Genomic DNA, 56108 nt, shown 5'->3' on the forward strand with positions numbered 1-56108 from the left:
GATTGCGGGGCACGAGGGCGAGGGAGCGGGGGAGGGCGGCGCGTAGACTGGGGCGGCCATGATCCAGACTCTCGACCTCCGCGGCCGTCGTCCCTCCTCCGCCGAGCTCCTCGCCCTCGTGCCCCGCAATCCGGGCACGTCCGCCTCCGTCGGGCCCGTCGTCGCCGAGCTGATCGCCGACGTCCGAGAACGCGGCGCGGAGGCGCTCCTCGACCAGGCGGAGCGGCTGGACGGCGTGCGCCCCCCGCACCTCCGCGTGCCCGCCGAGCAGATCGCCGAGGCGCTCGACCGCCTCGACCCGGCCATCCGCAGCGCACTCGAGGAGGCGATCGCGCGCGTCCGCCGCGCCAGCGCCGCGCAGATCCCCCCGCCCCGCACCACCGAGCTCGACGACGGCGCCACGGTCACCCAGCGCTGGCAGCCCGTCGCCCGCGCCGGGCTGTACGTCCCCGGCGGCAAGGCGGTCTACCCGTCGAGCGTCGTCATGAACGCCGTGCCCGCGCAGGCCGCCGGAGTCGCCTCCATCGCCCTGGTCTCGCCGCCGCAGAAGGCGTTCGGCGGCTCCGTCCACCCCACGATCCTCGCGGCGGCCGCTCTGCTCGGCATCGACGAGGTCTACGCGGTCGGAGGCGCCGGAGCCGTCGCCGCACTGGCCTACGGCGTCGACTCGATCGGGCTGGACCCCGTCAGCATCATCACCGGGCCGGGCAACGTCTGGGTCACCACCGCGAAGCGCCAGGTGCTCGGGCAGGTCGGCATCGACTCCGAGGCGGGCCCGACCGAGATCCTCGTGATCGCCGACGACTCCGCCGACCCGCGCCTGGTCGCCGCCGACCTGGTCAGCCAGGCCGAGCACGACGAGGCCGCCTCCGCGGTCCTGGTCACCGACAGCGCCGAGCTCGCCGCCGCCGTCGAGCGCGAGGTCGCCGTCCAGGCCGCCGCCACCCACCACGCGGAGCGCGTGGCCATCGCGCTCGACGGCCCGCAGTCCGCGCTCGTGATCGTCGACGACCTCGAGCTCGCCTGCGCGTTCAGCGACGCCTACGGCCCCGAGCACCTCGAGCTGCACACGGCCGACCCCGTCGCGACGGCCGAGCGGATCCACGACGCCGGCGCGATCTTCCTCGGCCCGACCACCCCGGTGAGCCTGGGCGACTACCTCGCCGGCTCCAACCACGTGCTCCCGACGCTGGGGCAGGCGCGCTTCTCCTCCGGGCTCGGCGCCTACACCTTCCTCCGGCCGCAGCAGCTGATCTCGTACGACCGCGGTGCGCTCGAGCGCGTCGCCCCGCACATCCGCGCTCTCAGCGACGCCGAGGCGCTGCCCGCCCACGGCGACGCCGTCGACGCCCGCTTCGCCTGAGACCGAGAGGCCCTCGATGTTCTGCCCCTTCTGCCGGCACCCCGACTCCCGAGTGATCGACTCGCGCACGAGCGACGACGGCCTCTCGATCCGCCGCCGCCGGCAGTGCCCGTCGTGCGGCCGGCGCTTCTCGACGACCGAGACCGCGAGCCTCGTCGTGATCAAGCGCAGCGGAGTCGTGGAGCCGTTCAGCCGCGAGAAGATCGTCAGCGGCGTCCGGAAGGCCTGCCAGGGCCGGCCCGTCACCGACACCGATCTGGCCGTGCTCGCGCAGCGGGTGGAGGAGAGCATCCGCTCCACGGGCGCGTCGCAGATCGACGCGAACGACATCGGCCTCGCCATCCTGCCGCCGCTGCGCGAGCTCGACGAGGTGGCCTACCTCCGCTTCGCGAGCGTCTACCAGGCGTTCGACTCGCTGGACGACTTCGAGTCTGCGATCACCCTGCTCCGCGCCGAGCGCACCTCCGTGCCCCACAGCGCCGACGAGATCTGAGGCCCGGGTGTACCCGCTCCTGTTCCGCACCGTCCTGCGCCGCCTCGACCCGGAGCGGGCGCACCACCTGAGCTTCCCGGTGATCCGGGCCCTCGGAGCCCTCGCTCCGGTCCTGCGCCGGACCACCGTCCCGCGCGGAACGCCCGCGGTCGAGACGCTCGGGCTCCGCTTCGAGACCCCGTTCGGCGTCGCGGCCGGCTTCGACAAGGACGCCACCGCGGTCCTGGGCTTCGGTGCGCTCGGCTTCGGACACGTCGAGGTCGGGACCCTGACCGCGCGGGCGCAGCCGGGCAACGACCGGCCGCGCCTCTTCCGGCTGATCGCGGACCGCGCCGTCGTCAACCGGATGGGCTTCAACAACCACGGGGCCGAGGCCGCGGCGCTGCGGCTGATCCGGCTGCGCAGCGCGCGCCGCCGCCCCGTGATCGGCGTCAACATCGGCAAGAGCCGGGTGGTCGAGGTGGACGACGCGATCGAGGACTACCTGATCAGCACGCGCCTTCTCGCGCCGCTCGCCGACTACCTCGTCGTGAACGTCAGCTCGCCGAACACCCCCGGGCTCCGCGGCCTGCAGGAGATCGACCGCCTCGAGCCGCTCCTCGCGGCCGTCAAGGACGCCGCCGACACGACGCCCCTGCTGGTCAAGATCGCCCCCGACCTCTCCGACGACGAGGTCGGCCGGGTCGCCGAGCTCGCCGTCCGCCTGAGTCTGGACGGGATCATCGCGACCAACACGACGCTCTCCCGGGAGGGCCTCTCGACCGATCGTGCCGTGGTCGAGGCGGCCGGCGCCGGCGGCCTCTCCGGTGCCCCGCTGGCCGCGCGCTCGCTCGAGGTGCTCCGCGTGATCCGGGGCGTGGTCCCCGCGGCTTTCTGCGTGATCTCCGTCGGAGGAGTCGAGACGGCCGAGGACGTGCGCGAGCGCCTCGACGCGGGCGCCACCCTCGTCCAGGGCTACACCGCCTTCATCTACCGCGGGCCCCTGTGGGCTCGGGACATCAACCGGGGACTGGCCCGCGCCTCCTGACCCGCCGTGCACGACGAAGGGCCCCGGAGCCGCGCGAGGCGCGACCGCAGGGGCCCTTCGTGGTCCGCCGTCCGACTACTCGGGGAAGGCGCGGCGCTTGACCTGGGGCTTCGGCAGTCGCATGACGCGCAGCTGGAGGGCGCGCATCGCGGCGTACCAGCGGATGCCCTTCTCGACCTTGTCGGCGCCGTAGCGCTCGGCGAGCTTCCGGCGCATCCGCATGCCGAGGAGGATGCAGTCGATCACCGCGAGGAGGAAGAACACCCAGAGGATGACGAGCGTCGCGTACTGCAGCTCCGGCTGCGGGAAGAAGCTCAGCAGCAGGACGACGACCATCACCGGGATGAGGAACTCGCCGAGGCTGAAGCGTGCGTCGACCCAGTCGCGCACGAACTTGCGCTGAGGACCCTTGTCGCGCAGCGGCAGGTAGCGCTGGTCGCCGGCGGCCAGGCCGATGCGGGCCTGCTCGCGTGACACGGCGGCCTTCTCGCGGGCGTCGCGGGCGGCCTGCTTGCGGTCGGTGACGACCAGCGGACGCTTGCGGGCCAGCTCCTGCTCGCGCCGGGTCGGCGTCGGCCGGCCCTTCCCGGGGCCGGGGGAGCCGGCGTCGTCGGGCGTGTCGGTTGCGATCGGGTGCTTGGCCACGGGGAACGTCCTTGGAATCGAGGGTCTCTTAAGATTACCTCCATGGCTCACGACGCTCCGACTCCGCCCGCACTCTCCTCCGACGAGGAGGCCGTCCTCGCCGCCGTCCGCGACGATCTGCCGCGCTCGCTCGCCCAGCTCGGGCAGCTCGTGCGGATCCCGTCCGTCTCGTGGGACGGCTTCGACGCGACCCGCGTGGCCGCCAGCGCCGAGGCCATCGCCGAGCTCGCGCGCGAGACGGGCGTCTTCGATGACGTCGCGATCCACAGCGCCACGATCGACGGCACCGACGTGCTCGGCCAGCCTGCCGTCCTGGCCACCCGCGCCGCCCGCAACGGAGCGCCGACCGTCCTCCTCTACGCCCACCACGACGTGCAGCCGCAGGGCGCCGAGTCGGCGTGGGAGACGCCTCCGTTCGAGCCGACCGTGCGCGGCGACCGCCTGTACGGGCGCGGTGCCGCCGACGACAAGGCGGGAGTCGTGTCCCACCTCGCCGCGGTGCGCGCACTCCGCGAGGTCGCGGGCGAGGACCACGACCTCGGGCTCGTCCTCTTCATCGAGGGGGAGGAGGAGTTCGGGTCGCGCTCGTTCCCCACCTTCCTCCGCGAGCACCACGACGCCCTCCGCGCGGATGCGATCATCGTCGCCGACAGCGACAACTGGGACGTCGACACCCCCTCGCTGACGGTGGGCCTGCGCGGCAACGTCACCTTCACCCTCACCGTCAGCACTCTCGCGCACGCCTCGCACTCGGGCATGCTCGGCGGAGCGGTCCCGGACGCGATGCTCGCGGCGGTCCGACTGCTCGCGACGCTCTGGAACGAGGACGGCTCGGTCGCCGTCGCCGGCCTCACCGAGCACGATGGAGCGGTGCCCGAGACGACCGAGGAGGACCTCCGCCGCGACTCCGGGCTGCTCGACGGGGTCTCGCCGATCGGCACCGGCGCGATCCTCTCGCGCCTGTGGTCGAAGCCGGCCGTCACGGTCACCGGGATCGACGCGCCCAGCGTCGTCGACGCCTCCAACACCCTCGTCCCGTCCGTGCGCGTGAAGATCAGCGCCCGCATCGCCCCCGGCCAGGACGCGGAGGAGGCCTTCGCCGCGATCGAGAGCCACCTGCGGGCGAACTCCCCGTTCGGCGCACACCTCGCGGTCGAGGACGTCGACACCGGCAGCCCCTTCCTGGTCGACGCGAGCGGCTGGGCCGTGGACCTGGTGAAGGGCGCGATGGCCGACGCGTGGGGACGCGATCCCCTCGAGACCGGGATCGGCGGGAGCATCCCGTTCATCGCCGACCTCGTGCGCGAGTTCCCCGAGGCTCAGATCCTCGTCACCGGTGTGGAGGACCCCGACTCGCGCGCGCACAGCCCCAACGAGTCGCTTCACCTGGGCGTCTTCAAGCGCGCCGCGCAGACCGAGGCGCTGTTCCTGCTCCGCGCCGCCGCTCACCGCGACTGACCACCGGTCGTGGAATACCCGGGTGACCACCCGGGTTGCAGCCGTAGAATCCCGGAAGGCACGACGACCGTTCCGCCCGTCCCCTGAGGAGTGACATGTCAGACACACTGACCGACCAGACGGCGACCCCCCTCGCCACCCCGCCCAGCGCGGCCCACGGCGTCTCGATGACCCCGACCGCCGCCGCCAAGGTCAAGAGCCTGCTCGAGCAGGAGGGCCGCGACGACCTGCGCCTGCGCGTCGCGGTGCAGCCCGGCGGCTGCTCCGGCCTCATCTACCAGCTCTACTTCGACGAGCGCACCCTCGACGGCGACGCCGCGGTGGAGTTCGAGGGCGTCGGCCTCGTCGTCGACAAGATGAGCGTCCCCTACCTCGACGGCGCCTCGATCGACTTCGAGGACACCATCCAGAAGCAGGGCTTCACCATCGACAACCCCAACGCGGGCGGCAGCTGCGCCTGCGGCGACAGCTTCCACTGACGCCGCGCGGCCCCGGGCCGCAGCGCCTCCGAACGGCGTCCGACAGTCCACCCCGGTGGCCCGTCGGGCGCCGTTCGTCATGACTGCACCACTCGGCCGGGACGTCAAGAGCGGGTCGTCGTGCACCGGGCCGCCGGAGCGGAAGGGTAGGCTGGAGCCGGTCTAATACAGTTTCGTGTGAACTGGTCCCCAGTCTTCCGAAAGGTCACCGGTGCGCTTCAATCGCCGAATCCGCAGATGGGTCGCTGCCCCCGTCGCAGGAGCCCTCGCCCTCGTCCTCGCGGGCTGCACGCAAGAGCAGCTCCAGGGCTGGCTCCCCACCGAACCCGGCACGACGAACCACGTCGACCGCGTCATCGGACTCTGGGTCACCTCCTGGATCGTCCTGCTCGCCGTCGGCGTCGTCACGTGGGGTCTCACCATCTGGGCGGTGGTCGTCTACCGCCGTCGCAAGGGGCAGACCGGCCTGCCGGTCCAGCTGCGCTACAACATGCCGATCGAGATCTTCTACACGATCGTGCCGCTGATCCTCGTGATCGGCTTCTTCGCCTTCACCGCGCGCGACCAGGCCGCTATCGAGCAGCCCTACGACGACCCGGACGAGACCATCCAGGTGTACGGCAAGCAGTGGGCGTGGGACTTCAACTACGTCGACGAGGACGTCTACTCCGCCGGTATCCAGGGCCAGTACCAGGAGGGCGGAGACGCCGCCGGCTCGCTCGTCGAGTCCGAGATCCCCACGCTCTACCTGCCCGTCGGACAGAAGATCAAGATCCAGCTCGACGCGCGCGACGTGATCCACTCCTTCTGGGTCGTCGACTTCCTCTACAAGAAGGACATGATCCCCGGCAAGACGAACTACATGTACGTCACGCCTCTCAAGGAGGGGACTTACGCGGGCAAGTGCGCCGAGCTCTGCGGCGAGTACCACTCCGCGATGCTCTTCAACGTCAAGGTCGTCTCGCAGGGCGAGTACGACGACTACATCCAGTCGCTGCGCGACGCGGGCCAGACCGGTCAGCTCGGCGCCGAGTACAACCGCAATTCGAACCTTCCCGGAACCGGCGCGCCGGCCCGCGAGAACGAGGAGTAAGGGAGCATGAGCACCGCTACGGCACCCCGCCCGACGCGCACCGCCGGCACTCCGCCGGTCCAGCGCAAGGCGAACGTCCTCGTCCGCTGGATGACGTCGACCGACCACAAGGTCATCGGGTACATGTACCTGATCACGTCGTTCATCTACTTCTGCATCGCCGGCGTGATGGCACTCGTCATCCGCGCCCAGCTGTTCGAGCCCGGCCTGAACGTGGTCGAGACGCGCGAGCAGTACAACCAGCTGTTCACGATGCACGGCACGATCATGCTGCTGATGTTCGCGACGCCGCTCTTCGCCGGGTTCGCCAACGTCCTGATGCCGCTGCAGATCGGCGCCCCCGACGTCGCGTTCCCCCGCCTCAACGCCTTCGCGTACTGGCTCTACAGCTTCGGCTCGCTCATCGCGGTCGCCGGATTCGTCACCCCGCAGGGTGCGGCGTCGTTCGGCTGGTTCGCGTACGCGCCACTGTCGAGCACGACGTTCTCGCCAGGGCTCGGCGGCAATCTCTGGGTCTTCGGCCTCGCGCTCTCGGGCTTCGGCACGATCCTCGGCGCGGTGAACTTCATCACGACGATCATCACGATGCGCGCCCCCGGCATGACGATGTTCCGGATGCCGATCTTCACCTGGAACATCCTGGTGACGTCGATCCTCGTGCTGCTCGCGTTCCCGGTGCTCGCCGCCGCGATGTTCGCCCTCGGCGCCGACCGGGTGTTCGACGCCCACATCTACGATGCGGCCAACGGCGGTGTCCTGCTCTGGCAGCACCTGTTCTGGTTCTTCGGCCACCCCGAGGTGTACATCATCGCGCTGCCGTTCTTCGGCATCGTGTCCGAGGTCTTCCCGGTCTTCAGCCGCAAGCCGATCTTCGGCTACAAGACGCTGATCTACGCGACCATCGCGATCGCCGCCCTCTCCGTGACGGTGTGGGCGCACCACATGTACGTCACCGGATCGGTCCTGCTGCCGTTCTTCTCGCTGATGACCATGCTCATCGCGGTTCCGACCGGCGTGAAGATCTTCAACTGGGTCGGCACCATGTGGCGCGGATCGGTGACCTTCGAGACCCCGATGATCTGGGCGATCGGCTTCCTGATCACCTTCACCTTCGGTGGACTCACCGGCGTGATCCTCGCGTCGCCCCCGCTCGACTTCCACGTCTCGGACTCGTACTTCGTGGTGGCGCACTTCCACTACGTCGTGTTCGGAACCGTCGTCTTCGCGATGTTCTCGGGCTTCTACTTCTGGTGGCCCAAGTGGACCGGCAAGATGCTGAACGAGACGCTGGGCAAGTGGCACTTCTGGCTGCTGTTCATCGGCTTCCACACCACCTTCCTCATCCAGCACTGGCTGGGCGTCGTCGGCATGCCGCGCCGCTACGCCAGCTACCTGCCCGAGGACGGCTTCACCTGGATGAACCAGGTGTCGACGGTCGGAGCGATGATCCTCGCGGTGTCGCTGATCCCGTTCTTCCTGAACGTGTACATCACCGCCCGCAAGGCGCCCAAGGTGACGGTGAACGACCCGTGGGGCTTCTCCCGGTCGCTCGAGTGGGCCACCTCGTGCCCGCCGCCCCGCCACAACTTCACCTCGATCCCGCGCATCCGCAGCGAGGCCCCGGCGTTCGACCTCAACCACCCCGAGGCCGGCATCCCCGTCGGAATCGGTCCGGCGAAGGACGCTCCGGACGCCCCCACGTACGACAAGTCCGAAGGCACGGTGAAGTAGGGCCATGCGCGCCAACGTCAATCTCTTCTGGCTCCTCGCGGGCTTCTTCCTTCTCGCCGACATCACGTACATCGTGTGGTCGCTGCTCGACACGGGCCAGGTGGAGTGGGTCGGCACCGTCGGCATCGGCCTCTCGGCCGTGCTGGGCGCGTTCATCGCGTTCTACGTCGGCCGCGTCCACAAGGCGCAGGGTGCTGAGCTCCCCGAGGACCGCCTCGATGCGGACATCGACGACGGAGACCCCGAGCTGGGCTTCTTCAGCCCGTGGAGCTGGTGGCCGCTGATCCTGGGCGGTTCCGCGGCTCTCGGATTCCTCGGCCTTGCCGTGGGGTTCTGGATCACCTACATCGCCGTCGGGCTCTTCCTGGTCGCCATCGCTGGCTGGGTGTACGAGTACTACCGCGGATACTTCGCCCGCTAGGGCGCATCGCACGGCCGAGGGCCGGGTGCACGAGGGCTTCGGCTCTGTGCACCCGGCCCTTTCGCTTATCCAGGAGGAAGCGACGCGCGGTCGGGGCCCGGTCGGCTCGGCCATTCGGCTTCGTGCAGGGGCGGCACTCGCCGATCGGTGGCGGATCGGGCCTCCCGGTGAGAGCCGGGACCTCCCGGTGAGGGCCGGGACCGCTCAGTGAGGGATGACGAGGTGAGCTGGATCTCTCGCGGTGTCATGCTGGCGGGACACCGAGGCGTCCTGCGCGGAGGAACTCGTCGGGGCACATCCCGACGGCCCGCGACGTGGAAGCTCGCAGGGGAGTGCAGCGGGCGGCGCCGAGCAGGAGCGTCGGCCCGCGTCATCACCCCTACGGGTCTGCGCTGCGACGGCTCCTGCTCCGGTCGCGGGTGAGCGGGCTACGCCTGTGGCGGCTCTCCTGTGCGCCTGTCGGCGTGCCGACGGCGGTGGCGCGCTACGGATCGCGGATACTGCTGCGCCTGCGGCTGTACTGGGGCTGCTGCGCCTGTTCTGGCGCCTGCGCCGCCCTGCGGGCCTCTTGCACACCGTTCTGAACCCAGTGGAGCCTGCACCCCGACGGAACCGCGCGCGCCCCTGCAGCTCGTGGAGCTCCTCGGTACTTGCTAACGGGTTGTGTGCCGGTCGGCGCGACGACAGGGAGCCTGAGACGCCGCTGCAGCGACGGTCGTCGATGTCCGGAGGTCGCCTCCTCGGTCGCACCGGCGAGCGTCGCCGTCGCCGATCACAGAGGGTTCGACCGTGAGTGGGGGGAGGGCAGTCCTGATAGGCCTGCTGGGGACGGGTGCCCTCGAACCGATGCCGAGTGTCTCGACGTGGACGGGGACGGGGACTTCACCGGACGACGACGCCGCGACAACGGAGACAGGCTGAATCACTCGGTGATCCGAGGGAGGCGGACGTCTCCAGCTCGGCGGTCAGATGGCATCTCGTGATCCGCGGAGCGGGGGCCTCGCCGTCCGGAGGATCGCCTCACGTTCCTGCCGGCTTGTCGCCGTCGAGGCGCTGTGATCCGGTCTCACCGGCTCTCGGTCCACCGCCGACCTCCAACCGCGCCGGAGGACAGGCGCCGCCCCGCTGCGGGAACGACGAAGGGCCCGGACGAATGAACGTCCGGGCCCTTCGGGGGAGGATCAGTGCTCGCTGTGCGAGCTCTCGAGCTCCTTCTGGGTGACGGGGGTGATCCGGTCCTCGAAGAACCAGCGGGAGAGGCCGGCGCGGACGCGCTGCGGGGCGGTGATGCGGCCACGCGAGTCCGGACGGATCATCAGGGGCTCGTACTCGTCCTGACCGACGAGCTTCCAGCGCTCGTACTCGTCGAGCTGCTGGTGCACCTCGATGAACTCGCCGCCGGGGAGGCGGACGATGCGGCCGGACTCGAAGCCGTGCAGCGCGATTTCGCGGTCCTTCTTCTGCAGCGCCAGGCAGATGCGCTTGGTGATGAAGTACGCGATGAACGGACCCGCGATGAGCAGGAACTGCAGGCTGTGGATCACGCCCTCCATCGTGAGGTGGAAGTGCGTCGCGATGAGGTCGGACGAGGCGGCGGCCCAGAGGACGGCGTAGAAGCTGACTCCGGCGGCGCCGATCGCGGTGCGGGTCGCGGCGTTGCGCGGACGGTCGAGCAGGTGGTGCTCGCGCTTGTCACCGGTGATCCACGCCTCGAGGAACGGGTAGAGCATGACCACGGCGATGAACAGTCCGAGACCGACGAGCGGGATCAGGATGTTGAACGACAGGGTTCCGATGCCCGGGATGGCCCACTCGAGTCCCGGCGGGACGAGGCGCAGGGCGCCGTCGGCGAACCCGATGTACCAGTCGGGCTGGGTTCCCGCGGAGACGGGCGAGGGGTCGTACGGGCCATAATTCCAGATCGGGTTGATCGTGAACAGCGAGGCGATGAGGACGACGACGCCGAAGACGATGAAGAAGAATCCACCGGCCTTCGCGGCGTAGACCGGCAGCACCGGGTAGCCGACGACGTTCTGCTCGGTCTTGCCCGCACCGGGGAACTGGGTGTGCTTGTGGACGACCACGAACACGAGGTGCAGGGCGATGAACGCGAGCACCAGCGCCGGCAGCAGCAGGATGTGCAGCGTGTAGAGGCGGCCGACGATGTCGGTGCCCGGGAACTCGCCGCCGAAGAGCAGGAACGAGATCCAGGTGCCGACGATCGGGATGCCCTTGACCATGCCGTCGATGATGCGGAGGCCGTTGCCCGAGAGCAGGTCGTCGGGGAGCGAGTAGCCGGTGAAGCCCTCGGCCATCGCGAGGATGAAGAGGACGAAGCCGATGACCCAGTTGAGCTCGCGGGGCTTGCGGAACGCACCGGTGAAGAAGATGCGCAGCATGTGCAGGCCGATCGAGGCCACGAACAGCAGTGCCGCCCAGTGGTGGATCTGCCGCATCAGCAGGCCGCCGCGGATGTCGAAGGAGATGTCGAGCGAGGACGACATCGCCGCCGACATCTCGATGCCCTTGAGGGGCAGGTAGCTGCCCTCGTAGTGCGTCTCGACCATCGAGGCCTGGAAGAAGAAGGTGAGGAAGGTGCCCGACAGCAGGATGATGACGAAGCTGTAGAGCGCGACCTCGCCGAGGAGGAAAGACCAGTGGTCGGGGAAGATCTTGCGACCGAACTCCTTGACGACCGCGGAGATGCTCGTGCGCTCGTCGATGTAGTTCGACGCCGCTCCGACGTACCCCTTCTGGAACTTGCCGGATCCGAGGATGACGCCGTCCTCGGGCTCCGCGGGGGAGCTGGAGGGGCGTGAGGGGGTGGTGGTGGACATGTGAGTCATCGCTCCCAGAAGGACGGTCCGACGGGCTCCGTGAAGTCGCTTCTGGCGACCAGGTAACCCTCGGCGTCGACGGTGATGGGGAGCTGCGGAAGCGGACGCTTCGCCGGGCCGAAGATGACGGCGGCCTCGCGCGTGATGTCGAATTGCGACTGGTGGCACGGGCACAGCAGGTGGTGGGTCTGCTGCTCGTACAGCGCCACAGGGCAGCCGACGTGCGTGCAGATCTTGGAGTAGGCGACGATTCCGTCGTAGTTCCAGGTCTCGCGACCCTCACTGACGATGAGGTCCTCCGGCTTCAGGCGCATCAGGAGGACGGCGGCCTTGGCCTTCTCCTCCAGCTTGCCCTCGGCGTCGTTGAGGCCCTCGGGGATGACGTGGAAGGCGGATCCGAGGGTGACGTCCGATGCGAGGATCGGCGCTCCCGACGGGTCCAGGGTGAGCCTCGTTCCCTCTTCCCACAGGGTGGTCTTGAGGAGGGCGACGGGGTTCTGGTCCTGCGGGCCGAGGCCCCGGAACAGGATCACGGCGGGCAGGGGGAACACGACGAGGGAGGCGATCAGGCTGTTCCGGACGAGGGAGCGGCGGCCGAAGCCGGACTCCTTGTCGGACTGGTCGAAGATCTCGAGCGCACGGGCGCGGGTGGGCTCCGCGCTGCGGACGGGGTGGCGGATGTCGATGCCCTCGTGGTCCGACATCAGCTGCTTGCCCCAGTGGACGGCGGCGATGCCGATGCCCAGGAGCGCGAGGGACATGCCCAGGCCGATGAACAGCGTGTTCAGCCGGACCGACGCGACGTCCTCGGTGATCGGGAACGCCATGTAGGCGGCGACCGCGAAGATCGAGCCCGCGAAGGAGAGGTAGAAGAGCGTGTACACCGTGCGCTCGGCACGCTTCTCGACCTTGGGGTCGAGGTCGGTCATCCGGGGGCGGTGCGGCGGGAGGCCCGGGTCCTGGACGCGGTCCCGCGTCACGACCGCGGTGCCGGCCGGAGCCGTTCCGTGCCCGGTGGCCGACGAGGTGGCGAGGTCCGTGCCACCCTCATCGTGCTCTGCCATGGTTCTCCTTTTCACGCCGTGTCGGCACCAGTCGGTGCCGTGGGTCAGTCGCGCCCGTCAGGGCGCTGCAGTCGTCTAGTTGGATCGGGCGGTGATCCACACCGTCAGGGCCACGATCGCGCCGAGGCCGAAGATCCAGAGGAACAGGCCCTCCGCGACAGGCCCGAGGGAGCCGAGCGCGAATCCGCCCGGGGACGGGTTGGCCTCGATGTACTTGAGGTACGAGATGATGTCGCGCTTGTCCTCGGGCGAGATGTTCAGGTCGTTGAAGACCGGCATGTTCTGCGGGCCGGTGACCATCGCCTCGTAGATGTGCGCCTCGGTCACGCCGCCCAGCGGAGGAGCGAACTTGCCCTCGGTGAGCGCGCCGCCGGCTCCGGCGACGTTGTGGCACATGGCGCAGTTGATGCGGAACAGCTCGGCGCCGTTCGCCGCGTCGCCCTGTCCGTCGAGGACCTCGCCCTCGGGGATCGCGGGGCCGGGGGCCAGCGACGCGACGTAGGCGGCGAGCTCGCCAACCTGCTCGTCGGTGAACTGCACCGGCTTCTCGAGCGCCTGGGGGCCGTGCATCTGCATCGGCATGCGGCCGGTGCCGACCTGGAAGTCGACCGACGCCGCGCCCACTCCGATGAGGGAGGGAGCGTTGTCGGTGCCCGCGGCGTCGAGGCCGTGGCAGGTGGCGCAGTTCGCGGCGAAGAGCTTCGAGCCCTCGTCGATCGTCTGCTGGCTGGTGGACGACGTCTCCGCGGAGGCGGACGTCGCGACGCCGACCGCGGCGTAGGTCCCGCCGGTGAGCCCGAGGCCGATGGCGATCAGGGCCAGGGTGGCGAGCGGGTGGCGGCGACCCTTCTTGGCTCGGCTCTTCGTCTTCGGGGAGGCCATCGAGGCGTCCTTCCTGCGGGGGTCGGGAGTGGAGTGGGGCATCGGCGGGCGCGTCACTTGAGGAAGTAGATGACGGCGAACAGGCCGACCCAGACGACGTCGACGAAGTGCCAGTAGTACGAGACGACGATGGCGCTCGTCGCCTCCTTGTGGCCGAAGTTCTTGACCGCGAAGCCGCGGCCGATGACGAGGAGGAACGCGATGAGGCCGCCGGTGACGTGCAGGGCGTGGAAGCCGGTCGTCAGGTAGAAGGCGGAGCCGTAGGCGTTGCTGGAGAGCGTGACGCCCTCGGAGACGAGGGTCGCGTACTCGAGCACCTGGCCGGAGACGAAGACCGCGCCCAGGGCGTAGGTGAGGAAGAACCACTCGACCATGCCCCACTTGAACGGGCTGAGGCCCGTCGCACGCGGCTGCAGCCGCTCGGCGGCGAACACGCCGAACTGGCAGCTGAACGACGAGGCCACGAGGATCACCGTGTTCACGCCCGCGTAGGGGACGTTGAGGATCTGGGTCTCGGCGCCCCAGAGCTCGGGAGAGGTGCTGCGCAGGGTGAAGTAGATCGCGAAGAGGCCCGCGAAGAACATGACCTCGCTGCCCAGCCAGACGATCGTTCCGACCGCGACCGGGTTGGGTCGGTTCACTACGGGCGCGGTGGCCGTGGGGGAGAGAGAGGTGCTCGTCACACAGACCATTATGGCCGATGGCAGGGGAGGGAAGTCGCACTAGCCGGGAGGCGATCCTCGTCGCATAATCTGGGAGCCATGTCGGAAACCCTGTCCTGGCCGCACGTTCTCAGCGCACTCCTCGAGTCCTCCGATCTGAGCGTCTCCGAGGCGACGTGGGCCATGGAGCAGGTGATGGAGGGCGCGGCGACTCCGGCGCAGCTCGCCGGACTGCTGGTGGCCCTCCGGGCGAAGGGCGAGACCGTCGACGAGATCGTCGGCTTCCGCGACGCGATCCTCGACCACGCGGTGCCGCTGGACGTGGACCCGATGGCCCTGGACATCGTCGGGACGGGCGGGGACCGCTTCGGGACCGTCAACATCTCCTCCACCGCGTCGATCATCGCGGCCGCCGCCGGCACGCCCGTCGTGAAGCACGGGAACAAGGCCGCGTCCTCCTCCTCCGGCTCCTCCGACGTGCTCGCGGCACTCGGGGTCGACCTCTCCCTCTCCCCCGAGCGGGTGGCCGAGGTGTTCCGGCGGACGGGGATCGCCTTCGTCTTCGCGTCCCTCTTCCACCCCGGCTTCCGGCACGCCGGTCCGGTGCGCGCCGAGCTGGGCGTGCCGACGGTGTTCAACTTCCTCGGCCCGCTCTGCAATCCGGCCCGTCCCGAGGCCTCTGCGGTCGGGGTGGCGCACCTCGACCGGGTGCCGCTGGTCGTCGGCGTGTTCCGGACGCGCGGGGCGACGGCTCTGGTGTTCCGCGGGGACGACGGCCTCGACGAGCTCACGACCACGGGTCACAGCCACATCTGGGAGGTGTCGCGCGGCTCCGTGGTCGAGCACGACCTCGATCCGCGCGACCTGGGCCTGCCCCGCGCGCGGATCGACGACCTGCGCGGCCGTGACGCCGCCTACAACGCGAGCGTGGTGCGCTCGGTGCTCGCGGGAGACGGCGGCCCCGTCCGCGACATCGTCCTTCTGAACGCGGCCGCAGGCCTCGCGGCGTTCGACCTGGCGCGCGACCCGGACCTGGTGCGCACGCCCGTCCTGGAGCGCCTGCGGACGTCGATGGACCGCGCGGCGGAGGCCGTCGACTCCGGGGCCGCCACGGCCAAGCTCGAGGAGTGGGTCCGCGAGACGCAGCGCGCCGTCGTCCCGCTGCCGTAGGCGCGAGCGCAGGGCGTAACGTGGGGCTGCTGTCCGCGACGGTGCGGGCGGCGATCCACCACGCGCCGGATCGCCCGCAGGTCACGGGACGCCCGAGTGGTGGCCCGATCCTGGAGGAGACCTCGATGAAGAAGCTCATCAACGACCCGAAGAACGTCGTCACGGAGTCGGTGGCCGGCTTCGGCCTGGCGCACGCCGACCTGGTCCGGGTGGTGTCGGATCCCCTGTTCGTGGTGCGGGCCGACGCGCCCCGCTCGGGCAAGGTGGGCATCGTCAGCGGAGGCGGCAGCGGGCACGAGCCGCTGCACGCGGGCTTCGTCGGATTCGGGATGCTGGACGCCGCCGTCCCCGGTCCCGTCTTCACCTCGCCCACGCCCGACCCGATCGTCGCGGCCACGCAGGCCGTCGACGGCGGCGCGGGTGTGCTGCACATCGTGAAGAACTACACGGGCGACGTCCTGAACTTCGAGACCGCGGCCGACCTCGCCGGCGCCGAGGGGATCGAGGTGCGCAGCGTGATCGTCGACGACGACGTCGCGGTGAAGGACTCGCTCTACACCGCGGGCCGCCGCGGCGTGGCAGGCACCGTGCTGGTCGAGCGGATCGCGGGCGCCGCGGCCGAGCGGGGCGACTCCCTCGACGAGGTCGCGACAATCGCCGAGACGGTGATCGCGAACGTGCGCTCGATGGGCGTCGCCCTCACGCCGTGCATCGTCCCGCACGCGGGCGAGCCGAGCTTCGAGCTGGGTGAGGACGAGATCGAGATCGGCATCGGCATCCACGGCGAGCCCGGCCGGGAGAAGATCGCGCTGGAGCCGGCCGACCGCATCGTCGACCGGATCCTCGGCCCGATCCTGGAGGACCTGCCGTTCTCCTCCGGGGACGAGGTGCTGCTCCTGGTGAACGGCATGGGCGGCACGCCGCAGATCGAGCTGTACCTCGCCTACCGCCGCGCAGCCGAGGCGCTGGCCGAGAAGGGGATCACCGTCGCACGCAGCCTCGTCGGCAACTACACGACGTCGCTCGAGATGCAGGGCTTCTCGCTCACCGTCCTCAAGCTCGACGACGCCCTGACCGAGCTGTGGGACTCCCCGGTGCAGACCGCGGCGCTGCGGTGGGGACGCTGAGCGCCCGCGCGCACACCATGACCGGAACGACAGCCGCAGGAGCGGCCCACGAGGAGGAGACGACCATGCAGGACGCACAGGGAGCCGGGCTCGACGCGGCGTGGGCGACGGCGTGGATCCGCCGCGCCGCCGAGTCGATCGCGGAGCACCGGGTCGAGCTGATCACGCTCGACCGGGCGATCGGCGACGGGGACCACGGCGAGAACATGGACCGCGGCTTCCAGGCCGTGGTCGCGAAGCTGGACGGGGCGCCGGAGCAGGGGCTCCCGGCGGACGTGCTCAAGCTGGTCGCGACGACGCTCATCTCCACCGTCGGCGGCGCCTCGGGCCCGCTGTTCGGCACGGCGTTCCTGAAGGCCTCCGCCGCGGTCGCGGGCGAGGACGCGCTCGAGGGCGCGGACGTCGCAGCGCTCCTGGCCGCGGCGAGGGACGGCATCGTGCTCCGCGGCAAGGCCGAGGTGGGCGACAAGACGATGGTGGACGCGTGGACGCCGGCGGTCGACGCGGCCGCGGCCGCCGCCGAGGAGGGAGCGGCTCCGGCCGACGTCCTCGCCGCGGCGGCGGAGGCGGCGCAGAGGGGAGCGGAGTCGACGGACCCGCTGGTCGCCCGCAAGGGACGCGCCAGCTACCTCGGCGAGCGCGCCATCGGGCACCGTGATCCCGGCAGCGTGTCGACCGTTCTCCTGCTCCGCGCAGCAGCCGAGGCGGCGGCGTGAGCGTCGGGCTGGTCCTGGTCTCGCACAGCGCGCAGCTGGCGGAGGGGCTGGTCGAGCTCGCGGAGCAGATGGCGGCCTCGGTCGCGCTGGTCGCCGCGGGCGGGACGGACGACGGCGGCATCGGCACCAGCTTCGACCGCATCACGGCGGCCCTGGCGGAAGCGGACTCCGGCGAGGGGGTCGTCGTCCTCTGCGACCTCGGCTCGGCGATCATGACGGCGGAGACCGCGGTCGAGTTCCTCGACGACGACGCGCGCGCCCGGGTCCGGATCGCCGACGCCCCGCTGGTGGAGGGGGCGGTCGCGGCCGCCGTCGCCGCGGGCACGGGGGCGTCGCTGGACGAGGTGCTCGCCGCCGCGGAGTCGGCCCGGGGCGAGGCGCTCGCTGCTCCCGCCGAGGAGGCCTCGCCCGGTGACGAGCGCGTGCAGCGCCGCGTCCGCCTCATCAACCCGAACGGTCTGCACGCCCGTCCCGCGGCCGACTTCGTCACGCTCGCCGCCACCTTCGACGCCCGGATCGACGCGAACGGCAAGGACGCCACCAGCCTGCTCGGCGTGATGTCGCTGGGGCTCGACCGCGGGGACGAGGTCGTCCTCTCGGCGTCGGGGCCGCAGGCCCACGAGGCGGTCGGCCGGCTCGGCGATCTGGTCGAGTCGGGCTTCGGCGAGGTGTAGCGCGCCGTCGACCGGTCCAGGGACCGCGGAGGCGCCTCCTCCTACGCTGAGCGCATGGCCCTCCGCGGAACCCGACCCCCGTCCGTCCTGCTCCGCCGACTCGTCACCGTCCCGCGCGTCGTGCGCCGGGCGGACGCTCGTGCGGCCCGGCGGCTGAACGCCCGTCGCCCGTCGCCCGTCGTCGACGGGGCGCTCGTGGGGCTCTCCCGGGCCGCGGACCACGGAGTCCTCTGGGCCGGCGTCGGCGTCCTGCTGCTCCTGGCGGGCCGTCCCCGCGAGGCTCTGCGGGGGACCGCCTCGCTCGCCGCGGCCAGCGCGCTCGCGAATCTGGTCGGCAAGCGCGTGTTCGGCGGCGACCGGCCGCTCCTCGTCGACGTCCCGGTCGGCCGGCGCCTGGCGACGGTGCCGACGTCGGCGTCCTTCCCCTCGGGGCACGCGGCGAGCGCCGCTGCCTTCGCCGCCGGGGTCGCGCTCGAGTCGCCCCGAGTGGGGGCGGCGGTCGCCCCGCTCGCCGCCGCCGTGGCCTTCTCCCGCCTGCACGTCGGCGTCCACTGGCTCTCGGACGTCCTCGGCGGCGCGGCGCTCGGCGCGGCGGTCGCGGTCGTCGGCCGAGCCGTCCTGCCGGCCGAGCCGCGCCACGTGCCCGTCTCGGAGCGCGCGACCCGGCCCCCCGTCGACCGCAGCCCGCTGGGGGACGGCGCCGCCCTCCTCGTGGTCCTCAACCCCGGCGCGGGCCGGGACTCGCACCGCCCCGATCCCGAGCCGCTGGTCCGGGCCCGGTTCCCGAAGGCGCGCGTGCACCGGCTGACCGAGGGGGAGGACCTCGCCGACGTGGTGCGCGAGGCGCGCTCGGGGGACTCTCCGCCCCGGGTGCTCGGGATCTACGGCGGGGACGGGACCATGTCGGTCGGTGCCGCTCTCGCCCGCGCCGAGGGGATGACGCTGCTCGTGCTGCCGGGCGGGACCATGAACCACTTCGCGAAGGCGCTGGGGCTGCTCACCGTCCAGGACGCGCTCGACGCGGCGACGATCGGCGAGCGCCGCGACGTCGACGTGGCCGAGGTCGTCGCGGACGGGGGAGACCCGGTCACGGTGCTCAACACGGTCTCGATCGGCGTCTACCCGGAGTTCGTCGCGGCACGCGAGAAGCGCGAGAAGCGGATCGGGAAGCCGCTCGCCGCCGTGATCGCGGCCCTCTCGGTCGTGCGGCGCACCGATCCGTTCGAGCTCCGGCGCGACGGGCGCACGCAGCTCGTCTGGTCGTACTTCGTCGGGGTGAATCAGGAGCACCCGCGCACGGCCGCCCCGCTCGCCCGGCGTCGGCTCGACGACGGCCACCTCGACGTGCGCATCCTGCACTCAGGACGGACTCCTCGCACCCGGGGAGCGTTCTCGCTCCTGCTCGGCCGTACGGCGACCCCGGTGGTCGGCCGTGTGCCCGGCTGGCGGACACCGGTGGTGGAGTCGTTCTCGACGCCGGAGATCACCGTCGGCGCGCGCCGACCCGCGGGGGACGACCCCGAGTGGGCGCACGACGGCGAGACCGAGCGCTTCGACGGCTCCCGCGACGGATTCGACGAGGCCGTGGTGCGGATCGTGCCGCTGGGCCTGCGGGTCTACGCGACCGCGGACTAGGGGGCGGTGCCGGCCCGGTCCCCGCCGTCCGGATCCGCCAGCAGCGCGGCCAGCGCGTCGAGGGCGGCGACCTGCCCGGCCACCACCAGCGAGCGGGCCTCGTCGAGCGGGTGCCACCGGGCGTCCTCCAGCTCGGGGAAGCTGCGCAGCACGCCGGAGCCCCGCGGCCACTCCAGCTCGAAGGTGTTGCTCGCGACGAAGGCGGTGTCCGCGTGTCCGCGCCCGGCGAAGACCGTGACGGTCTTGGCCGCGCTCTGCCGGAACGCGCCGAGGAGGGTCAGCTCCCCTTCGGGCGGAGGAGCGCCGGTCTCCTCCTCGAACTCGCGGCGCGCGGCGTCCAGCGGCGTCTCGTCGCCCGTGTGCACGCCCTTCGGGATCGTCCACGCGCGGGGGCGCCGGGTCCAGAAGGGGCCGCCCATCCGCCCGAGGAACACCTCGGTGCCGGAGGGGCCCTCGCGGTGCAGCAGGATCCCCGCGCTCGTCACCGCGGCCATCGCGTCTCTCCGGTCATCCCGCCATCCTGCCCCGCGCCCGTGGAAGGATCGGCAGGACCCGCCCGCGACCGCACGGAGTGAACCATGCACGACCACGAGATCCTCCGACAGCTGCGCGACGCGCTCGGAGACGCGGTCCTGACCGAGGGCCCCGGGTTCGAGGCCGTGCACACCGACAAGTCGGGCTTCTCCGCACCGGGTCGCGCGCTCGCGCTCGTCGCTGCGCGCTCGGTCGAGGACGTGCAGGCGGCGCTGCGCATAGCGACGGAGCACCGGCTCCCGGTCGTGCCGCGCGGAGCGGGAACGGGCCTCGCTGCCGGGGGAGTGGCGAGCGGGGGAGCGCTCGTCCTCTCGACCGCCGCGATGGACCGCATCCTCGAGGTGTCTCTCGAGGACGAGCTGGCGGTGGTCGAGCCCGGGGTCATCAATCAGGCGCTGTCGGACGCTGTCGCTCCGCACGGCCTCGTGTTCTCGCCCGACCCCGCGAGCCGCGCGATCTCGAGCATCGGCGGCAACATCGCGACGAACGCCGGGGGGCTGCTGTGCGCCAAGTACGGCGTGACCCGGGAGGCGGTGCTCGGGTTGACGGTCGTCCTCCCCGACGGGCGACTGCTCCGCACCGGCCGCCGCAGCGTGAAGGGAGTCACAGGGTACGACCTCACCGCGCTCCTGACCGGCTCCGAGGGGACGCTGGGCGTCATCGTGGAGGCCACCGTGAAGCTCCGCCCGATCCCGACCGGGCGCGTGGTCACGGTCGGCGCGTACTTCCCGAGCGTCGTCGCCGCGGCAGCCGCCTCCGCCGCGATCACCGCCGCGCGGCTCCGTCCCGCGGTGATGGAGCTGATGGACGAGGCGGCGCTCGCCGCGATCTCGCGCTACACCGGAGCGATGCTGGACCGCGGTGCCGCCTACCTCCTCGTCCAGACGGACGGCGGAGGAGCGGCGGAGGAGTCGCAGCGCGTCCTCGACATCGTGACCGCCTCCGGGGGCGCCGCCGAGGCGACCGAGGACCCGGCCGAGGGTGAGGCTCTGCTGGCCGTCCGCCGGGCCTTCCACCCGGCGCTCGAGGCGGAGGGCCGCGTGCTGATCGAGGACGTCTGCGTGCCCCGCTCCGCGCTGCCGGCGATGTTCGCGGCGATCCGCGGCATCGAGGAGCGGACGGGGCTCAGCATCCCCACCGTCGCCCACGCGGGGGACGGGAACCTCCATCCGAACTTCGTGCTGCCCGCGGGGGACGGACCCGTGGGGGAGGACGTCTGGGGCGCCGCGGCGGAGCTCTTCCGCACGGCCCTGGCCCTCGGCGGCACGCTCACGGGCGAGCACGGCGTGGGACTGCTCAAGCGGCGCTGGCTGGCGGAGGAGCTGGGCGAGGACTCGCTGGCGCTCCAGCGCGGGATCAAGGCCGTGTTCGACCCGCTGGGGATCATGAACCCGGGGAAGGTCTTCTGAGGAGGGCGCCCCGGGCTACAGCAGCTCGGCCGTGATCATCGAGGCGGTGAGCACGATCGTCGCCGCGGACATCAGCCAGTAGAGGACCGTCTCGCGCCAGGACCCGGCGGAGCCCAGGACGGGCAGCGCGGCGTAGCCGCCGGTGGTCCAGACGTGGCGCAGCGGTGTCCGGCGCAGGCGCCGCGGCAGGCGCACGCGCAGCGGCCACAGCCAGTTGATCCCGCCGGTCGTGAGGGCGTCGCCGGCCACGTGCACGAGGTAGCCCAGCGTCGCGGCGACCCGGAGCCACGCCCAGGTGCCGTCGGCGAGCGCGACGAGCAGGACCGTGACGACCGTCGCCCCGGCCCAGGCGATGCGCCAGGAGGGGGCGGCCCGGACGGCCTTCGCGGCGAACGCGAGGGCGGGCAGCGTGAGCACGGCGGCCACGGCGACGGGGCCGACGACCGGCACCGGGAAGCGCAGCGCCGTGAGCACCGGCACCAGGTACCAGACGACGGCGACCGCGAGCAGCGAGTGCATCCCGTGCCGGTGCCCTCCGCTGATCCGGCCCGCGGTCGCCGTGAGCAGGGAGGCGCCCGGCGCCGAGCGGGAGACGGTCGCGCTCGCGTGGTCCGCGTCGGGCACCAGGGCCCAGCCGGCGGCGACTCCGAGGCCGACCAGTCGGAGGTCGAGCGGGAGACCCGCGAGGCCGAGGGGCCCGGCGACGGCGGGCACGGAGGCGGAGACGGCCCAGGCGAGCGCACCGGAGACGGCGTGCGAGCGGCCCATCATCGCGGGTCGGCTCCTTCGACTGGGCGCTGCGAGGCCGGAGGACGACCGCGGCGGGACGAGAGAACCCCCGGCCGAGTGCGTGAGCACGGACCGGGGGTGAGGGTGGGCGATACCGGACTCGAACCGATGACCTCTTCCGTGTGAAGGAAGCGCGCTACCAACTGCGCCAATCGCCCAGGGGGACGTGCTGGACGACCCGAGAGACGATCGTAGCGGATCCGCGGGGCCCGGATGCACCGCCGACGCCCGCCACGCCCGGGTGAACGGACGGCGACGAGCCGGTTTCGCGCGGAAAGACGCGGATCGGACTCCGAGCGGCGGGATCGGCGTCCGCTCGATTTGGATTCCGGCGCCGCTGTCGTATACATTCTTCTAGGTCGAGCCGGGCAGCGAAAGCGCCGGACAGACAGCAAGACAGCAAGGCAGCAAGACAGCACGACACGCAAGACTGCAACACCAGTACGACCTACATGCGGATGTGGCGCAGCGGTAGCGCATCACCTTGCCAAGGTGAGGGTCGCGAGTTCGAATCTCGTCATCCGCTCGAACACCGGTCCTCGGACCGGCGTCATCGGGACGGCACCCTCGGGTGCCTCCCACCTGGTCGGCCCTCGGGCCGCCGACACCGAATCCCGTACACGGTGGATTGGCCGAGAGGCGAGGCAGCGGCCTGCAAAGCCGTATACACGGGTTCGAATCCCGTATCCACCTCGATCGTTCACCGAACGAGGCGCTCCGCACGGAGCAACGGGCGATTGGCGCAGCGGTAGCGCGCTTCCCTGACACGGAAGAGGTCACTGGTTCGATCCCAGTATCGCCCACCACGAGAACCCCCGGCCCCTGGCCGGGGGTTCTGTCGTTCCCGGCTCCGGCGCTACCCTCGCAGGATGCCCGCCCCGATCCCCGTCGACGACCAGGGCACCCTCCTGCGGCTCGTCTCGCGGGACGACGGACCGGCCCTCGCCGCCGCGTACCGGCGCAACCGCCGGCACCTCGCGCCCTGGGAGCCGACGCGCTCGACCCGCTTCTTCGAGGCGGGGGGCCAGACCGACGCCGTCGCGGACGCGCTCGCCGCGCACCGCGCCGGCAGCGTCCTCCCGCTCGTCCTCGACGCGGGCGGCGTGATCGTCGGTCGGCTGACCCTCGCGAACATCGTCCGCGGCGCCTTCGACAGCGGCGATCTCGGCTACTGGCTCGACAGCGATCTGGAGGGCCGCGGCGTGATGACCCGCGCGGTCGGAGCCGTCCTGCGCACCGCGCGGGAGGATCTGGGGCTGCACCGCGTGCAGGCCGGGACGCTCCTCCACAACGTCGGATCGCAGACCGTGCTGCAGCGCAACGGCTTCGAGCGGATCGGCGTCGCGCGGCGCTACCTGCGGATCGCCGGGGAGTGGCAGGACCACGTCCTCTTCCAGGCACTGCTCGAGGGCGGCCCGCTCCAGCCTCCGCCGACTCCGCTCGTCTAGGGTGAGCGGCGCCGGCCTTCTCCCGGCGCTCCGAGCGGGAGGGACGCGCCCATGACCACGCGGCACATCGGCGGACGAGAGTTCGACTTCGAGCGGCAGGTGGCCGTGATGGCGGTCGTGAACCGCACACCCGACTCCTTCTACGACAAGGGCTCCACCTTCGCTCTGGACAGCGCCATCGCGGCCGCCGTGCGCGCCGCGGAGCTCGGCGCCGACTGGGTCGACATCGGCGGAGTGCCGTTCGGCCGCGGCCCCGCTGTCACGCTCCAGGAGGAGCTCGACCGGGTCGTCCCCGTCGTGGCGGGCATCGCGGAGCGGAGCGACGTGGTCGTCTCGGTGGACACGACGAGCGCAGAGGTCGCGCGCGCGAGCATCGCCGCGGGCGCCTCCGTCATCAACGACACGAGCGGGCTGCACGACCCCCGGATGCTCGAGGTCGTCGCCTCCTCCTCCGCTCAGCTCGTCATCACCCACAGCGTGGGCGCTCCCCGCAGCGAGCCGGAGAGACCCGAGTACGACGACGTCGTGGCGACGGTGGTCGACCACCTGCGGAGCCGCGTCGATCGCGCGCTCTCGGGTGGAGTGCCTGCCGGGAGGATCATCGTCGATCCGGGTCACGACCTGAACAAGAACACCCTGCACACGCTCGAGCTCACCCGCCGGCTGGGCGAGGTGGCCGCGCTCGGCTTCCCGGTGCTCGCCGCGGTCTCCAACAAGGACTTCATCGGCGAGGCGCTGGACCGGCCGCAGGGGGAGCGCCTCGAGGGCTCCCTCGCCGCCGCGGTGATCTGCATCCTGAACGGTGCGCGGATCGTGCGCATGCACGACGTGCGCCAGGCGGTGGACGCCGTGCGGATGACGGAGGCGGTGCTGGGCTGGCGGGCGCCCGTCTTCCTCCGCCACAACGTGGAGCCGGCGGCGTGAGCGCCCGAATCGACGGCCTGTCGCCGGCCGGGCAGGACCTGTCCGACCAGGCTCTGGTGGCCCTCTACGCGGACGGGGCCGGCGAGCAGTGGCTCCGGGTCAACTTCGTCGCGAGCGTCGACGGAGCGGTCACCCGCGACGGCGTCTCGGGCGATCTCGGGGGCGCGGCGGACCTGCGCGTGTTCGACCTGCTCCGCCGGCTCGCCGACGTCGTGCTCGTCGCGGCCGGCACGGTGCGGACCGAGGGCTACGGCCCGATGGTGCTGAGCGACGAGTCCGTGCGGGCGCGGCTCGGCACCGGGCTCGCCCCGCAGCCCGTCTTCGCGATCGTCTCAAGGTCGCTCGACCTCGATCCCGCCTCGCGGTTCTTCACCGAGGCGCCGGTGCGCCCGATCGTCGTGACCACCGGCTCCTCGCCGGCCCGCCGCCGCGCGGAGCTCGCCGAGGTCGCCGTCGTGCTCGTCTGCGGCGACGCAGAGCTCGACGCGACGCGGATGCGGGCGCAGCTCGCGGAGCGGGGGCTCGGCAGGATCCACTGCGAGGGCGGTCCGTCGCTGCTCGGGACCCTCCTCGCCGCGGACGCCGTCGACGAGCTCTGCCTGACCGTCGCTCCGACGCTCGAGGCGGGGGACTCCGGGAGGCTCGCCCGCGGCGACGTCCCCGGGCCGCGCCCGCAGCACCTGGCGCACGTGCTCAGCGCCGGCGACACGCTGCTCCTGCGCTACCTCCGCCGGCGCTGACCCGCCCTACTCGCGGCGCCGCTCGTTCCCGTCGCGCTTGGCCTCGGAGGCCGGACGGGCGGCGATCACGGGGTGGGCGCCGGTGAAGCCGTCACGGGCGGACGCGATCGCCAGGATGCGCGGCTTCGCGACGTGCCAGCCCACGATCAGGGCGGGCACGCCGACCACCGCGACGATCCCCACGGTCCAGGTGCCGGTCGGGAAGTCGACGGCGATGAGGACCACCACGATCACCAGGAACGCCAGGGTGAGCCACGAGGTCACCGGGGCGCCGGGCATCCGGAAGGACGGGCGCTCCAGGCGCCCCTGAGCCGCCCAGCGCTGCAGCTGCATCTGGCAGAGGACGATCATGCCCCAGCCCGTGACGATGCCCAGCGCCGAGACGTTGAGGACGATCTCGAAGGCCTCGGACGGCACGAAGAGGTTCAGCACGATCCCGATCAGGGTGATGCTCGCCGTGAGCAGGATGCCGCCGTAGGGGACGCCCTGCTTGTTCATCCGGCCGGTGAAGGCGGGGGCGGAGCCGTTGAGCGCCATGGAGCGGAGGATGCGGCCGGTCGAGTAGAGCCCGGCGTTGATGCTGGAGAGCGCGGCCGTCAGCACGACGAAGTTCATGATCGATCCGGCGATCTCGCCCGAGGAGCCGTCGCCCAGCGAGCCGAAGAACGTGACGAACGGGCTCTCGCCCTTCGAGTAGGCCGTGTAGGGCAGCAGCAGTGTCAGCAGCAGCACCGAGCCGACGTAGAAGACGGCGATGCGCAGGATGACCGAGTTGATGGCGCGTGGGATGACCTTCGCCGGCTCCGCGGTCTCGCCCGCCGCCGTGCCGACCAGCTCGACTCCGGAGTAGGCGAACACCACGCCCTGGACGACCAGGACGCTGGCGATCAGGCCGCCGGGCAGGATGCCGCCGTTGTCGGTCCAGAGGCTGATCCCGGGGTCCACGGCGACGCCGCCGGACTGCAGCGGCCAGCCCGCGGCGAGCACGACGACGCCGATCACCAGGAAGACCACCAGCGCCGTGACCTTGATGAGCGCGAACCAGAACTCCAGCTCCCCGAAGACCTTGACCGAGACGAGGTTCAGCGAGAGCACGACGACCAGGGCGATGAGTGCGAGGAGCCACTGGGGCACGGAGGAGAAGAGCGACCAGTACTTCACGTACAGGGCCACCGCGGTGACGTCGGCGATCGCGGTCATCGCCCAGTTCAGGAAGTACATCCATCCGGCGACGAAGGCGGCCTTCTCGCCCAGGAACTCGCGGGCGTAGGAGATGAAGGAGCCCGAGCTCGGCCGGTGCAGGACCAGCTCGCCGAGCGCGCGGAGGATCAGGTAGGCGAAGACGCCGCAGACCGCGTACACGACGACGAGCGAGGGACCGGCGGTGGCGAGTCGGCCGCCGGCGCCGAGGAAGAGGCCGGTGCCGATCGCGCCGCCGATGGCGATCATCTGCAGCTGCCGGGGCTTGAGGCCGGGACGGTAGCCCTCCTGCTCCTTCGAGAAGTCGGGCTGCACGGGCCCGCGGTCGTCGTCGCTCTGCGTCACGGGGGCTCCCTCGTCACCGGATCGCGCCGGGCGGCTGATCCGGCACGCCCGTCAGGGTAAGGGCGCGCTGCTCGGAGGAGGCGGGTGGCGCGGTCCGCGGCATGCGGATCCTCTCAGGATCGGGGCGCCTACCCTGAGGGCATGAGCGGTCCGGACCTCGCACGGCAGTCCTCGCTCGAGGGCGTCCGGATCCCGTCGCCGGCGAGGCGCCTGAACGGCGGCACCGATCCGGCGCTCGTCTGGCGCAACGAGCTCGACGGGCTGACCTTCCGCGTGGACGCCGGGTACCTGAAGTGGAATCCCCGGTCCACGGGCGTCGACCTCCGTCGCGAGATCGCGCGTCTGCGCTGGCTGGAGGGGCGGATCGACGCGCCCCGGATCCTGGAGGCGGGCGAGGACGAGGAGGGGCAGTGGCTCCTCACCGCACCGCTGGCCGGGCGGAGCGCCGTCGACCCGGAGTGGACAGCCCGGCCGGAGGAGGCCGTCCGCGCGATCGCGGCCGGCCTGCGGGCGGTCCACGCGCTCCCCGTCGACGCGGTGCCCGAGGAGCTGCGCGACGACTCCTGGTTCGCGCGCCGGCCGTCGGCGCTCGGCGCGGCTCCGGAGCTCGTGGACCCCGTCGTGGTGCACGGCGACGCGTGCGCTCCGAACACGCTCGTCGACGACGACGGACGCTGGAGCGGCACGGTCGACGTCGGCGACCTGGGCGTGGGTGACCGCTGGGCGGATCTGGCGGTCGCCGCCGTCAGCCTCGGCTGGAACTACGGCCCCGGCCACACCCCGCTGCTCCTCGCGGAGTACGGAGCGGATCCGGACGACGAGCGCGCGGCCTACTACCGCGCGCTCTGGTCGTCCGAGTCCTGAGTCACTTCTTCTTCGCGGCCTCGTCGTCCTGGGCCGTGCCCTGGTCGCTGCGGTTCTCGCTCGCCAGCCGCAGCCAGCGCCCGTCGCGGACGTCCTTCTCGTGCACGGCCGCCTTCTTGTCGCTCGCGGCGGTGTCGCGCGGGGGGAGCTGGATGGTCTCCTCCGCCTCGATGCCCGCCTGCAGCTCGCGTCCGCGCTCGAGCTCGGCGTCGAACTCCGCGCCGAAGAGCAGGGCGATGTTGGTGATCCAGATCCAGAGGAGGAAGACGATCACCGCGCCGAGCGAGCCGTAGGTCTTGTTGTAGTTGGAGAAGTTGGCCACGTAGAACGCGAAGCCGGTCGAGGCGATCAGCCAGATCGCCAGGGCGACGATCGATCCGATGCTGATCCAGCGGAACTTCGGCTGGCGGATGTTGGGCGCCCAGTAGTACAGGGTCGCGACGATCACGATCGCGATGACCACGAGCACCGGCCATTTCGCGATGTTCCACACGGTGAGGGCGGCGGGGCCGAGGCCCACGACGTCGCCGACGGCGGTCGCGACCGGTCCGCTGAGCACGAGGATGAGCGCCGCGATCACGATCAGGACGACCGTCACCACGGTCACGCCGAGCATCGTCGGGCGGAGCTTCCAGAAGGGGCGCCCCTCGTCGATCTGGTAGACGCGGTTCATCGCGCGGCCGAAGGCGCCGACGTAGCCGGAGGCGGACCAGATCGCTCCGACGACACCGGTCACGAAGGCGAGACCCGCGGCGGAGGAGCTGGTCAGCGCCTGGATCGGGTCGCGCAGCAGGTCGACGACCTCGCTCGACGCGAGGTTCCCGATCAGGTCGAGCACCAGATCAGTGGTGGCCTGCGCCTGGCCGAAGAGCCCCAGCACCGACACGATCGCGAGCAGGGCGGGGAAGAGCGCGAGCACGGCGTAGTAGGTGAGCGCGGCGGCGAGGTCGGTGCACTGGTCAGCGCCGAACTCGCGGGCCGTCTTCTTGAGGACGTAGAACCAGGAGCGCTTGGTGATGTCGGTGACGTCGTCGGGCTTCCGGGAATCGTCGGGATCGGGCGCTGTCTTCTCGCGGGTCGTGCTCTGCTCGGCCATGCGGACACGCTACGGGGCCGACAGTCGTCGGACGGCCCCCTTGACGGCGCGGCCGGTCGTGTCGCGGGTCAGGCTCGGCGCTGGCGCGCAGCGGCGAGGGTGCCGAAGAGGAGGAAGGAGCAGGTCGCGGCGAGGACGGTCAGCAGGGGAGCCTCCCAGCCGCCGCTCGCGTCGTGCGCGAACCCGATGACGGTCGGGGCGGTGGCGGCCACGGCGTAGCCGATCCCCTGCACCGTGGCCGAGAGCCGCGACGCGTGGGCGTCGGAGCGGGAGAGCCGCACGACGAGCACGAAGACCACCGTGAATCCTCCGCCCTGGGCCGCGCCGCCCAGCACGCACCAGAGCGCCCAGAGCTGCGGCGCGAGCAGCAGCCCCGCCGGCACCGTGCACCAGAGGAGGCCGACGAGCACGATGCTCCCCAGCGGTCCGAGCCTCCGGACCAGGAGCGGGACGCCGAGGGCGCCGGCGACCGCGGCGAGCTGGAACACCGAGGCGCTCGCGCCCGCGGTCGCGATCGAGAAGCCGTTGCGGTCGACGAGCAGCGAGGGGAGCCACGCCGTCACTCCGTAGTACGAGAACGCCTGGCTCGAGAAGCAGAGCGCGAGCGCCAGCACGGTCGCGCTGCGGAAGATCCGCGGAGCCGGTGCGGCCGGTGCGCGGTCGGCGCGGGACGGGCGGGGAGTCGGACGCAGGGCCGCCCGAGGCCCTACGGCCACGAGCCAGCCGGCCAGAGCGAGGGCGTTGAGGGCGAGCCAGACGAGCAGGGCGCCGCGCCAGCCGAGCGCCAGAGCGAGCGGAGCGGTGCCGAGCGAGGTGATCGTCGAGCCGACGTTGAGGGCTGCGGTGTAGACGCCCGTCGTGAGGTCGACGCGCTCGGGAGCGACGTCCCGCCGGATCACGACGGGGAGGACGACGTTGCCGATCGTGATGGAGACGCCGATCAGGATGGTGCCCGCCACGGCCGGTCCCACGTCGCCGATCGATCGGACGATCGTGCCGAGCGCGACGCCGATCACCGTGACGGTCACGGCGGCGTCGGGTCCCGCGCGGCGGATCACCAGGAGGGCGAGCGGAGTCGCCAGGGCGAAGCAGAGCACGGGGATGCTGGTGAGGATCCCCGCCTGGCCCGCGGACAGCGCGAGGTCCTCGCGCACCGCGTCGATGATGGGCGCGACGGCGACGATCGGACCGCGCAGGACCAGCGCGACCAGGGCGACCGCCACGACGAGGAGCCAGGGAGCGCTCCGGCGCGCGGTCATCGGGGCGTCGAGGGCCGCGGCACCCCGGTCAGCCGGCCAGGCCGGGGACCCCGGCCGAGAGGTTGCCGACGATGGTGAAGACGCCCGACACCAGACCGAGGATCCCGGTGACGAGTCCGGCCGTCGCGAGCCCGCGACCGCCTCCGACGAGCGGTGCGGCCGCCCGGCCCTTCGCCGAGAAGACGATGGCGAGGATCGAGGGGATCAGCAGCGGATTGATCAGCAGGCTCAGGACGCCGAGCACGAGGCTCGCGATCGCCATGGGGTTGCGGCCCGCCGCGGAGGACGGGGCGGACGGATAGGCGTACAGCTCCTGCTCCGGAGCGCCCGGGGGCGTGCCGTAGGCGGGAGCGGGCGCCGAGGAGGACGGGCGGGACCGGTCCGTCCACGCCGCGCCGTCCCAGTAGAGCTCCGAGCCGAGGTCGGCCGGGTGCGGGTACCACCCGGGCGCGGGCAGCGGAGCGGAGTCGTCGGGCATGGGGCGAGTCTAGAGCGGCGCCGATCAGCTCTTGGGCTGCTCGAAGCCGAGCGCGTTCCCGTCGGGATCGAGGATCCAGGCCGCCCAGACGCTGCCGCGGTCGGCCACGCCGTTCTCGGTGCGCAGCTCGTCGCTGTCGTAGTCCTCCGGAGCCACGCCCCGAGTCGCCAGCGCGTCCAGCTCGGCGCGCAGGTCGGCCACCCGCCAGGCGGCCTTGGTCTGCTCGTCCTTCGAGCCCGTGGTGCTGGCGGTGACGGTGAGCCGGGTGCCGCCGCAGGAGTAGGCGATCGCCGACTCGCTCTCCTCGAGGACCTCCAGTCCCAGGGAGCCGGCGTAGAAGGCGCGGGAGGCGGCGAGGTCGCGGGAGAGCAGAACGGGGCCGATGGGGGAGTCTGAGAGCACGGTGAGTCCTTTCGTCGGTGCGCCTCCAGTCGACGCCCGCTGCGGCCCGGCGCGGAAGGGGTTGCCACCGGGCCGGCCGGAGGGGGCTGGCGCGGCAGAATGGCCTCGGCCGTGCCCGCCGCGCGGCCGGGAGGAGCCCTCATGAGCTGGACCATCGACGAGGTGGCGTGGACCCACCCGGACGCCGAGCGTCTGCGCGACGCGCAGCGGCGCGAGCTCGACGAGCGCTACGGCAACGACGACCACGAGCCCGGCACGCCGCCCTCGGCCGACGACGTGCCCGTCTTCCTCGTCGCCCGCGACGCGAGCGGCACGGCGCTGGCCTGCGGCGGACTGCGGCCTCTCGACGACGACGTCCTCGGACCGGGGGCGATCGAGGTGAAGCGGATGTTCGCCGACCGCGCCGCCCGCGGCACCGGAGCGGCCACGGCCGTCCTGCGCGCGCTCGAGGCGCGGGCGGCCGCTCTGGGCACGACGCGCCTGGTGCTGGAGACCGGGACGCTCCAGCCCGACGCGATGCGGTTCTACCTCCGGGAGGGCTACCACGCCATCCCGCCGTTCGGCGCCTACATCGGGTCCGAGCACTCGGTCTGCTACGCCCGCGATCTCGCTCCCGGCGCCTGAGCGTCAGCGGCGCAGGGTCTCCACCGGGTACTCGCCGAAGCGGCGGTGGTACGCCCCCGAGAAGCGGCCCTGGTTGAGGAAGCCCCAGCGCGCGGAGACGGCGCGCACGGTCTCCTCGCCCGGAGCGCCCTCGCGCAGCTCGACGCGCGCCCGGTCGAGACGCACGCCGCGCAGGTAGCCGAGCGGAGTGTCGCCGAAGTGCCTCCGGAACGCGGCCTGCAGCGCCCGCGGAGTGAGCCCCGCCGCTGTCGCGATGTCGGACACGGTGACGGGCGACGCGGCGAACGCGTGCAGGAACTCGGCGGCACGCAGCAGGTGCTCGAGCCCCGGCCGCAGCACCTGCGCCGGAACGACGACCGGCCGGTGCGCGAAGGTCGCGAGCAGGTGCAGAGCGACGCCGCGCTCGGCCGCCACGAGCTGCAGCGCTGTCGCCTCGCGGCCCGACCGGAGGACGCCCGCGAAGTCGTCGACCGCCCGCCACCAGCCCGGGAGTGCCGACGCGGAGGCGATCGAGCGGTGGTCGAAGACGAGCGGCAGCGGCACGCCGTCGCCGGCCTCGGACGCGACCTGCTCGAGGAGGCCGGCGGCCACGTGCACGAGCCGCTGCTGGAAGTCGCGGCTGACGAACTCGAACGGACGCGCGCTGGGGAACACGACCGGCCGCCCCGGCAGGTGGACGATCCGATCGCCCTCCGGGTCCACGACGCTCGTGCCGGAGAGGAACCACGAGACGACGTACTCGCCCGCCGGACGCAGCCCCCCGGACACGGAGCCCCGGAAAACAGACGTCCGCAGGCTCACGCCCTCGCTCCCGGAGACGTCGTAGCGGAAGGAGAAGGGCCGCTCGACCGGTTCCGTCCGGAATCCCGACCCGCCGTAGCCGTCCGAGTAGAAGCGCCGCGCCTCCTCCAGGTCGGCCCCGGAGCGCGTGAAGCGCTGCAGCGCAGGACCGGCACCCATCGGACCAGGATGCCACCTGGACGGATTGCGCACCGGTCGGCCCCGCGCCCCTCTCCGGGGCACGTCCTGTCGGCAGGGTGACGGGGTCGGACGACACGGACGGAGACGCATGGAGATCAGCGCACGCAGACTCGCGGCACGCGACGCGGTGGCCGTCGTCGCCGTGCTCGCCGCACTCGAGGGGGCGCTCGCCGTGGACTCCCTGCCGTCCGGCCTGGAGGAGGTCCTCCTGCACCAGCTCGAGCGCAGCTCGCTCGTGCTCCCCCGCGCCGACCGGGACGAGTTCGCCTCCGCTCTGCGCGCGCTCGGCGTCCGCGTGCTCGACGCGCTCGGGTAGAGGCCGCCGCCGACTACAGTCGAGGGGTCAACCGAGCCCGAGGAGTGCCCGCACGTGTCGAACGAACCGTCGAATCCCGCAGAGAACGAGTCCCACTCGGTCGTCACCGAGGCGGGCACGGGATTCACGCACTTCACCGACCGGGCCGTGGTCGCGATCCGCGTCAACGGGGAGCTCAAGGACCTCGCCGCCGACGTCGTGCCGGGCGACCGCATCGAGCCGGTGCTCATCTCCTCGCCGGACGGGCTGAACATCCTCCGCCACTCCGCGGCCCACGTGCTCGCGCAGGCGGTGCAGCAGATCAACCCGGAGGCGAAGCTGGGCATCGGCCCGCCCGTCACCGACGGCTTCTACTACGACTTCGACGTCGAGGAGCCCTTCACGCCCGAGGCGATGAAGGCGCTCGAGAAGGCGATGGACCGCATCGTCCGCCAGGGCCAGCGGTTCGTGCGCCGCGTCGTCTCCGAGGAGGAGGCGCGCGCCGAGCTCGCCGGCGAGCCCTACAAGCTCGAGCTGATCGGGATCAAGGGAGGGGGAGCCGAGGACGAGAGCGTCGAGGTCGGCGGCGCCGAGCTCACCATCTACGACAACGTCGACCCGCGTTCCGGCGAGACGGTCTGGAAGGACCTCTGCCGCGGTCCGCATCTGCCCAACACCCGCATGATCGGCAACGGCTACGCCCTGACCCGCAACGCTGCCGCCTACTGGCGCGGCTCGGAGAAGAACCCGCAGCTGCAGCGCGTCTACGGCACCGCGTGGCCCACGAAGGACGAGCTGCGCGAGCACCAGGCCCGCCTCGAGGAGGCGGCGCGCCGCGACCACCGCAAGCTCGGCCACGAGCTCGACCTGTTCTCCTTCCCGGACGAGATCGGCTCCGGCCTCGCGGTCTTCCACCCCAAGGGCGGGATCATCCGCTACGAGATCGAGCAGTACATGCGCGAGCAGCTGCTCGCCCACGACTACGAGCTCGTCTACACGCCGCACATCACCAAGGGCGACCTGTTCCTCACGAGCGGGCACCTGCAGTGGTACTCCGAGGGGATGTTCCCCCCGATGCACCTCGACGAGCTGCAGGACGAGGACGGCAACGTCACCCGCCAGGGCCAGGACTACTACCTCAAGCCCATGAACTGCCCGTTCCACAACCTGATCTTCCGCTCGCGCGGCCGCAGCTACCGCGAGCTCCCCCTGCGCCTGGCCGAGTTCGGCACCGTGTACCGCTACGAGAAGAGCGGCACCCTGCAGGGCCTCACCCGCGTGCGCGGCCTGACCCAGGACGACGCCCACATCTACGTCGCGCAGGAGGACGTGTCGGCCGAGCTGACCCGCAACCTCGAGTTCGTGCTGCAGGTGCTGCGCGACTACGGCCTCGACGACTTCTACCTCGAGCTGTCCACGAACGAGGAGGGCAACCCGAAGTTCGTCGGTGCGCCCGAGCAGTGGGAGGAAGCGATCGAGTCGCTGCGCGCGGTCGCCGTCGCCTCCGGTCTCGAGCTGGTGCCGGATCCGGGAGGAGCGGCGTTCTACGGTCCGAAGATCTCGGTGCAGGCGCGCGACGCCATCGGCCGCACCTGGCAGATGTCGACCATCCAGCTCGACTTCAACCAGCCCGAGCGCTTCGAGCTCGAGTACACGGCCTCGGACGGCTCGAAGAAGCGGCCCGTGATGATCCACCGCGCGCTCTTCGGCTCCATCGAGCGCTTCTTCGCGATCCTCACCGAGCACTACGCCGGGGCGTTCCCGGTCTGGCTGTCGCCGGTCCAGGTCGTGGGCATCCCGATCGCCGACGAGTACCTGCCCTACCTCGAGGAGGTCGTCGGCGAGCTCAAGCGGTCGGGCATCCGCGCCGAGATCGACTACTCCAGCGACCGGATGCAGAAGAAGATCCGCAACGCCACGCTGCAGAAGGTGCCCTTCCAGATGATCGTGGGGGAGAAGGACCGCGACGCCGGAGCCGTCAGCTTCCGCTTCCGCGACGGCACGCAGGAGAACGGGATCCCGGTCGCCGACGCCGTCGCGCGCATCCGCGAGGCCGTCGCCTCGAAGGCGCAGGTCTGAGCGTGAGCGACGGCTGCGTGCCCGAGGGGGCGGAGGGCTCGGCGCACCTCGCCGGGGTTCCCGACGAGTTCCAGCGCCTGTGGACGCCGCACCGGATGGTCTACATCCAGAAGGGGCAGCCCGGAGCCGACGACTGCCCCTTCTGCGTGGCGCCGACGCTGAGCGACGAGGAGGCCCTCATCGTCGCCCGCGGGGAGCACGCCTACGTCCTGCTGAACCTGTTCCCGTACAACTCCGGCCACCTCCTGGTCTGCCCGTACCGGCACATCCCGCTCTACGACGAGGCCACTCCCGAGGAAGTGGCCGAGATCGGAGCGCTCACGCAGACGGCGATGCGCGTCGTCCGCTCGGTCTCGAACAACGACGGCTTCAACCTCGGGATGAACCAGGGCGCGGTCGCGGGAGCGGGGATCGCCGCGCACCTGCACCAGCACGTGGTTCCGCGCTGGGCGACCGACGCGAACTTCTTCCCGATCATCGCCCGCACGAAGGCGCTCCCGCAGCTGCTCGGCGACGTGCGGGCGAGCCTCGCGGCGGCCTGGCCGAGCCTCTAGACCGCCGCTCGGCCCCCTGTCCAGCGCCGCGGACGGCGGGCGCCGTCTCGTAGACTCGGAGCTGCCGTCGGCGGAAGTCGCCGCACAGAACAGGACTCGCGAACATGACCGACACCACCACTCCGACCTCGTCCGCTCCCGAGCAGTTCGGCTCGAGCCGCGTCAAGCGCGGTCTCGCCGAGATGCTCAAGGGCGGCGTCATCATGGACGTCGTCGACGCCGATCAGGCCCGCATCGCGGAGGACGCCGGCGCGGTCGCCGTCATGGCGCTCGAGCGCGTCCCCGCCGACATCCGCTCGCAGGGCGGCGTCGCACGCATGAGCGACCCCGACCTGATCGACGGCATCGTCTCCGCCGTGTCGATCCCCGTCATGGCGAAGGCGCGCATCGGCCACTTCGTCGAGGCGCAGATCCTGCAGGAGCTCGGCGTCGACTACATCGACGAGTCCGAGGTCCTCTCGCCCGCCGACTACGTGAACCACATCGACAAGTGGAACTTCACCGTCCCCTTCGTCTGCGGAGCGACCAACCTGGGCGAGGCGCTGCGCCGCATCACCGAGGGCGCAGCGATGATCCGCTCGAAGGGCGAGGCCGGCACCGGCGACGTCTCCGAGGCGACCAAGCACATTCGCACGATCTCCGGCGAGGTCAACCGCCTGAAGGCGATGACCAAGGACGAGCTCTACGTCGCCGCGAAGGAGCTGCAGGCCCCCTACGACCTGGTCGTCGAGATCGCCCGGACCGGCAAGCTCCCCGTCGTCCTCTTCACCGCCGGCGGGGTCGCGACCCCGGCCGACGCGGCGCTGATGATGCAGCTGGGCGCCGACGGCGTGTTCGTCGGCTCCGGCGTCTTCAAGTCGGGCGAGCCCGCCAAGCGCGCGGCCGCGATCGTGAAGGCGACCACCTTCTTCGACGACGCGAAGGTCGTCGCGGAGGCCTCGCGCGGCCTGGGCGAGGCGATGGTCGGCATCAACGTGGCCGACGTGCCCGCGCCGCACCGCCTCGCCGAGCGTGGCTGGTAGCGCCGACGCGCCGCTCGCCGGCGCAGGATCGACGCGGGAGTCCCTCGAGGGGCTCCGCGTCGGGGTCCTCGCGCTGCAGGGCGACTTCCGCGAGCACGCGCACGTCCTGCGCGAGCTGGGCGCCGAGGTGGTGCTGGTGCGACGCCCGGAGGAGCTCGCCGCCGTCGCGGGGCTGGTCATCCCGGGCGGCGAGTCCACGGTGATGGACAAGCTGTCGCGCCTCTTCGGCCTCGCGGAGCCGGTCGTCGAGGCGATCGGGGCGGGCATGCCCGTCTACGGGACCTGCGCCGGGCTGATCATGCTCGCCGACCGGGTCCTCGACCGCATCGACGGCCAGAGCAGCTTCGGCGGCCTGGACGTGTCGGTCCGGAGGAACGCGTTCGGCAACCAGCTCGACTCCTTCGAGACCGATCTCGACGTGCCGGCCATCGGCGATCCGCCGGTGCACGCGGTCTTCATCCGCGCACCGGTCGTGGAGGAGCTGGGGGAGCGGGCGACCGCGCTCGCCAGCGTCGCCGACGGGCGGGTGGTCGCGGTCGAGCAGGGCAACCTCCTCGGGACGGCGTTCCATCCCGAGATCACCGGCGACTACCGGTTCCACGAGCTGTTCCTGCGGAAGGTCGCGGCGACGCGCTTCGGCGACTGACCCGCTGCCGTCCCCTCCGCCAGGGGTGGACGGTGCGGGACCCGCGGGCCAGGGTGGTCGCATGCCCGAACTCCCCGAGGTCCAGGCCCTCGCCCTCGATCTCGACGCGCGCCTGGGCGGACGCGTCCTCGAGCGGCTCGACGTGTTCGCCATCTCCGCCCTCAAGACCGTGGCCATCCCGCCGTCGGCTCTCTCCGGCGAGACCGTCCACGGAGTGTCGCGGCACGGCAAGTTCCTCGACCTCGCAGTCGGCGAGGCCCACGTCCTCCTGCACCTCGCCCGCGCCGGCTGGGTCCGCTGGCGGCCCGAGCGGCCGACGGCGCCGGCGAAGCCCGGCCGGGGACCGCTCGCCGCGCGGCTGGTCCTCGACGACGGGTCGGGGTTCGACGTGACGGAGGCCGGCACCAAGAAGAGCCTCGCGCTCTCGATCGTCGCCGATCCGCTCGACGTCCCGGGCGTCGCCCGGCTGGGTCCCGATCCGCTGGACCCGGAGTTCACCGAGGAGATCCTCGGCGCGATCCTCGCCACGGCGGGCAGGGCGCAGGTGAAGGGCGTCCTCCGCGACCAGTCCCGCATCGCCGGCATCGGCAACGCCTACTCCGACGAGATCCTCCACGTGGCGCGCATGTCGCCCTTCAAGCCCGCCGCGCTCAACGCCGACGAGCTGGACCGCCTCTACGCGGCCCTCCGCTACACACTCGAGGAGGCGCTCGCCCGCGCCGAGGGCCTGCACGCGGCCGACCTCAAGCGCGAGAAGAAGCTCGGCATGCGCGTCCACGGCCGCACAGGAGAGGCGTGCCCCGTCTGCGGCGACACGATCCGCCAGGTGGTCTTCCACGACTCCACGCTCCAGTACTGCCCCACCTGCCAGACCGACGGCAGGATCCTCGCCGACCGGCTGCTGTCGCGGCTGATCAAATAGCGAGCCGGTCCCTGCCCGGCTCGCCGCGGTCGGCTTCCGGAGATGGCGGGGCGGGTGGAGCGGGTCGCGTTCGCCTACAGCGATCCGCTGGTACGCGGATCACTGGTTCGGCGGTGCTTGTGGCGAGCCGGTCCCTGCCCGGCTCGCCGCGGTCGGCTCTCGGGGGTGGCTGGGTGGGTGGAGCGGGTCGCGTCCGCCTAGCGCGATCCGCTGGCACGCGGATCGTGCGTTCGGCGGTGCCTGTGGGAGCCGGTCCCTGCCCGGCTCGCCGCGGTCGGCTTCCGGGGGTGGCGGGGGTGGGTGGGGCGTGTCGCGTCCGCCTAGCGGGATCCGCTGGGACGCGGATCGTGCGTTCGGCAGTGCGGGGGCGCGCCGGGAGGGCGGCTCGTCGACGGCGAGACGGGCGCGGAAGGCTCGGTGCTCGGGCCGAGACGGGCGCGGACCGGCTCTCGAATAGACTGGCCCCTGCCATCAGCGGCGCCCTCGGGGGCCGCACGCAACGAGATTTCCGAGGGAGCACCGTGTCCGGGCATTCCAAGTGGGCCACGACCAAGCACCAGAAGGCGATCAAGGACTCGCGCCGCGCGAAGTCCTTCGCCAAGCTGATCAAGAACATCGAGGTGGCCGCCAAGATCGGCGGCGCCGACCTCTCCGGCAATCCGACGCTCGTCGACGCCGTGCAGAAGGCGAAGAAGACCTCGGTGCCGAACGACAACATCGACCGCGCGATCAAGCGCGGCGCCGGCCTCACCGGCGAGGTCATCGACTACACGACGATCATGTACGAGGCCTACGGCCCCAACGGCATCGCCCTGCTCGTCGAGTGCCTCACCGACAACAAGAACCGCGCCGCGGCGGACGTCCGCACCGCGATGACCCGCAACGGCGGCACCATGGCCGACCCGGGCAGCGTCGCCTACAACTTCGCGCGCAAGGGCGTCATCTCCGTGCCCCACGGAGAGAGCGTCACCGAGGACGACGTGCTCGGCGCGGTCCTCGACTTCGGCGTCGACGACGTGCTCGACCACGGCGAGAGCTTCGAGGTCCGCGTCGAGCCGAGCGAGCTCGTCCCGGCCCGCTCGGCCCTGCAGGAGGCAGGCATCGACTACGACTCCGCCGACATCGAGTTCGTCGCCTCCCTCCAGGTCGAGGCCGACGCCGAGACGGCCCGCAAGGTCTTCCGCCTGATCGACGCGCTCGAGGACTCGGACGACGTGCAGAACGTCTACACCAACCTCGACATCACCGCCGAGGTGCGCGCCGAGCTCGAGAACGAGGAGTGACGCGGTGAGCCCGGCCCGATCCCGAGGGGCGGCCTGATGCGCGTCCTCGGGATCGACCCCGGGCTCACCCGCTGCGGCGTCGGCATCGTCGACGTCTCGCGCGACCGCCGCGCGACCCTCGTGCACGTGACGGTCCTCCGGACACCGCCCGACGACGCGCTGGAGCGCCGCCTGCTGGCCCTGGGCGACGGGCTCGAGGCGCTGCTCGACGAGCACCGCCCCGACGCCGTCGCGATCGAGCGGGTCTTCGCGCAGAACAACGTCAGCACCGTGATGGGCATCGCGCAGATCAGCGGCGTCGCCCTCGTCGCGGCGGCCCGGCGCGGGCTCCCGGTCGGGATGCACACTCCGAGCGAGGTGAAGGCCGCCGTCACCGGCTACGGAGCCGCGGACAAGCGCCAGGTCACCGCGATGATCCAGCGCGTCCTCCGGCTCGACGCCCCGCCGCGGCCGGCCGACGCGGCCGACGCCCTCGCCCTGGCCGTCTGCCACGCCTGGCGGGCCCCTCTCGCGCCCTCCTCCGGGTCGGCGGGAGCCGGTGCCGACGGAGCGGCGGGCGGCACAGCAGCGCAGCGGGCGTGGCGCGCCGCCGAGGCCGCGAGTCGAACGCCTGTTCGAGCATCTAGACTGACGCGGTGATCTCCTCCCTCCGCGGCACCGTCCTCTCCGCCCGCGGGAGTCTCGCCGTCCTCGACGTCCACGGCGTCGGCTACGCGGTGAACGTGACCCCGCAGCACGCGCTCGAGATGCGCGTCGGCGACGAGACCACGGTCAGCACCGTGCTCGTCGTCCGCGAGGACTCGCTCACCCTCTACGGCTTCCCCGACGAGGAGCAGCTCGAGATCTTCGAGCTGCTGATCGGCGTGACCGGCGTCGGCCCGAAGTCCGCCCTCGGCGTGCTCGGCGCGGTCGAGCCGGACCGGATCGCGCAGGCGGTCGCCGACGAGGACGACGGGGTGTTCCGGAAGGTCAGCGGCATCGGCCCGAAGACGGCGAAGCTGATCATCCTGTCCCTCGCCGGCAAGGTGACCGTCCGTCCGCGCGCCGCCCGCGGTTCCGGTCCCGCCGCCACCGCCGCGCAGAACGTGCTCGCGGCGCTCGTCGGCCTCGGCTGGCCCGAGCGCACCGCGGCCGACGTGGTCGACGAGATCCTGCTCGACGCGCAGGCCTCCGACGCCGCGAACGTGCAGGCGCTGCTCCGGCTCGCCCTCGCCCGCCTCGGCCCGGCGGCCCGCTCGTGAGCGACGAGGTGCTGGGCGCCGAGGTCGCCTCGGAGGCCGAGGTCGCCTTCGAGGGTGCACTGCGCCCCAGGAACCTCAGCGAGTTCGTCGGCCAGCGCAAGGTGCGCGGCCAGCTCGAGCTGCTGCTCAAGGCCGCGGCCATGCAGGGCCGGACCCCCGACCACATCCTGCTCGCGGGCCCGCCCGGGCTCGGCAAGACGACCCTCGCGATGATCGTGGCGGAGGAGAGCTCCTCGCCCCTGCGGCTCTCCAGCGGCCCCGCGATCCAGCACGCGGGCGACCTCGCCGCCGTCCTCTCCTCGCTGCTGCCCGGCGAGATCCTCTTCATCGACGAGATCCACCGCATGGCGCGCTCCGCGGAGGAGATGCTCTACCTCGCGATGGAGGACTTCCGGATCGACATCATGGTCGGCAAGGGGGCGGGAGCGACGTCCGTCCCGCTGGATCTCGCCCCGTTCACGCTCGTCGGCGCCACGACCCGCTCCGGCCTGCTGCCCAATCCGCTCCGCGACCGCTTCGGCTTCACCGCGCACCTCGAGTTCTACGCGGAGGACGAGCTGCGGCAGGTGCTCGCCCGGGCGGCACGGCTGCTCGAGCTCGACATCGACGCGGACGCGATCGCCGAGATCGCCGGCCGCTGCCGAGGCACCCCGCGCGTCGCTAACCGCCTGCTCCGGCGGGTGCGGGACTTCGCCCTGGTCCACGGCGGACGGGCCGACGTGACCGCCGTCCGCGCGGCGCTGGAGCTCTACGACGTCGACGCGCTCGGACTCGATCGGCTCGACCGCGCGGTGATGGAGATCGTGCTGACCCGCTTCGACGGCGGGCCGGTCGGCCTGAACACCCTCGCCGTGTCGGTGGGGGAGGAGGCGGAGACGGTCGAGGCCGTCGTCGAGCCGTTCCTCGTGCGGATCGGATTGCTGACCCGGACGCCGCGCGGCCGCGTGGCGACCCCCGCCGCCTACCGCCACTTCGGCATCGACCCACGGGGGACGGCGGCTCAGCCGCCCCTGTTCCCCGATGATCTATGATTCTCTAGGCCCGACGGGCCGCTCGATCCGCTCCGCCTCGACCTGAGGCCGCGCGGCGGATCGCCCATCCACTCCGGAAGGCCCACCCATGGATCCGACGATCATCCTGCTCGTCCTGCTGCTCGCCGTGATGATCATCTTCATGTTCCGCAACAACAAGAAGCGCCAGCGCGACGCGGAGAGCATGAAGAACAACCTCCAGCCGGGGGTGGAGCTGATGACCGGCTCCGGCCTCTTCGGCACCGTCGTGTCGATCGACGACGAGGCGAACAAGATCGTCATCGAGTCGACCCCCGGCACGCTGCTGACCATCCACCGTCAGGCGATCGCCCGGCTCATCGACCCGAGCGAGAACGCCGTCGTCGTCGAGACCGAGGACGAGGCCGACCCGCTGACCGCGACCGGCTCGCCCGAGTTCGGCGAGCGCGACTCCGCGCACCGCGACCCGCTGGTGGACCCGGTCGAGCGCGACCGCCGCCCCGACGCGCAGTAGTCTCCTGGGCGGGCCGGGCGCATCGGCGCCCGCCCGCCCTTCTCCACACCCGGGCGTCCCCGGGCCGATCACCGTCGACCGAAGAGAAAGCTGAGCCCTGGGTGGCCGCATCAACCCCCGTCCGGAAGGCCCGCCGCTCCCTGAGCTGGCTCGGTGTCCTGATCCTCGCTCTCGTCGGACTCAATACGGCGGCCGTCCTCTGGGGCGGCGGCTCCTGGACGCCGAAGCTCGCCCTCGACCTCGAGGGCGGCACGCAGATCGTCCTGCAGCCGCAGCTGAACGACGGCGACACCGTCTCGTCGGAGCAGCTGACGCAGGCCGTCTCGATCATCCGCCAGCGCATCGACGCGTCCGGCGTCTCCGAGGCCGAGATCACGACCCAGGGCTCGAGCAACATCGTCGTCTCGATCCCCGGCACGCCCGACGACGAGACGCTCCAGCGCATCGAGGCCTCGGCGAAGCTCGACTTCCGCCCGGTCCTCGTCGCGAGCCAGGCCACCAACAGCTCGGTCGGCGGCGACGCGACGTCCTCGCCCACGCCGACACCCGTCGACCCGTCGCTCGCGACGGAGCCGACCGCCTCGCCGACGAACGCGAGCGACCTCGCCTACCTCACGCCGGCGCTCGAGGCCCAGTACACCTCGTTCGACTGCGCGTACCTCAACGGCCAGGACCCGAACCTCGCCCCGGCCGACCAGCCGCTCATCACCTGCGACGACAGCGGGACGGTGAAATACGTCCTCGGCCCGGTGGAGATCACCGGCGAGGACATCTCGGACGCCTCGAACGGCCTGATGACGACTTCCTCCGGTGCCAGCACCGGCACCTGGGCCGTCAACCTCTCGTTCGACGACCAGGGCACGCAGGCCTTCGGCGCCACGACCTCGCGCCTCGTGGCGCTGCAGGGTGCGCAGAACCAGTTCGCGATCGTCCTCGACGGCCGGGTCATCTCGGCCCCGTCGACGAACGCCGCCATCACGGACGGCAACGCGCAGATCTCGGGCTCCTTCACGCAGGAGTCGTCGAAGACGCTCGCCGACCAGCTCAAGTACGGCGCGCTGCCGATCGGCTTCCAGGTCCAGAGCTCGGACAGCATCTCGGCGACGCTCGGCTCCGCCCAGCTCGCCAGCGGCCTGCTCGCCGGCCTCATCGGCCTGATCCTCGTCATCGTCTACTCCATCGCGCAGTACCGCGTGCTCGGAGCCGTCACGATCGCCTCGCTGCTCGTCGCGGCGATCGTCACCTACCTCGTCGTCACGCTGCTGTCCTGGCGGGAGGGACTGCGCCTCTCGCTCGCAGGAGTCGCGGGTCTCATCGTCGCGATCGGCATCACGGCCGACTCGTTCATCGTGTACTTCGAGCGCATCCGCGACGAGCTCCGCGACGGACGCGGCCTCGAGTCCGCCGTCGAGTCCGGCTGGCGGCGCGCGCTGCGCACGATCTTCGCGTCCGACATGGTGAACCTGCTCGCCGCGGTGGTCCTCTTCTTCCTCGCCGTCGGCAGTGTCCGCGGCTTCGCGCTCACCCTCGGGATCACGACGATCATCGACCTGATCGTGGTGGCGCTGTTCACCCACCCGATCCTGCAGCTGATGGCCACGAGACCGTTCTTCGCCGAGGGGCACAAGGCCTCGGGCCTGGATCCCCGGGCGCTCGGGGCCGTGTACCGCGGCCGAGCCGCCTTCCGTCCGCAGGACCAGGTGGTCGCCGGCAAGCGCGCCTCCGCGTCCCGTGAGGCGGCCAAGCGCCAGACCATCGCCGAGCGGAAGGCCGCCGAGGCGGCCGGCCTGCGCGACTCCAACGACTCGAACGGGAAGGACGCGTGATGGCCAGCTTCTCGCAGTTCGGAAACGACCTCTACACCGGTGCGCGATCGATCGACTTCGTCGGCCGGCGCCGCACGTGGTACCTCGTCTCGCTCGCCCTGATCCTGATCACGCTGCTCGGGACGGTCGCCCGCGGCGGCTTCAACTTCGGCATCGAGTTCACCGGCGGCTCGCAGTTCACGGTGTCCTCGCCGTCGAGCCTCGAGCAGGCGACGGCGACGGATGCGGTGACCTCGGTCGCTCCCGAGACCGTGCCGCGAGTGTCCATCGTCGGCGACGACTCCATCCGCGTGCAGACCGGCCAGCTCTCGACAGACGAGTCGACCGCGGTGCGGAACGCCCTGTCGGAGGCCTACGACGTGCCCACCGACCAGGTCGCCTCCTCCTTCATCGGAGCGGCGTGGGGCAACGACGTGACCCAGCAGGCCCTGCGCGGCCTGGTGATCTTCGTGGTCCTCGCGGCCCTGGCCATGTGGGCGTACTTCCGCACCTGGAAGATGTCGCTCGCGGCGATCGTCGCGCTCCTGCACGACCTCGTGATCGTGGCGGGCGTCTACGGCATCACCGGCACCGAGGTGTCGCCGGCGGCGGTGATCGGACTGCTGACGATCCTCGGCTACTCGCTCTACGACACGGTCGTGGTCTTCGACAAGATCCGCGAGAACACCGTGGAGGCGCTCGGCAGCACGACCCGCACCTTCTCCGAGACGGTGAACCTGGCCGAGAACCAGACTCTCGTGCGCTCCATCAACACCTCGATCGTCGCCGCCCTCCCGGTGGCCGCGATCCTCGTGATCGGTGCGTTCGTCCTCGGCGCGGGCACGCTCCGCGACATCTCGCTCGCCCTGCTGATCGGCATCATCGTCGGCACGTACTCGACGATCTTCGTCGCGGCGCCGCTGTACGCCCAGCTGCGCAGCCGGGAGCCCGAGATCTCCAAGCACGACAAGCGCGTGGAGTCGGCCCGGGCGAAGGCGACCGCTCCGGCCGCGCCGGCCGTGCAGGGCTGAGCCGTGGCCGACTACGCACAGGTCACCGCGGGCGACGCCGTCGGACTCGTCGCGCGCGACGAGGTCTGGCTGCTCGACGTCCGGGAGCCGCACGAGTGGGCGGCGGGGCACGCTCCGGCCGCCCATCACATCCCGATGGGGGAGATCGGCGCCCGGCAGGACGAGCTCCCGGCCGACACGGCGATCCTGGTGGTCTGCCACTCCGGAGTCCGCTCCGCGATGGTGACGCAGGCCCTCGAGGGCGCCGGATACGAGGTCGCCAACGTCGACGCCGGCATGACCGCCTGGGCCGCGGCGGGCGGCGACGTGGTCGACGGCGAGGGGCGCCCCGGACGCATCGGCTGACGCCGGCGCCGTCCGCCCCGGGCGGAACGGTCATCGGCACCGTCCGCACGGGCGATAATGGGGCGATGGAGATCCTCGCGTGACGGAAACGACGACGACGTCCTCGACCGCTGCCCTGCGCAGACTGGTCCCGCGGATCTTCTCGCGCGCGCAGCCCTCCGGTGCTGTCGACACCCTCGTCCGCACCGTCCGGATGCACCATCCGAAGAGCGACATCGCGCTGATCGAGCGCGCGTACTCGGTCGCGGAGCGGGCGCACGCGAACCAGAAGCGCCGCAGCGGCGAGCCCTACATCACTCATCCGCTGGCCGTCGCGCAGATCCTCGCCGACCTCGGCATCGGCTCGAAGACGATCGCCGCCGCGCTGCTGCACGACACCGTCGAGGACACCGATTACCAGCTCGACGAGCTCCGCGCGGACTTCGGCGACGAGGTCGCGATGCTCGTCGACGGCGTCACCAAGCTCGACAAGGTCAAGTACGGCGACAGCGCGCAGGCCGAGACCGTCCGCAAGATGATCGTGGCGATGTCGAAGGACATCCGCGTCCTGATCATCAAGCTCGCCGACCGCCTCCACAACGCGCGGACCTGGGGCTTCGTCCCCGCCGAATCCGCCGCCCGCAAGGCCACCGAGACTCTCGAGATCTACGCGCCGCTGGCGCACCGCCTCGGCATCCAGGCGATCAAGTGGGAGCTCGAGGACCTGTCCTTCGCGGTGCTCTACCCCAAGATCTACAACGAGATCGAGAGCCTGGTGAAGCGGCGGACGCCGCAACGCGAGGAGTTCGTGCAGAACGTCATCGACCTGATCAGCGAGGACCTGCGGGCCGGGCGGATCCGCGGTCGCGTCGTCGGCCGGCCGAAGCAGTACTACTCGATCTACCAGAAGATGGTCGTCCGCGGTCGCGAGTTCGACGAGATCTACGACCTGGTCGGCATCCGCGTCCTCGTGAACTCGGTGCGCGACTGCTACGCCGTGCTCGGCTCGATCCACGCCCGCTGGACGCCGATGCCGGGCCGGTTCAAGGACTACATCGCCACTCCGAAGTTCAACCTCTACCAGTCGCTGCACACGACGGTCGTCGGGCCGAAGGGCCGCGCGGTCGAGATCCAGATCCGCACCAACGAGATGCACCAGCACGCGGAGTTCGGCATCGCGGCGCACTGGAAGTACAAGGAGCAGATGGCCACCGGCAAGGTGCCCACCTCCGGATCGAACGACACCGACCTCGCCTGGCTCGCGCACCTCTCGGACTGGCAGTCGGAGACCACCGACCCGAACGAGTTCCTCGACTCCCTCCGCTTCGAGATCGGCGCCAAGGAGGTCTACGTCTTCACGCCGAAGGGACGCGTGATCGGCCTGCCGACCGGCGCGACCCCGGTCGACTTCGCCTACGCGGTGCACACCGAGGTCGGGCACCGGACGATGGGCGCCAAGGTCAACGGGCGCCTCGTGCCGCTGGAGTCGGCTCTGACGACGGGCGACGTGGTCGAGGTCTTCACCTCGAAGAATCCCGACTCGGGACCGAGCCAGGACTGGCTCCACTTCGTGCAGAGCCCGCGGGCTCGCAACAAGATCCGGCAGTGGTTCACCAAGGAGCGGCGCGACGAGGCGATCGAGCAGGGCAAGGACTCCATCGCCCGGGCGATGCGGAAGCAGAACCTGCCGCTGCAGAAGCTGATGAGCCAGGACACCTTCACCGAGGTGGCCAGCCAGCTGCGCTACAACGACGTCGAGGCGCTCTACGCGGCCGTCGGCGAGGGCCACGTCTCGACCCAGTCGGTGCTCGAGAAGGTCGTCTCCTCCATCCAGGGCGATCCGGAGTCGGACGAGAACGAGGTCACCCTCCCGCGCTCGCCCCGGCCGCGGAGCCGGAGCAGCGAGTCGGGCGTCCTCGTGAAGGGCGCGCCGGACATCCTCGTGAAGCTCGCGAAGTGCTGCACTCCGGTTCCGGGCGATCAGATCGTCGGATTCGTGACGCGGGGAGCCGGCGTCTCCGTGCACCAGGCGAACTGCCACAACGTGCAGGAGCTGCTGAAGGAACCGGAGCGGATCGTCGACGTCGAGTGGGCGCCGTCCTCCAAGAGCATCTTCCTCGTGCAGATCCAGGTCGAAGCGCTGGACCGCTCGGGCCTGCTGAGCGACGTGACGCGCGTGCTCTCGGAGCACCACGTCAACATCCTCTCGGCGACGGTCTCGACCTCGAGCGACCGGCTGGCGATCAGCCGGTTCGTCTTCGAGATGGGCGACACCACCCACCTGGACCGCGTGCTGAACGCCGTGCGCCGGATCGACGCCGTCTACGACGTCTACCGGGTGAACGCGGGCTGATCCCCGGGCGGCGCCTCGCCGAGCGCCGCCCGCAGCCGTCGTCCGACGATCCTCCGTCCGGCGACGGCGCTGCCCTCCTCCAGCCTCGCGAGGACGGCGTCGAGGCCGGTCCGGGTGCTCCGAGAGAGCGCCCGGAGGATCCGGCCCGCGTCCTCCGTCCGGGCGAGGTCGATCAGCGTGCGAGCAGGCGACGTGACCGGCGCGCCGCCGAGGAGGACGACGTCGTCCTCGTCGAGCAGGACCTCGTGGCACCGCAGGCGGGGGTTCGACGGCGCCTGCCGGCGCTTCCGCCGGTCGATCGAGGCGCTGTGCACCGGCGGCGGACGGTTCGTCGCTCCGTGCACCCACGCGGCGGAGAGACGATCGGCGACGGCGCCGCGGGGGAGCAACGAGCGCAGGGAGGCGGCCCGCTCGGACGCCCCCAGGGGCAGGTCCGCGACGAGGAAGCCCTCGTCGAGCGCGACCAGCTCGCCGTCGAGGCGGGCGGCGCACAGCTCCGCGAGAGGGAGGTGCCCGGGGAGGAGCACGGAGGGGAGGCGCATCCGGCCATGCTGGCCGATGCGCCTCCCCTCCGGAGCGTCGCGAGCGGATCTGTGGAGGGATCCGCCGGCGCGGGTCTAGCCGATCGCGTCGAGCCAGACCTTGCGGGCGTCGAGCGCCTCCTGAGCCTGGGCGATCGCGTCGCGGTCGCCGCGCGCCTTCGCCTCGTCGAGCTCGTCCTGGAGCTTCTGGATCGCGGCGGTCAGCTGCGAGGCGAGACCCTCGGAGCGGGCCTTGCGCTCCGGGTTGCTGCGGTTCCAGTGCTCCTCGTCGAGCTTGCGGACGTGCGCCTCGACCTTGCGGAGGCGGTCCTCGACGGTGCGCACCTGCTCGCGCGGCACGCGGCCGACGGCGTCCCAGCGCTCCTGGATCGAGAGCAGCACCCGCTTGGCCTTCTCGCGGTCCTGCTCCTGCAGGAGCGGCTCCGCCTCCTCGAGGAGGGCGAGCTTGAGGTCGAGGTTCTCGGTGTACTCGACGCTCTCCTGCGCGACGATCTCGGCCTTGGCGCCGTAGATCGCGTCGCCGGCGGCCTTGAAGCGCGCCCAGAGCGCGTCGTCGAACCGCTTGCCGGCACGGCCGGCGACCCGCCAGCGCTCCAGGAGCGCGCGGTAGTCCGGGATGGCATCGGCGCCCTGCGGCACCAGCGCCTCGGCCTGGTCGATGAGCGCCTGCTTGGCCTGCTTGGCCTCGCGGTGCGCGGAGTCGAGGTCGGCGAAGAACGCCTTGCGGTTCTGCTCGATCGTGGTGCGCGCTCCGCGGAACCGGCGCCACAGCTCGTTCGCGTCGTTCTTGGGAAGGCGCGGGCCCTGCTGCTGGTGGTTCTGCCAGCGGGCGAAGAGGTCGTCGATCGCGGCGCTGGCCTGCTTCCACTGCGTCTTCGCCGGGTCGACCGCCGCCAGGGCCTCGGCCTCGGCGACGATGGCCTCGCGGTGGGCGAGGGCCTCGGACAGCGCGGCCTTCGACTCGGCCGCCTGCTGCTCGGTCAGATCCTCGACGGAGCCGCTCAGCGCGTCGACCCGGGTCTGCAGCGACTCGAGGTCGCCGACGGCGTTCGCCTGCGCGATGGCCGCGGACAGCGACTGCACCGTGCGGGCGACGTCTCCGGCGGGCGCGCCCCGCTTGGCGCGCTGCTCGAGCAGGGAGACCTGCCCGGCGAGCTCCGTGTACTTGCGCTCGTAGTAGGCGAGCGCCTCCTCGGGAGTCGCATCGGGGTACTGGCCGACCTCTCGCTCCCCGTCGCCGACGCGGACGTAGACCGTCCCGTCGTCGCCGACCCGTCCCCACGGCTGCTGGTCACTCATCGCTCGGAGCCTCACCTTGCTGTTCGATGTCGTGCTTCTCGGTGCCCGTCGCGTCGTCGGCCGGTGGGGCTCGACGGCCGGAGGGCCGAAGACCGCGCTCGGCCGCGAACGGGCAGTGACGACAAGCCTATTGCACTCCCCGCGCGGGCGGACCGTGACGACGCCGCGGGTGCGGCTACTGGACGGAGACGGAGGTGATGGTCACGGGCTCGGCGGGGGCGCCGTCACCCGATCCGTCGGCCGTGCCCTTCGACACGACGTCGCTGACGAGGGCGTCGAGTCCCGAGGTGACCTGCCCGAGCACGGTGTACCCGCCGGCCGCGTCGGCGGGCAGGGTCGTGTCCTGGTAGACGACGAAGAACTGGCTTCCCTGGCTGTAGCCGTTGCCGCCCTGGCGGGCCATCGCGATGGTCCCGGCCGGGTAGACGCCGTCCTCGGGCGCGTTCTCGACGGGACCGTAGCTGTAGCCGGGGCCGCCGGTGCCGTCGCCGTCCGGGTCGCCGCACTGGAGGACGTAGAGGCCCTCCGTGGTGAGGCGGTGGCAGGAGACGCCGTCGTAGAAGCCGGACTGCGTCAGCGAGATGAAGGAGGACACCGCCTGCGGGGCAGCGGCGCCGGCGAGCGTGATGCCCAGCGGGTCCTCGCCGATCGTGAGCGTGCCCGTCCAGTCGCGGCCCTCGGCGATGTCGGAGGAGGGGACGTCGCCGGTGTTCGCCCCCGTCGCCTCGGGCGTCGGGGTCGCGGAGGAGGAGGAGGTCGGCTCGGCGACCGGGGTGCCGGGGCCGCCGGAGAAGTAGAGGATCTGGGCGACGACCGCGAGCCCGATCACGACGACGGCGGCGATCGCCGCGATCACGTTGTCGCGCACGCGCCGCTTCTGCCTCGAGCGGTGGAGGCTCTGACGGGCCTGGTAGGCCCGGAGCCGGGTGCGCGCCTCGCGGTCGTTCGACTTGCCCTGGGCCACGTGTTCCTCCGACGTCCTCGTCCGCGCGGCTTCGGCGCGGCGGCCCGCGCACGCAGGCCGCGTCGAGCCTACGAGAACCGCCGGAGGCGCGACAAACGCCGCTCCGTCGCGCCAGGCAGTCGGGCCGGGGCTCTGTCGGAGGCCGTCGTTACGCTGGGGGCATGACCATGCAGCAGGCCGGACTCCGCTCCGGGGCGACTCCGCTCGCCGTGCGGATGCGGCCGCGCAGCCTCGAGGAGGTCGCCGGCCAGCGCCACCTCCTGACGCCCGGCTCGCCCCTGGTCGCCCTCGCCGCCGACACCACGGGGGAGCGGGGAGCGGTGTCCGTGATCCTCTGGGGCCCTCCCGGCACGGGCAAGACCACGCTCGCGCAGGCGGTGGCCCACTCCAGCGGCCGCCGCTTCGTCGAGCTCTCCGCCGTCACGGCGGGCGTGAAGGACGTGCGGCAGGTGATGGAGGAGGCGCTCTCCACCCGCGACCTCTACGGCACGTCCACCGTGCTCTTCCTCGACGAGATCCACCGCTTCACCAAGGCCCAGCAGGACGCGCTGCTGCCCGGGGTCGAGAACGGGTGGGTCATCCTCATCGCGGCCACGACCGAGAACCCCTCGTTCTCGGTGATCGCGCCGCTGCTCTCGCGCTCGCTCCTGCTGACCCTCGAGCCGCTCAGCGACGACGACCTGGGCGTCCTGGTCGACCGCGCCCTGCACGACGAGCGGGGTCTGCGCGACTCGGTGACGCTGGAGGAGGAGGCCCGGGCGAGCATCGTGCGGCTCGCCTCCGGAGACGCCCGGCGGGCGCTGACCGCGCTCGAGGCCGCCGCCACCTCCGCCCGCTCGGAGGCCCGCGAGGCCGACCGGGTCGCCCGCGCCGCCGCCGCGGAGGACCCGGACGAGGAGGACGAGGACGACGAGGGCGCTCCCGTCGAGGCCGCCGCCGAGGAGCCCGCGCTCCCCGTGATCACGACCGAGGTCGTCGCGCGCGCCGTCGACCGCGCCCTGCTGCGCTACGACCGCAACGGCGACGAGCACTACGACGTCATCAGCGCCTTCATCAAGTCCATCCGGGGCTCGGACGTCGACGCGGCGCTGCACTACCTGGCCCGGATGATCGAGGCGGGGGAGGATCCGCGGTTCATCGCCCGCCGCATCATCGTCTCCGCGTCCGAGGACATCGGCATGGCCGACCCGCAGGCGCTCGTCGTCGCGATCGCCGCGGCCGACGCCGTGCAGTTCATCGGCATGCCGGAGGGGCGCATCCCGCTCGCCCAGGCGGTCGTGCATCTGGCGACCGCCCCGAAGTCGAACGCGTCCTACTCCGCCATCGACGCGGCCATCGCGGACGTGCGCGCGGGCCGCGCGGGCCGGGTGCCGGCGCACCTGCGCGACGCGCACTACCCCGGCGCCAAGAAGCTCGGCCACGGGAAGGGCTACCGGTACCCGCACGACGCCGACCTCGGCGTCCTCGAGCAGCAGTACCTCCCGGACCCGCTCCAGGGCGCGCGGTACTACCGGCCCACCGAGCACGGCAACGAGCGCGACGTCTCCGCACGACTGGCGAAGCTCCTGCGCATCATCCGCGGCGACCGGGGCTGACCGCGCCGACCGCGAACTCGCGCGACCCGCACGGGAGGCCGTGGCCTGATAGTCTTGCGAGGTTGCCCACCGCTCTGTAGCCGAGCGGAGCAGCGCATCCCTCTGAATCGCGCAGCCCGCCACTGCGGTCACCCTTCCCCCGCACCCGCGGAGGACACGACCGCGGCGTCCGCCCTCCTCCCGGAGCCGGCGGTCGAGAGCTGCGACCGAACCTCTCAGACCTTGGAAGGACCACTGTGTCGACCACGTCCCGTACCCGCTCGAAGACGCGCCTCTCGCGCGCCCTCGGCATCCCCCTGACCCCGAAGGCCGCCCGCTACCTCGAGAAGCGTCCCTACGCTCCCGGCGAGCACGGCCGCTCGAAGCGCAAGGCCGACTCCGACTACGCGGTCCGCCTGCGTGAGAAGCAGCGTCTGCGCGCCCAGTACGGCATCCGCGAGAAGCAGCTCCGCATCGCCTTCCAGGAGGCGCGCCGCACCCAGGGCCTGACCGGTGAGAACCTGGTCGAGCTCCTCGAGATGCGCCTCGACGCCCTCGTCCTGCGCTCGGGCTTCGCCCGTACCACCGCGCAGGCCCGCCAGTTCGTCACCCACCGCCACATAATGGTGGACGGCAAGACGGTCGACCGCCCCTCCTTCCGCGTGAAGCCGGGCCAGGTCATCCACGTCAAGACCCGCTCCGAGGGCACCGAGCCCTTCCAGGTCGCCGCCGCCGGTGGACACGTCGACGTCCTCCCCAAGACCCCGGGCTACCTCGAGGTCGAGATCGACAAGCTGCAGGCGACGCTCCTGCGCCGCCCGAAGCGCGCCGAGGTCCCCGTGACCTGCGAAGTGCAGCTCGTCGTCGAGTACTACGCGGCCCGCTGAGTCCAGCCCCGCAGAGAAAGGCCCCGGTGTCCGCACCGGGGCCTTTCCCGTTCCCGGGGTCGCGATCCGGAGTGCCCGCCGCGCTCCGAGAGTCCCGCGCTGCGCCCGATCCGGCCGTCGCGCCCGAGCCGAGCGCCCGTCCCCGCGTCCGACCCTCTCGCGGCCCGTCGGTAGGCTGGAGTGCCGCGCTGGGCGGCATCGAACGGAGGTCACCGTGACCGGTGGAGACATCGCAGGGCTCATCGCCGCGGGGGTGTTCGCGATCCTGGTGGCGATCACCGCCGTCCCGCTCTGGAAGCTCGGGCGCGTCTTCGACAGCACGAGCGAGGCCATCAAGCAGGCCAGCGACGGCCTGACGCCGATCCTCGACGAGTCGGCCTCCACCCTCCGCGAGGCCAACCACCAGCTCGCGCGGGTGGACACGATCACCAAGGACGTCGCCGAGGTCACCGGCAACGTCAACGCGCTCGTCGCTCTCACGGCCGCGACCGTCGGCGGTCCGCTCATCAAGCTCGCCGGCTTCACCGCCGGAGTCCGCGCCGTGCTCGTCGCCGGACGGACGGCCGACAAGGCCGGAGCCGCGGTCGGCCGCTCCGCCGCGAAGCGCACGAAGCGCCCGCGCTCGAAGTAGCGCCGCGCCCGCGCCCTAGAATCGAACGGGTCGTCGCGCCGTCGCGCCCGCCCCGCCGCTGTGGAAGGACACCCCGTGAAGAACATCCTCCTGATCGTCATCGGGATCGGCCTCGGATTCGCGGTCGCCCACCAGGTCTCGCGCACCGAGGCGGGCGCCCGGCTCTTCGCCGACATCAACCGCACCGCGAAGGAGCTCGGCGAGGCCGTCTCCGAGGGCTACCACCAGCGCGAGGCCGAACTGAAGGCCGCCATCGGCGAGGGCTGACGCCCCGCCGCCCGACATCCGCGTCGTCACCGACCGAACCGTAACGGAACCCATGCAGACCGCAGACATCCGCAACCGCTGGCTCGACTTCTTCGGGAGCCGCGGCCACACCGTGGTCCCCTCCGCCTCCCTCGTGAGCGAGGACCCGAGCCTCCTCTTCACCGTCGCCGGCATGGTGCCGTTCGTGCCCTACCTCACCGGAGTGGTCCCCGCGCCCTACCCGCGTGCCACCAGCGTGCAGAAGTGCATCCGCACCAACGACATCGAGGAGGTCGGCAAGACGCCTCGTCACGGCACCTTCTTCCAGATGAACGGCAACTTCTCCTTCGGCGACTACTTCAAGGAGGGGGCGATCGGCTACGCCTGGGAGCTGCTCACCGGCGCCGAGAGCGACGGGGGACTGGGCTTCGACGAGAAGGACCTCTGGGTCACCGTCTACAAGGACGACGACGAGGCGATCGCGCTCTGGAAGACGATCGCGGGACTGCCGGACGAGCGCATCCAGCGCCTGGACAAGGACACCAACTACTGGTCGACCGGCCAGCCCGGCCCCGCGGGCCCCTGCTCCGAGATCTTCTTCGACCGTGGACCCGCCTACGGGATCGACGGCGGCCCGGCGACGGACGACGACCGCTACGTCGAGATCTGGAACCTCGTCTTCATGCAGTACCTCCGCGGCGAGGGCACGAGCAAGGTCGACTTCGACATCCTCGGCGAGCTGCCGCGCAAGAACATCGACACCGGCATGGGCCTCGAGCGCGTCGCCTTCCTCAAGCAGGGCGTCGAGAACATGTACGAGATCGACCAGGTCCGTCCGGTCCTCGATCGCGCCGCCGAGCTCTCGGGCCGCCGCTACGGAGCCGTCCACGAGGACGACGTCCGCATGCGCGTCATCGCCGACCACGTGCGCTCCTCGCTGATGCTGCTGTCGGACGGCGTGACGCCGTCGAACGAGGGGCGCGGCTACATCCTCCGCCGCCTGATGCGCCGCACGGTGCGCGCCATGCGCCTGCTCGGAGTGGACACCGCGACGTTCCCCGAGCTCTTCGCCGCCTCGCGCGACGCGATGGCGTCGGCCTACCCCGAGGTGTCCACGGACTTCGAGCGCCTCTCGACCAGCGCCTACGGCGAGGAGGAGGCGTTCCTGCGCACCCTCGCAGCCGGCACCGAGATCCTCGACCTCGCGGTCCTGAAGACGAAGAAGGCCGAGTCGCCGACGCTGCCGGGCGACACCGCGTTCCTCCTGCACGACACCTTCGGGTTCCCGATCGACCTCACCCTCGAGATCGCCGAGGAGTCGGGTCTGACGGTCGACCGCGAGGCGTTCGACTCCCTCATGACCGCGCAGCGCACGCGTGCGAAGGCCGACGCGAAGTCGAAGAAGTCGGCGCTGGCCGATCTCTCGGTCTACGCCGACTTCCGCGCCCACGGCGAGACGCTGTTCACCGGCTACGACGTGCTCGACACCGAGACGCGCATCCTCGGCCTCATCGTCGGCGGGCACTCCGTCACGAAGGCGGTCGCGGGCGACATCGCCGAGGTGATCCTCGAGGCGACCAGCCTCTATGCGGAGTCGGGCGGCCAGGAGGCCGACGCCGGCCGCATCGTCGGCTCCGGCTTCGATCTCGAGGTCCTCGACGTGCAGAAGCCCGTCAAGGGTCTCATCAGCCACAAGGTCCAGGTCGCCAGCGGCGAGGTCGGAGTGGGCGACGCCGCCACCTCCGTCGTCGACCGCGACTGGCGCCGGGGCGCCACGCAGGCGCACTCGGGCACCCATCTCATCCACGCCGCGCTGCGCCAGGTGCTCGGCCCGCAGGCGCACCAGTCCGGCTCCTACAACAAGGCGGGCTACCTGCGCCTGGACTTCTCGTGGAACCAGGCCCTCTCGCTCGAGACCCGCAGCGAGATCGAGGAGATCGCCAACACGGCGATCCGGGACAACCTCGAGGTCGTCACGCGCGAGCTCCCGATCGACGAGGCGAAGGCGCTCGGCGCGATGGCCCTCTTCGGCGAGAAGTACGGCGACGTCGTCCGCGTGGTCGACATCGGCGGGCCCTGGTCGCGCGAGCTCTGCGCGGGCACCCACGTCGGGCGCTCGTCGGAGGTCGGCGTGATCAGCCTGGTCAGCGAGTCCTCGGTCGGATCGACCAACCGCCGCGTCGAGTCGCTCGTGGGCCGCGAGGCCTTCCAGGAGCTCGCCGCCGAGCGCGCCCTCGTCAGCACGATCTCGTCCTCGCTGAAGACCCCGCGCGAGCAGCTGCCCGAGCGGATCGGCGAGCTCGTCGCGAGCCTCAA

55 protein-coding genes and 4 tRNA genes (1 of these 59 running past the window's edge) are annotated in these 56108 nt (G+C 71.8%); 42 read left to right on the forward strand and 17 right to left on the reverse strand.

All coding sequences use genetic code 11. From position 1 onward, the window contains the following. Nucleotides 1-58 precede the first annotated feature (58 nt). Genes hisD through C5B93_RS13035 form a run of 3 tightly spaced genes read left to right on the forward strand, consistent with a single transcriptional unit; the run spans nt 59 to nt 2883 of the window. A complete protein-coding gene (gene hisD / locus C5B93_RS13025) occupies nt 59-1363 on the forward strand; it encodes a histidinol dehydrogenase (protein WP_104224658.1) in 1305 nt (434 codons plus the stop codon). A 16-nt stretch (nt 1364-1379) separates the two neighbouring features. Continuing rightward, nucleotides 1380-1856 (forward strand): transcriptional regulator NrdR, encoded by a 477-nt coding sequence (gene nrdR, locus C5B93_RS13030; protein WP_104224657.1) that lies wholly within the window; start codon nt 1380-1382, stop codon nt 1854-1856. Between the two features lie 7 nt (nt 1857-1863). Next, nucleotides 1864-2883, forward strand: coding sequence for a quinone-dependent dihydroorotate dehydrogenase (locus tag C5B93_RS13035; protein ID WP_104233339.1), 1020 nt, complete (start codon nt 1864-1866; stop codon nt 2881-2883). Nucleotides 2884-2958: 75 nt separating this feature from the next. Here the strand turns inward: C5B93_RS13035 and C5B93_RS13040 are convergent, their stop codons facing one another. After that, the gene (locus C5B93_RS13040) at nt 2959-3528 is read right to left on the reverse strand and encodes a DUF3043 domain-containing protein (protein WP_181067792.1); all 570 of its coding nucleotides are present in this window, start codon (nt 3526-3528) and stop codon (nt 2959-2961) included. 42 nt (nt 3529-3570) lie between these two features. Here C5B93_RS13040 and C5B93_RS13045 point away from each other — a divergent pair, with 42 nt between their 5' ends. The 5 genes from C5B93_RS13045 (at nt 3571) to C5B93_RS13065 (ending at nt 8710) form a co-directional block, all read left to right on the forward strand. Beyond that, nucleotides 3571-4986 carry a dipeptidase gene (locus C5B93_RS13045; RefSeq protein ID WP_104292645.1) on the forward strand — a complete coding sequence of 472 codons (1416 nt, stop codon included), beginning with the start codon at nt 3571-3573 and terminating at the stop codon, nt 4984-4986. 95 nt (nt 4987-5081) lie between these two features. After that, nucleotides 5082-5465 carry an iron-sulfur cluster insertion protein ErpA gene (erpA, locus tag C5B93_RS13050; protein ID WP_104224654.1) on the forward strand — a complete coding sequence of 128 codons (384 nt, stop codon included), beginning with the start codon at nt 5082-5084 and terminating at the stop codon, nt 5463-5465. 211 nt (nt 5466-5676) lie between these two features. Further along, complete coding sequence (coxB, locus tag C5B93_RS13055) at nt 5677-6558, forward strand: cytochrome c oxidase subunit II (RefSeq protein WP_104224653.1); 882 nt, start codon at nt 5677-5679, stop codon at nt 6556-6558. Nucleotides 6559-6564: 6 nt separating this feature from the next. After that, entirely contained in the window at nt 6565-8289 is a 1725-nt protein-coding gene (gene ctaD, locus C5B93_RS13060; protein ID WP_104224652.1) for a cytochrome c oxidase subunit I, read from the forward strand. A gap of 4 nt (nt 8290-8293) precedes the next feature. Continuing rightward, nucleotides 8294-8710, forward strand: coding sequence for a cytochrome c oxidase subunit 4 (locus tag C5B93_RS13065; RefSeq protein WP_104224651.1), 417 nt, complete (start codon nt 8294-8296; stop codon nt 8708-8710). 1181 nt (nt 8711-9891) lie between these two features. Here the strand turns inward: C5B93_RS13065 and C5B93_RS13070 are convergent. The 4 genes from C5B93_RS13070 to C5B93_RS13085 all read right to left on the reverse strand — a co-directional run bounded on the left by C5B93_RS13070 (nt 9892) and on the right by C5B93_RS13085 (nt 14185). Further along, nucleotides 9892-11547 (reverse strand): ubiquinol-cytochrome c reductase cytochrome b subunit, encoded by a 1656-nt coding sequence (locus C5B93_RS13070; protein WP_104224650.1) that lies wholly within the window; start codon nt 11545-11547, stop codon nt 9892-9894. 5 nt (nt 11548-11552) lie between these two features. Continuing rightward, nucleotides 11553-12611: a ubiquinol-cytochrome c reductase iron-sulfur subunit gene (locus tag C5B93_RS13075; RefSeq protein WP_104225358.1), complete on the reverse strand. Its 1059-nt coding sequence runs from the start codon at nt 12609-12611 to the stop codon at nt 11553-11555. Nucleotides 12612-12686: 75 nt separating this feature from the next. After that, nucleotides 12687-13493 carry a c-type cytochrome gene (locus C5B93_RS13080; RefSeq protein ID WP_104224648.1) on the reverse strand — a complete coding sequence of 269 codons (807 nt, stop codon included), beginning with the start codon at nt 13491-13493 and terminating at the stop codon, nt 12687-12689. Nucleotides 13494-13546: 53 nt separating this feature from the next. Continuing rightward, nucleotides 13547-14185 carry a heme-copper oxidase subunit III gene (locus C5B93_RS13085; RefSeq protein ID WP_104224647.1) on the reverse strand — a complete coding sequence of 213 codons (639 nt, stop codon included), beginning with the start codon at nt 14183-14185 and terminating at the stop codon, nt 13547-13549. Nucleotides 14186-14254: 69 nt separating this feature from the next. Between C5B93_RS13085 and trpD the strand changes: the two genes are divergently transcribed. The 5 genes from trpD (at nt 14255) to C5B93_RS13110 (ending at nt 19477) form a co-directional block, all read left to right on the forward strand. Then, complete coding sequence (trpD, locus tag C5B93_RS13090; protein ID WP_104246758.1) at nt 14255-15325, forward strand: anthranilate phosphoribosyltransferase; 1071 nt, start codon at nt 14255-14257, stop codon at nt 15323-15325. A 125-nt stretch (nt 15326-15450) separates the two neighbouring features. Then, nucleotides 15451-16452, forward strand: a complete 1002-nt coding sequence (dhaK, locus tag C5B93_RS13095) for a dihydroxyacetone kinase subunit DhaK (protein ID WP_104224645.1) — start codon at nt 15451-15453, stop codon at nt 16450-16452. A gap of 65 nt (nt 16453-16517) precedes the next feature. Further along, entirely contained in the window at nt 16518-17168 is a 651-nt protein-coding gene (gene dhaL, locus C5B93_RS13100) for a dihydroxyacetone kinase subunit DhaL (protein WP_104251072.1), read from the forward strand. Continuing rightward, a complete protein-coding gene (dhaM, locus tag C5B93_RS13105) occupies nt 17165-17842 on the forward strand; it encodes a dihydroxyacetone kinase phosphoryl donor subunit DhaM (RefSeq protein ID WP_104225354.1) in 678 nt (225 codons plus the stop codon). Before dhaL ends, dhaM begins: the two co-directional genes overlap by 4 nt. A gap of 54 nt (nt 17843-17896) precedes the next feature. Further along, nucleotides 17897-19477, forward strand: coding sequence for a bifunctional phosphatase PAP2/diacylglycerol kinase family protein (locus C5B93_RS13110; RefSeq protein WP_104292646.1), 1581 nt, complete (start codon nt 17897-17899; stop codon nt 19475-19477). Here C5B93_RS13110 and C5B93_RS13115 read toward each other — a convergent pair. Further along, nucleotides 19474-19971, reverse strand: a complete 498-nt coding sequence (locus tag C5B93_RS13115; protein ID WP_104292647.1) for an NUDIX domain-containing protein — start codon at nt 19969-19971, stop codon at nt 19474-19476. The genes C5B93_RS13110 and C5B93_RS13115 overlap by 4 nt on opposite strands. Nucleotides 19972-20055: 84 nt before the next feature. On the opposite strand from C5B93_RS13115, the gene C5B93_RS13120 reads away from it, so the two are divergent. Then, entirely contained in the window at nt 20056-21420 is a 1365-nt protein-coding gene (locus C5B93_RS13120) for an FAD-binding oxidoreductase (RefSeq protein ID WP_104292648.1), read from the forward strand. 15 nt (nt 21421-21435) lie between these two features. On the opposite strand, the gene C5B93_RS13125 is transcribed toward C5B93_RS13120, so the two are convergent. Continuing rightward, nucleotides 21436-22191, reverse strand: a complete 756-nt coding sequence (locus C5B93_RS13125; RefSeq protein ID WP_104292649.1) for a metal-dependent hydrolase — start codon at nt 22189-22191, stop codon at nt 21436-21438. 103 nt (nt 22192-22294) lie between these two features. Beyond that, a tRNA-Val gene (locus C5B93_RS13130) sits at nt 22295-22367 on the reverse strand. A 296-nt stretch (nt 22368-22663) separates the two neighbouring features. Between C5B93_RS13130 and C5B93_RS13135 the strand changes: the two genes are divergently transcribed. From C5B93_RS13135 to C5B93_RS13160, 6 genes are all read left to right on the forward strand, one after another. After that, a tRNA-Gly gene (locus C5B93_RS13135) sits at nt 22664-22735 on the forward strand. 96 nt (nt 22736-22831) lie between these two features. Then, nucleotides 22832-22902: transfer RNA gene (locus C5B93_RS13140), tRNA-Cys, on the forward strand. A gap of 38 nt (nt 22903-22940) precedes the next feature. Then, nucleotides 22941-23015: transfer RNA gene (locus C5B93_RS13145), tRNA-Val, on the forward strand. Between the two features lie 63 nt (nt 23016-23078). Next, nucleotides 23079-23657, forward strand: a complete 579-nt coding sequence (locus tag C5B93_RS13150) for a GNAT family N-acetyltransferase (RefSeq protein WP_104292650.1) — start codon at nt 23079-23081, stop codon at nt 23655-23657. A 51-nt stretch (nt 23658-23708) separates the two neighbouring features. Next, entirely contained in the window at nt 23709-24581 is an 873-nt protein-coding gene (gene folP / locus C5B93_RS13155; protein ID WP_104246762.1) for a dihydropteroate synthase, read from the forward strand. Further along, complete coding sequence (locus C5B93_RS13160; RefSeq protein WP_104292651.1) at nt 24578-25321, forward strand: pyrimidine reductase family protein; 744 nt, start codon at nt 24578-24580, stop codon at nt 25319-25321. Before folP ends, C5B93_RS13160 begins: the two co-directional genes overlap by 4 nt. Nucleotides 25322-25327: 6 nt before the next feature. Here the strand turns inward: C5B93_RS13160 and C5B93_RS13165 are convergent, their stop codons facing one another. Next, a complete protein-coding gene (locus C5B93_RS13165; RefSeq protein WP_258068227.1) occupies nt 25328-26866 on the reverse strand; it encodes an amino acid permease in 1539 nt (512 codons plus the stop codon). A 141-nt stretch (nt 26867-27007) separates the two neighbouring features. Here C5B93_RS13165 and C5B93_RS13170 point away from each other — a divergent pair, with 141 nt between their 5' ends. Beyond that, complete coding sequence (locus C5B93_RS13170) at nt 27008-27730, forward strand: aminoglycoside 3'-phosphotransferase (protein ID WP_104233328.1); 723 nt, start codon at nt 27008-27010, stop codon at nt 27728-27730. Between the two features lies 1 nt (nt 27731). On the opposite strand, the gene C5B93_RS13175 is transcribed toward C5B93_RS13170, so the two are convergent. The 4 genes from C5B93_RS13175 to C5B93_RS17315 all read right to left on the reverse strand — a co-directional run bounded on the left by C5B93_RS13175 (nt 27732) and on the right by C5B93_RS17315 (nt 30965). Next, nucleotides 27732-28826 carry a YihY/virulence factor BrkB family protein gene (locus tag C5B93_RS13175; RefSeq protein WP_104224635.1) on the reverse strand — a complete coding sequence of 365 codons (1095 nt, stop codon included), beginning with the start codon at nt 28824-28826 and terminating at the stop codon, nt 27732-27734. Between the two features lie 68 nt (nt 28827-28894). Continuing rightward, nucleotides 28895-30085, reverse strand: a complete 1191-nt coding sequence (locus C5B93_RS13180) for a CynX/NimT family MFS transporter (RefSeq protein ID WP_104292652.1) — start codon at nt 30083-30085, stop codon at nt 28895-28897. A gap of 28 nt (nt 30086-30113) precedes the next feature. Beyond that, nucleotides 30114-30563: a DUF2510 domain-containing protein gene (locus C5B93_RS13185; protein WP_104251081.1), complete on the reverse strand. Its 450-nt coding sequence runs from the start codon at nt 30561-30563 to the stop codon at nt 30114-30116. Between the two features lie 24 nt (nt 30564-30587). Beyond that, the gene (locus C5B93_RS17315; protein ID WP_104233325.1) at nt 30588-30965 is read right to left on the reverse strand and encodes a VOC family protein; all 378 of its coding nucleotides are present in this window, start codon (nt 30963-30965) and stop codon (nt 30588-30590) included. A gap of 141 nt (nt 30966-31106) precedes the next feature. Between C5B93_RS17315 and C5B93_RS13195 the strand changes: the two genes are divergently transcribed. Further along, complete coding sequence (locus C5B93_RS13195; protein WP_104292653.1) at nt 31107-31589, forward strand: GNAT family N-acetyltransferase; 483 nt, start codon at nt 31107-31109, stop codon at nt 31587-31589. A 3-nt stretch (nt 31590-31592) separates the two neighbouring features. Here C5B93_RS13195 and C5B93_RS13200 read toward each other — a convergent pair whose 3' ends face one another. After that, complete coding sequence (locus C5B93_RS13200; RefSeq protein WP_104327523.1) at nt 31593-32549, reverse strand: AraC family transcriptional regulator; 957 nt, start codon at nt 32547-32549, stop codon at nt 31593-31595. 109 nt (nt 32550-32658) lie between these two features. On the opposite strand from C5B93_RS13200, the gene C5B93_RS13205 reads away from it, so the two are divergent. From C5B93_RS13205 to C5B93_RS13275, 15 genes are all read left to right on the forward strand, one after another. Beyond that, nucleotides 32659-32886 (forward strand): hypothetical protein, encoded by a 228-nt coding sequence (locus tag C5B93_RS13205; protein WP_104233323.1) that lies wholly within the window; start codon nt 32659-32661, stop codon nt 32884-32886. 147 nt (nt 32887-33033) lie between these two features. Then, nucleotides 33034-34944 (forward strand): threonine--tRNA ligase, encoded by a 1911-nt coding sequence (thrS, locus tag C5B93_RS13210; protein ID WP_244230674.1) that lies wholly within the window; start codon nt 33034-33036, stop codon nt 34942-34944. Nucleotides 34945-34946: 2 nt separating this feature from the next. After that, the gene (locus C5B93_RS13215; RefSeq protein WP_244230646.1) at nt 34947-35498 is read left to right on the forward strand and encodes an HIT domain-containing protein; all 552 of its coding nucleotides are present in this window, start codon (nt 34947-34949) and stop codon (nt 35496-35498) included. Between the two features lie 104 nt (nt 35499-35602). Continuing rightward, on the forward strand, nt 35603-36520 hold the full coding sequence (gene pdxS, locus C5B93_RS13220) for a pyridoxal 5'-phosphate synthase lyase subunit PdxS (protein ID WP_104292654.1): 918 nt from the start codon (nt 35603-35605) through the stop codon (nt 36518-36520). 73 nt (nt 36521-36593) lie between these two features. Further along, nucleotides 36594-37166 (forward strand): pyridoxal 5'-phosphate synthase glutaminase subunit PdxT, encoded by a 573-nt coding sequence (gene pdxT / locus C5B93_RS13225; RefSeq protein ID WP_374953051.1) that lies wholly within the window; start codon nt 36594-36596, stop codon nt 37164-37166. A gap of 61 nt (nt 37167-37227) precedes the next feature. Further along, nucleotides 37228-38088: an Fpg/Nei family DNA glycosylase gene (locus tag C5B93_RS13230; protein ID WP_104292656.1), complete on the forward strand. Its 861-nt coding sequence runs from the start codon at nt 37228-37230 to the stop codon at nt 38086-38088. Nucleotides 38089-38609: 521 nt separating this feature from the next. Then, nucleotides 38610-39371, forward strand: coding sequence for a YebC/PmpR family DNA-binding transcriptional regulator (locus C5B93_RS13235; RefSeq protein WP_104224772.1), 762 nt, complete (start codon nt 38610-38612; stop codon nt 39369-39371). Nucleotides 39372-39407: 36 nt separating this feature from the next. After that, entirely contained in the window at nt 39408-40010 is a 603-nt protein-coding gene (gene ruvC / locus C5B93_RS13240; protein ID WP_104225338.1) for a crossover junction endodeoxyribonuclease RuvC, read from the forward strand. Continuing rightward, nucleotides 40007-40612: a Holliday junction branch migration protein RuvA gene (ruvA, locus tag C5B93_RS13245; RefSeq protein ID WP_104225337.1), complete on the forward strand. Its 606-nt coding sequence runs from the start codon at nt 40007-40009 to the stop codon at nt 40610-40612. The genes ruvC and ruvA overlap by 4 nt, the downstream gene beginning before the upstream one ends. After that, entirely contained in the window at nt 40609-41643 is a 1035-nt protein-coding gene (gene ruvB / locus C5B93_RS13250; RefSeq protein ID WP_104233319.1) for a Holliday junction branch migration DNA helicase RuvB, read from the forward strand. The genes ruvA and ruvB overlap by 4 nt, the downstream gene beginning before the upstream one ends. Nucleotides 41644-41731: 88 nt before the next feature. Beyond that, a complete protein-coding gene (yajC, locus tag C5B93_RS13255; RefSeq protein WP_104233318.1) occupies nt 41732-42136 on the forward strand; it encodes a preprotein translocase subunit YajC in 405 nt (134 codons plus the stop codon). A 101-nt stretch (nt 42137-42237) separates the two neighbouring features. Beyond that, nucleotides 42238-43962 (forward strand): protein translocase subunit SecD, encoded by a 1725-nt coding sequence (gene secD / locus C5B93_RS13260; RefSeq protein WP_104292657.1) that lies wholly within the window; start codon nt 42238-42240, stop codon nt 43960-43962. Further along, a complete protein-coding gene (gene secF, locus C5B93_RS13265; protein ID WP_104233316.1) occupies nt 43962-44972 on the forward strand; it encodes a protein translocase subunit SecF in 1011 nt (336 codons plus the stop codon). The genes secD and secF overlap by 1 nt, the downstream gene beginning before the upstream one ends. Before the next feature lie 3 nt (nt 44973-44975). Next, complete coding sequence (locus C5B93_RS13270) at nt 44976-45317, forward strand: rhodanese-like domain-containing protein (protein WP_104257329.1); 342 nt, start codon at nt 44976-44978, stop codon at nt 45315-45317. Between the two features lie 79 nt (nt 45318-45396). Then, nucleotides 45397-47649 (forward strand): bifunctional (p)ppGpp synthetase/guanosine-3',5'-bis(diphosphate) 3'-pyrophosphohydrolase, encoded by a 2253-nt coding sequence (locus C5B93_RS13275; RefSeq protein ID WP_104225334.1) that lies wholly within the window; start codon nt 45397-45399, stop codon nt 47647-47649. Here C5B93_RS13275 and C5B93_RS13280 read toward each other — a convergent pair. The 3 genes from C5B93_RS13280 to C5B93_RS13290 all read right to left on the reverse strand — a co-directional run bounded on the left by C5B93_RS13280 (nt 47628) and on the right by C5B93_RS13290 (nt 50454). Next, on the reverse strand, nt 47628-48191 hold the full coding sequence (locus tag C5B93_RS13280) for a type IV toxin-antitoxin system AbiEi family antitoxin (protein ID WP_104292658.1): 564 nt from the start codon (nt 48189-48191) through the stop codon (nt 47628-47630). The two genes, C5B93_RS13275 and C5B93_RS13280, sit on opposite strands and share 22 nt — an antisense overlap. Nucleotides 48192-48266: 75 nt before the next feature. Further along, nucleotides 48267-49490: a DUF349 domain-containing protein gene (locus C5B93_RS13285; RefSeq protein ID WP_104233314.1), complete on the reverse strand. Its 1224-nt coding sequence runs from the start codon at nt 49488-49490 to the stop codon at nt 48267-48269. A 175-nt stretch (nt 49491-49665) separates the two neighbouring features. Beyond that, nucleotides 49666-50454, reverse strand: a complete 789-nt coding sequence (locus C5B93_RS13290; protein WP_104233313.1) for a peptidylprolyl isomerase — start codon at nt 50452-50454, stop codon at nt 49666-49668. 161 nt (nt 50455-50615) lie between these two features. Here C5B93_RS13290 and C5B93_RS13295 point away from each other — a divergent pair, with 161 nt between their 5' ends. From C5B93_RS13295 to alaS, 5 genes are all read left to right on the forward strand, one after another. Further along, complete coding sequence (locus C5B93_RS13295; protein ID WP_104225330.1) at nt 50616-52049, forward strand: replication-associated recombination protein A; 1434 nt, start codon at nt 50616-50618, stop codon at nt 52047-52049. A gap of 236 nt (nt 52050-52285) precedes the next feature. Continuing rightward, nucleotides 52286-52915, forward strand: a complete 630-nt coding sequence (gene rpsD / locus C5B93_RS13300; protein ID WP_068210518.1) for a 30S ribosomal protein S4 — start codon at nt 52286-52288, stop codon at nt 52913-52915. Between the two features lie 214 nt (nt 52916-53129). Then, nucleotides 53130-53546: a DUF948 domain-containing protein gene (locus tag C5B93_RS13305; protein ID WP_104224759.1), complete on the forward strand. Its 417-nt coding sequence runs from the start codon at nt 53130-53132 to the stop codon at nt 53544-53546. Nucleotides 53547-53621: 75 nt separating this feature from the next. Next, complete coding sequence (locus C5B93_RS13310; protein WP_104225329.1) at nt 53622-53813, forward strand: hypothetical protein; 192 nt, start codon at nt 53622-53624, stop codon at nt 53811-53813. A 52-nt stretch (nt 53814-53865) separates the two neighbouring features. Next, a protein-coding gene (alaS, locus tag C5B93_RS13315; protein ID WP_104292659.1) for an alanine--tRNA ligase crosses the window boundary here: on the forward strand, nt 53866-56108 show its 5' portion. Its footprint extends 415 nt past the window's final position; the window shows 2243 of its 2658 coding nt (coding positions 1-2243); it begins with the start codon at nt 53866-53868; the stop codon falls past the right edge of the window.

The sequence above is a fragment of the Rathayibacter sp. AY1A2 genome (assembly GCF_002930935.1).
Taxonomy (GTDB): Bacteria; Actinomycetota; Actinomycetes; order Actinomycetales; family Microbacteriaceae; genus Rathayibacter.

Excerpts from the sequence above, each read along its gene's own strand:
- hisD (WP_104224658.1), top strand. The coding sequence starts at position 59 with ATGATCCAGACTCTCGACCTCCGCGGCCGTCGTCCCTCCTCCGCCGAG.
- nrdR (WP_104224657.1), top strand. The coding sequence starts at position 1,380 with ATGTTCTGCCCCTTCTGCCGGCACCCCGACTCCCGAGTGATCGACTCG.
- C5B93_RS13045 (WP_104292645.1), top strand. The coding sequence starts at position 3,571 with ATGGCTCACGACGCTCCGACTCCGCCCGCACTCTCCTCCGACGAGGAG.
- erpA (WP_104224654.1), top strand. The coding sequence starts at position 5,082 with ATGTCAGACACACTGACCGACCAGACGGCGACCCCCCTCGCCACCCCG.
- ctaD (WP_104224652.1), top strand. The coding sequence starts at position 6,565 with ATGAGCACCGCTACGGCACCCCGCCCGACGCGCACCGCCGGCACTCCG.
- C5B93_RS13065 (WP_104224651.1), top strand. The coding sequence starts at position 8,294 with ATGCGCGCCAACGTCAATCTCTTCTGGCTCCTCGCGGGCTTCTTCCTT.
- C5B93_RS13070 (WP_104224650.1), bottom strand. The coding sequence starts at position 11,547 with ATGTCCACCACCACCCCCTCACGCCCCTCCAGCTCCCCCGCGGAGCCC.
- C5B93_RS13075 (WP_104225358.1), bottom strand. The coding sequence starts at position 12,611 with ATGGCAGAGCACGATGAGGGTGGCACGGACCTCGCCACCTCGTCGGCC.
- C5B93_RS13080 (WP_104224648.1), bottom strand. The coding sequence starts at position 13,493 with ATGGCCTCCCCGAAGACGAAGAGCCGAGCCAAGAAGGGTCGCCGCCAC.
- C5B93_RS13085 (WP_104224647.1), bottom strand. The coding sequence starts at position 14,185 with ATGGTCTGTGTGACGAGCACCTCTCTCTCCCCCACGGCCACCGCGCCC.
- trpD (WP_104246758.1), top strand. The coding sequence starts at position 14,255 with ATGTCGGAAACCCTGTCCTGGCCGCACGTTCTCAGCGCACTCCTCGAG.
- dhaK (WP_104224645.1), top strand. The coding sequence starts at position 15,451 with ATGAAGAAGCTCATCAACGACCCGAAGAACGTCGTCACGGAGTCGGTG.
- dhaL (WP_104251072.1), top strand. The coding sequence starts at position 16,518 with ATGCAGGACGCACAGGGAGCCGGGCTCGACGCGGCGTGGGCGACGGCG.
- C5B93_RS13110 (WP_104292646.1), top strand. The coding sequence starts at position 17,897 with ATGGCCCTCCGCGGAACCCGACCCCCGTCCGTCCTGCTCCGCCGACTC.
- C5B93_RS13115 (WP_104292647.1), bottom strand. The coding sequence starts at position 19,971 with ATGGCCGCGGTGACGAGCGCGGGGATCCTGCTGCACCGCGAGGGCCCC.
- C5B93_RS13120 (WP_104292648.1), top strand. The coding sequence starts at position 20,056 with ATGCACGACCACGAGATCCTCCGACAGCTGCGCGACGCGCTCGGAGAC.
- C5B93_RS13125 (WP_104292649.1), bottom strand. The coding sequence starts at position 22,191 with ATGATGGGCCGCTCGCACGCCGTCTCCGGTGCGCTCGCCTGGGCCGTC.
- C5B93_RS13150 (WP_104292650.1), top strand. The coding sequence starts at position 23,079 with ATGCCCGCCCCGATCCCCGTCGACGACCAGGGCACCCTCCTGCGGCTC.
- folP (WP_104246762.1), top strand. The coding sequence starts at position 23,709 with ATGACCACGCGGCACATCGGCGGACGAGAGTTCGACTTCGAGCGGCAG.
- C5B93_RS13170 (WP_104233328.1), top strand. The coding sequence starts at position 27,008 with ATGAGCGGTCCGGACCTCGCACGGCAGTCCTCGCTCGAGGGCGTCCGG.
- C5B93_RS13175 (WP_104224635.1), bottom strand. The coding sequence starts at position 28,826 with ATGGCCGAGCAGAGCACGACCCGCGAGAAGACAGCGCCCGATCCCGAC.
- C5B93_RS13180 (WP_104292652.1), bottom strand. The coding sequence starts at position 30,085 with ATGACCGCGCGCCGGAGCGCTCCCTGGCTCCTCGTCGTGGCGGTCGCC.
- C5B93_RS13185 (WP_104251081.1), bottom strand. The coding sequence starts at position 30,563 with ATGCCCGACGACTCCGCTCCGCTGCCCGCGCCCGGGTGGTACCCGCAC.
- C5B93_RS13195 (WP_104292653.1), top strand. The coding sequence starts at position 31,107 with ATGAGCTGGACCATCGACGAGGTGGCGTGGACCCACCCGGACGCCGAG.
- C5B93_RS13200 (WP_104327523.1), bottom strand. The coding sequence starts at position 32,549 with ATGGGTGCCGGTCCTGCGCTGCAGCGCTTCACGCGCTCCGGGGCCGAC.
- C5B93_RS13205 (WP_104233323.1), top strand. The coding sequence starts at position 32,659 with ATGGAGATCAGCGCACGCAGACTCGCGGCACGCGACGCGGTGGCCGTC.
- pdxS (WP_104292654.1), top strand. The coding sequence starts at position 35,603 with ATGACCGACACCACCACTCCGACCTCGTCCGCTCCCGAGCAGTTCGGC.
- C5B93_RS13230 (WP_104292656.1), top strand. The coding sequence starts at position 37,228 with ATGCCCGAACTCCCCGAGGTCCAGGCCCTCGCCCTCGATCTCGACGCG.
- ruvC (WP_104225338.1), top strand. The coding sequence starts at position 39,408 with ATGCGCGTCCTCGGGATCGACCCCGGGCTCACCCGCTGCGGCGTCGGC.
- yajC (WP_104233318.1), top strand. The coding sequence starts at position 41,732 with ATGGATCCGACGATCATCCTGCTCGTCCTGCTGCTCGCCGTGATGATC.
- secF (WP_104233316.1), top strand. The coding sequence starts at position 43,962 with ATGGCCAGCTTCTCGCAGTTCGGAAACGACCTCTACACCGGTGCGCGA.
- C5B93_RS13280 (WP_104292658.1), bottom strand. The coding sequence starts at position 48,191 with ATGCGCCTCCCCTCCGTGCTCCTCCCCGGGCACCTCCCTCTCGCGGAG.
- C5B93_RS13285 (WP_104233314.1), bottom strand. The coding sequence starts at position 49,490 with ATGAGTGACCAGCAGCCGTGGGGACGGGTCGGCGACGACGGGACGGTC.
- C5B93_RS13295 (WP_104225330.1), top strand. The coding sequence starts at position 50,616 with ATGACCATGCAGCAGGCCGGACTCCGCTCCGGGGCGACTCCGCTCGCC.